34 protein-coding genes and 1 riboswitch (1 of these 35 only partly in view) are annotated in these 52,395 nt (G+C 38.0%); of the genes, 12 read left to right on the top strand and 22 right to left on the bottom strand.

The window, feature by feature from the left end:
* Positions 1 to 171: 171 nt before the first annotated feature.
* From D9O48_RS14195 to D9O48_RS14170, 6 genes are all read right to left on the bottom strand, one after another.
* A complete protein-coding gene (locus D9O48_RS14195) occupies positions 172 to 810 on the bottom strand; it encodes an NAD(P)H-binding protein (protein WP_126973634.1) in 639 nt (212 codons plus the stop codon).
* A gap of 79 nt (positions 811 to 889) precedes the next feature.
* Positions 890 to 3,676 (bottom strand): outer membrane beta-barrel protein, encoded by a 2,787-nt coding sequence (locus tag D9O48_RS14190; RefSeq protein ID WP_126973633.1) that lies wholly within the window; start codon positions 3,674 to 3,676, stop codon positions 890 to 892.
* 923 nt (positions 3,677 to 4,599) lie between these two features.
* Positions 4,600 to 5,832 (bottom strand): MFS transporter, encoded by a 1,233-nt coding sequence (locus D9O48_RS14185; protein WP_126973632.1) that lies wholly within the window; start codon positions 5,830 to 5,832, stop codon positions 4,600 to 4,602.
* A gap of 18 nt (positions 5,833 to 5,850) precedes the next feature.
* Positions 5,851 to 6,972, bottom strand: coding sequence for a galactose oxidase (locus D9O48_RS14180; RefSeq protein WP_233589250.1), 1,122 nt, complete (start codon positions 6,970 to 6,972; stop codon positions 5,851 to 5,853).
* Positions 6,973 to 7,200: 228 nt separating this feature from the next.
* The gene (locus D9O48_RS14175) at positions 7,201 to 7,923 is read right to left on the bottom strand and encodes a FadR/GntR family transcriptional regulator (RefSeq protein WP_126973631.1); all 723 of its coding nucleotides are present in this window, start codon (positions 7,921 to 7,923) and stop codon (positions 7,201 to 7,203) included.
* Between the two features lie 141 nt (positions 7,924 to 8,064).
* Positions 8,065 to 9,249 carry an MFS transporter gene (locus D9O48_RS14170; RefSeq protein WP_126973630.1) on the bottom strand — a complete coding sequence of 395 codons (1,185 nt, stop codon included), beginning with the start codon at positions 9,247 to 9,249 and terminating at the stop codon, positions 8,065 to 8,067.
* A 77-nt stretch (positions 9,250 to 9,326) separates the two neighbouring features.
* On the opposite strand from D9O48_RS14170, the gene D9O48_RS14165 reads away from it, so the two are divergent.
* Positions 9,327 to 10,418 carry an aminotransferase class I/II-fold pyridoxal phosphate-dependent enzyme gene (locus D9O48_RS14165; RefSeq protein WP_126973629.1) on the top strand — a complete coding sequence of 364 codons (1,092 nt, stop codon included), beginning with the start codon at positions 9,327 to 9,329 and terminating at the stop codon, positions 10,416 to 10,418.
* Between the two features lie 62 nt (positions 10,419 to 10,480).
* Here D9O48_RS14165 and D9O48_RS14160 read toward each other — a convergent pair whose 3' ends face one another.
* The 6 genes from D9O48_RS14160 to D9O48_RS14135 are packed head-to-tail and all read right to left on the bottom strand — an operon-like array spanning position 10,481 to position 20,503.
* A complete protein-coding gene (locus D9O48_RS14160) occupies positions 10,481 to 12,145 on the bottom strand; it encodes a sialidase family protein (protein ID WP_199750583.1) in 1,665 nt (554 codons plus the stop codon).
* Positions 12,146 to 12,156: 11 nt separating this feature from the next.
* Positions 12,157 to 13,653, bottom strand: a complete 1,497-nt coding sequence (locus tag D9O48_RS14155) for a PKD domain-containing protein (RefSeq protein WP_126973628.1) — start codon at positions 13,651 to 13,653, stop codon at positions 12,157 to 12,159.
* 40 nt (positions 13,654 to 13,693) lie between these two features.
* On the bottom strand, positions 13,694 to 14,599 hold the full coding sequence (locus D9O48_RS14150; RefSeq protein ID WP_126973627.1) for a dihydrodipicolinate synthase family protein: 906 nt from the start codon (positions 14,597 to 14,599) through the stop codon (positions 13,694 to 13,696).
* Between the two features lie 16 nt (positions 14,600 to 14,615).
* Complete coding sequence (locus D9O48_RS14145) at positions 14,616 to 15,773, bottom strand: sialidase family protein (protein WP_199750582.1); 1,158 nt, start codon at positions 15,771 to 15,773, stop codon at positions 14,616 to 14,618.
* Between the two features lie 17 nt (positions 15,774 to 15,790).
* Entirely contained in the window at positions 15,791 to 17,230 is a 1,440-nt protein-coding gene (locus tag D9O48_RS14140) for a RagB/SusD family nutrient uptake outer membrane protein (RefSeq protein ID WP_126973625.1), read from the bottom strand.
* An 18-nt stretch (positions 17,231 to 17,248) separates the two neighbouring features.
* On the bottom strand, positions 17,249 to 20,503 hold the full coding sequence (locus tag D9O48_RS14135) for a SusC/RagA family TonB-linked outer membrane protein (RefSeq protein ID WP_158624903.1): 3,255 nt from the start codon (positions 20,501 to 20,503) through the stop codon (positions 17,249 to 17,251).
* Between the two features lie 411 nt (positions 20,504 to 20,914).
* On the opposite strand from D9O48_RS14135, the gene D9O48_RS14130 reads away from it, so the two are divergent.
* On the top strand, positions 20,915 to 21,382 hold the full coding sequence (locus D9O48_RS14130; protein ID WP_126973623.1) for a DinB family protein: 468 nt from the start codon (positions 20,915 to 20,917) through the stop codon (positions 21,380 to 21,382).
* Between the two features lie 192 nt (positions 21,383 to 21,574).
* Here D9O48_RS14130 and D9O48_RS14125 read toward each other — a convergent pair whose 3' ends face one another.
* The 6 genes from D9O48_RS14125 to D9O48_RS14100 all read right to left on the bottom strand — a co-directional run bounded on the left by D9O48_RS14125 (position 21,575) and on the right by D9O48_RS14100 (position 31,693).
* On the bottom strand, positions 21,575 to 23,674 hold the full coding sequence (locus D9O48_RS14125; protein WP_126973622.1) for a VPS10 domain-containing protein: 2,100 nt from the start codon (positions 23,672 to 23,674) through the stop codon (positions 21,575 to 21,577).
* A 128-nt stretch (positions 23,675 to 23,802) separates the two neighbouring features.
* Positions 23,803 to 25,239, bottom strand: coding sequence for a SusD/RagB family nutrient-binding outer membrane lipoprotein (locus tag D9O48_RS14120; protein WP_158624902.1), 1,437 nt, complete (start codon positions 25,237 to 25,239; stop codon positions 23,803 to 23,805).
* A 10-nt stretch (positions 25,240 to 25,249) separates the two neighbouring features.
* Entirely contained in the window at positions 25,250 to 28,417 is a 3,168-nt protein-coding gene (locus D9O48_RS14115) for a SusC/RagA family TonB-linked outer membrane protein (protein ID WP_126973620.1), read from the bottom strand.
* Between the two features lie 71 nt (positions 28,418 to 28,488).
* The gene (locus D9O48_RS14110) at positions 28,489 to 29,535 is read right to left on the bottom strand and encodes a FecR family protein (protein WP_126973619.1); all 1,047 of its coding nucleotides are present in this window, start codon (positions 29,533 to 29,535) and stop codon (positions 28,489 to 28,491) included.
* Between the two features lie 72 nt (positions 29,536 to 29,607).
* On the bottom strand, positions 29,608 to 30,192 hold the full coding sequence (locus tag D9O48_RS14105; protein WP_158624901.1) for an RNA polymerase sigma factor: 585 nt from the start codon (positions 30,190 to 30,192) through the stop codon (positions 29,608 to 29,610).
* 535 nt (positions 30,193 to 30,727) lie between these two features.
* The gene (locus D9O48_RS14100; protein ID WP_126973617.1) at positions 30,728 to 31,693 is read right to left on the bottom strand and encodes a helix-turn-helix transcriptional regulator; all 966 of its coding nucleotides are present in this window, start codon (positions 31,691 to 31,693) and stop codon (positions 30,728 to 30,730) included.
* Positions 31,694 to 31,828: 135 nt separating this feature from the next.
* Between D9O48_RS14100 and D9O48_RS14095 the strand changes: the two genes are divergently transcribed.
* Positions 31,829 to 32,377, top strand: a complete 549-nt coding sequence (locus tag D9O48_RS14095; RefSeq protein ID WP_126973616.1) for an AAA family ATPase — start codon at positions 31,829 to 31,831, stop codon at positions 32,375 to 32,377.
* 71 nt (positions 32,378 to 32,448) lie between these two features.
* Here the strand turns inward: D9O48_RS14095 and D9O48_RS14090 are convergent, their stop codons facing one another.
* Positions 32,449 to 34,869 carry a hypothetical protein gene (locus tag D9O48_RS14090; RefSeq protein ID WP_126973615.1) on the bottom strand — a complete coding sequence of 807 codons (2,421 nt, stop codon included), beginning with the start codon at positions 34,867 to 34,869 and terminating at the stop codon, positions 32,449 to 32,451.
* A gap of 203 nt (positions 34,870 to 35,072) precedes the next feature.
* Here D9O48_RS14090 and D9O48_RS14085 point away from each other — a divergent pair, with 203 nt between their 5' ends.
* The 4 genes from D9O48_RS14085 (at position 35,073) to D9O48_RS14070 (ending at position 41,828) form a co-directional block, all read left to right on the top strand.
* The gene (locus tag D9O48_RS14085) at positions 35,073 to 35,408 is read left to right on the top strand and encodes a hypothetical protein (protein WP_126973614.1); all 336 of its coding nucleotides are present in this window, start codon (positions 35,073 to 35,075) and stop codon (positions 35,406 to 35,408) included.
* 890 nt (positions 35,409 to 36,298) lie between these two features.
* Positions 36,299 to 39,415 carry a SusC/RagA family TonB-linked outer membrane protein gene (locus D9O48_RS14080; protein WP_126973613.1) on the top strand — a complete coding sequence of 1,039 codons (3,117 nt, stop codon included), beginning with the start codon at positions 36,299 to 36,301 and terminating at the stop codon, positions 39,413 to 39,415.
* A 59-nt stretch (positions 39,416 to 39,474) separates the two neighbouring features.
* Positions 39,475 to 40,899: a RagB/SusD family nutrient uptake outer membrane protein gene (locus D9O48_RS14075; protein ID WP_199750581.1), complete on the top strand. Its 1,425-nt coding sequence runs from the start codon at positions 39,475 to 39,477 to the stop codon at positions 40,897 to 40,899.
* Between the two features lie 212 nt (positions 40,900 to 41,111).
* Positions 41,112 to 41,828, top strand: a complete 717-nt coding sequence (locus D9O48_RS14070) for a hypothetical protein (RefSeq protein WP_126973611.1) — start codon at positions 41,112 to 41,114, stop codon at positions 41,826 to 41,828.
* A gap of 3 nt (positions 41,829 to 41,831) precedes the next feature.
* Here D9O48_RS14070 and D9O48_RS14065 read toward each other — a convergent pair whose 3' ends face one another.
* Complete coding sequence (locus tag D9O48_RS14065) at positions 41,832 to 43,349, bottom strand: FAD-dependent oxidoreductase (protein WP_126973610.1); 1,518 nt, start codon at positions 43,347 to 43,349, stop codon at positions 41,832 to 41,834.
* Between the two features lie 349 nt (positions 43,350 to 43,698).
* Between D9O48_RS14065 and D9O48_RS14060 the strand changes: the two genes are divergently transcribed.
* From D9O48_RS14060 to D9O48_RS14040, 4 genes are all read left to right on the top strand, one after another.
* Positions 43,699 to 44,361: a DUF6766 family protein gene (locus D9O48_RS14060; RefSeq protein WP_126973609.1), complete on the top strand. Its 663-nt coding sequence runs from the start codon at positions 43,699 to 43,701 to the stop codon at positions 44,359 to 44,361.
* 139 nt (positions 44,362 to 44,500) lie between these two features.
* Positions 44,501 to 45,127 (top strand): hypothetical protein, encoded by a 627-nt coding sequence (locus D9O48_RS14055; RefSeq protein ID WP_126973608.1) that lies wholly within the window; start codon positions 44,501 to 44,503, stop codon positions 45,125 to 45,127.
* A 2,000-nt stretch (positions 45,128 to 47,127) separates the two neighbouring features.
* Positions 47,128 to 47,772, top strand: a complete 645-nt coding sequence (locus D9O48_RS14045; RefSeq protein WP_126973606.1) for a YciE/YciF ferroxidase family protein — start codon at positions 47,128 to 47,130, stop codon at positions 47,770 to 47,772.
* A 159-nt stretch (positions 47,773 to 47,931) separates the two neighbouring features.
* A complete protein-coding gene (locus D9O48_RS14040; protein WP_126973605.1) occupies positions 47,932 to 48,561 on the top strand; it encodes an MgtC/SapB family protein in 630 nt (209 codons plus the stop codon).
* 75 nt (positions 48,562 to 48,636) lie between these two features.
* Here D9O48_RS14040 and D9O48_RS14035 read toward each other — a convergent pair whose 3' ends face one another.
* Both D9O48_RS14035 and D9O48_RS14030 read right to left on the bottom strand, forming a co-directional pair.
* Complete coding sequence (locus D9O48_RS14035) at positions 48,637 to 49,326, bottom strand: hypothetical protein (RefSeq protein WP_126973604.1); 690 nt, start codon at positions 49,324 to 49,326, stop codon at positions 48,637 to 48,639.
* Between the two features lie 55 nt (positions 49,327 to 49,381).
* Entirely contained in the window at positions 49,382 to 50,038 is a 657-nt protein-coding gene (locus tag D9O48_RS14030; RefSeq protein ID WP_126973603.1) for a hypothetical protein, read from the bottom strand.
* A 405-nt stretch (positions 50,039 to 50,443) separates the two neighbouring features.
* Positions 50,444 to 50,648, top strand: a riboswitch (cobalamin riboswitch).
* 105 nt (positions 50,649 to 50,753) lie between these two features.
* Between D9O48_RS14030 and D9O48_RS14025 the strand changes: the two genes are divergently transcribed.
* Positions 50,754 to 52,395, top strand: the 5' portion of a protein-coding gene (locus D9O48_RS14025; RefSeq protein WP_126973602.1) for a TonB-dependent receptor plug domain-containing protein. It continues 425 nt past the right edge of the window; only the first 1,642 of its 2,067 coding nucleotides appear in the window; the start codon lies at positions 50,754 to 50,756; its stop codon lies off the right edge, out of view.

Raw genomic sequence — 52,395 nt, 5'->3', positions numbered from 1 at the left:
AGATCTCAATGGGAAACATGAAGATAATGAAGGGATGAAGGGAAACTAGCTAACCGGCAACATTTCATTCGCTTTTCAACTTCATTCTCTTCATGTTTAAATGGTGATCATAAGATAGAAGAAGCCAAAGCGAAGCGGCAGGAGCTTTTAATTTCTAATGGTAAAAAAACTTCAAGCTTTCAGAATATCCTGCCCCTGCCACTGATGTATACCTGGTGTAGCTTTCTTTACGGCATGAATCATAGCTGCTGCCAGTTCGTTGGTTTTCATCGGACGGTGTTTCTTAAACAGTCCGATTGCATTAAAAAAGTTCATGACTTTTACAGCTATCACTTCTCCTGAACGATCACTGTTAGCTCGTGCTAACACTGGCGGATTAAAGATCTGCAACGCTGTGAAGTGGAGTTTTTTAATAGCTTCTTCCAGCTTTCCTTTCATTTTCGGGTAGAAAAGTTTTGAATCAGGAGAAACATAAGCCGCCGATACCAATACAAAAACCGGAACCTCATTTTCAGAGGCCACTTTAGCAAAATTATATTGATAATCATAATCTACCTTCCATTGTGCTTCTTTACTACCTGCTGCTTTAAGGGTGGTACCCATTGCAGAAAAAGCAACATCCCCATGCACCAGATGACTCCAGGTATGGGGATGTTCAAAATCAACAATATGTTCAACTAATTTATCGTGTTTAAAAGAAAGCGCTTTTCTTACAAAAACCACTACCTGAAGAAACTTACTATCATTCAGCAGTTGTTTTACAAGGTCAGAACCGGTGGCACCTGTGGCGCCTATAATCAGGGCTTTCATGTGTCGATAAATATTTTGAGTGTTTTATATGAACTATAACATCAAAACCCTCCCGGATGTTTATCAATTCCGGAAAAATCTACCAGAAACCAAACATGCTATTTTGGCTTTTAGACTTAAAGTCTTTGATATTATAGCTGAATGTTAACAGAAAATATTGTTGCAATACGGTAGTATTTACATCCAGAATATAGTTCTGTTGAATCGTTCTGCTGATTGCCCGGTTACTTTTCAACGCATCAAATACTGACAAAGTTATCTGTGCTCTTTGCGACTCCATAAACTGATAAGTGGCCGCAATATTCCACAGATGTACATATTTAGGCATATCCGGACCGGTCAGCTGACGATAATGCATGGTATACTTTGAATTGAATACAAAATGTTTGCCCGGTCTGAACGTCAGCTCATTGAAAATATTTTTATTGACATAGGTAAAATTACTCAGCACCTGATTTTCAAAACGGTTATAGTTAATATTATGATTATAGGCAACCGAGAAATCTAACAGGTTTCCTAATGTTATCATGACTCTGGGGGCAAAATTCACACCGGATATCAAAGAAGTAATGATTTCTGAATTTAAAATACTTCTATTCTCGCTATGATTGGCACCTCCGCTCATTCCAACAGTAAACTTATTTTTAGTGCTGACAGTAAATATTTTATTAGCAGAAAAATTACCAAAGAAGTTTTTGTTACCGTCCAGTTGTATCCAGCGGGTTGTTTGGTTACCTAATGCATCAATACTGCGGTTGCTCACAATAGCATCATCCAGAAACTGCGCAGAAACATATGCAGAATAAGTGAACTTTGGATTAGTGTATACATTCAGGTTCATACTTGCTGAAGTAGTTTTACCCGGACGCAGGTTAGGATCGCCGATAATGATATTCATCGGATTATTGGCATTTACAACCGGCTGCATTTTATCAACTGTGGGTACATTCATGTATTGTGATAATCCCATGCTCAGGTGGTTACCGTAGCGTATATTCACCGATGGCAGGAACATACCGAAATTGTTCTTTTGTTTATAACCGAGCGACGTGAAATTATTAGTATAATTAAGATCAACATAAGAAATACCCGGAGAAAAAGTAAATTTTTTCAATTTATAGTTTAAACGCCCGTTGAATTCCTGGCCAAAATCTTCACGTGTATAATCGTTAGACAGATCAGGTAAATAAACATTGTATAAATCTTCTGAAAACAATGCGTCGTATACATAAATGCCACTACGGTTTTCTTTCCATTCCAGTTTATGCCTGAAGGAAACATCGATTGATTTATTAATAACTTTAGCCAGTGTGATATAGTTTTGTACTGATCTCACTGCGATATCCTGATCTTGTTTTCTGTTTTGATACAAAGTATCTACAGCAATATATGAATTGATCAGTTTATTAATGTATACATCATTGCGACTATCCATATCTGTATAATTACTAATATTCAATGAAAATCCTTTTTTCATTTTTTTATTAAAATTCAGATAGTGATTATAGGCTAATGAGTATTGTTTATCTCTCCCATCAATAGTACTTTCATTCAACTTTCCTTCGAAATTCTGATTTGTCAGTGAAAATTCTGGACGGATATTATTACCATTCGTTGCATTAATTTTGGGTGTAAACTCTAATCTTGTTAAAGAATCTATTTTCCAGAAAGCACGTAAACTGGCCATGTGCGAATTTCTTCTGGTGACCCTGTCTATACGTGTTGAAGTGGTAAGAACCGTATCCTTTACAAACTGTTCACGAACTGAAGTAGAAGCGAATTCATCTTTAGAACCTGTATAGAAGTATTGTGCGTTCAGGTCAAGATGTTTTCCGATGGTGTGATTAATATTAATTCCTGCACCTTTAGAAGTTTCAATCCCCATTCCCAAACCTCCGAAACTAATTCCATTCAATGCAACTCCTCCGCTTGAAGTAATAGCTATGCTGTTAAAACCACTTCTGTTAAAACCTCCTGCACCGGTTAATTCTCCCATTGAAAAGGCACCTTTTGAAAGATTATTGGAAAAACCGAGGAAACTGATCTGAGTGGTATCTCTGAATAAATTAACGATTCCACCAATTTCATGTCGGTCGCTGGTACCGGCGCCCGCATACAATTTACCGAACATTCCTTTTTTGTATTCCTTTTTCAGGCGTAGATTAATGACCTGTCCTACTTCAGAAGGCGGGCGATTCGGATCGTCGAACAAATCTCTTTCGTCGTTATGTACCTGTACTTTATCAATGGTATAAGCCGGTAAGTTTTTAGTGGTTGCTTTCAGATCATTGCCAAAGAACTCTCTTCCATCAACGAGAATACGGTTTACTTTTCTTCCATTTACCATGAATTGGCCATCTTCGGTCATCACAACACCCGGTAATTTTCTGAGCAGGTCTTCTACCATTGCTGTAGGCAGGGTTTTAAAAGATTCTGCATTGAATTCGATCGTATCTTTACGCATTACCACGGGTGGTCTTTCTGCTGTTACTACAACATCTTCCAATAAATCTGCGGCTGGTGTTAAAACCAACTCCCCTAAATTTAATGCAGTACTTTCTTTAGATAATGTAAAGGTTTTACGGTAAGAGTCAAAACCTGTGTAGGATACTAATATTCTCAACTCAATATTCAAAGGTAACTGGGTAATTCTGAACTTTCCGGCAGGATCAGTCAGTTTGTAGTTAACAATAGAAGTGTCTGATGCTTTAAAAATAGTTACCGTAGCGAAAGCTAAAGCTTGTTTCTGTGCATCTTTAATACTTCCTTCAACAACTCCGTTCTGAGCATTTGAAACTAATGAACCCGCAATCAGGAAAATGAATAAGTAAATGGCACGCATTACAGCATGAAGGGATTTTCTCATTGTTTAGTTTTGTTCTTTTGGCTGAAAATAGATCAACGAATAACTAATAATTAATAATTATTAATTAAGAATTAAGAATTAATAGTTGATCGTGGCAAATCGTTAAAAGAATATGATTCAGAAAAAGCATAAATCCATATAAATAGTAAATAAAATTATTAGCTGCTCATTCTATTAAACATTTTTATCATTTATTGAATTGTCAGATAATTGCCATCTAACTAATTTCTTATAGTTATGGCTTGCTTTTTGATCACTTTTTTGACAAATGTCAAATTATGATGAGTATTTAGTTTACAACTGATATCATTCTTATTTTTGACCGGCTTGTCACATATTAAAATTTATATTAACCTTTGAAAAATTCATTAATCAGCAACTTAAAAAGCTGAACTGTCAGTCATATTCATACTTTATAAAAGAATATGATCAACTATTTATAAACCATTGTCTGGCTATTCTGCTTAAGAACAGGCTATAAAAGTGAAACAGTTTTGTATTGATCAACTGTTTCTATCAAAGTATTATGCATAAATTGGCTTTATTATTATTAATTCCGGTGGGTTATTCAACTTGTAATGAAAGAAAAACAAATTCACCGGATACTAAAAAACAAACTGAAGAACGGGTTCGCAGTAAAGAGCTTTCCGTTAATAGAATAATGAGCTGCGCATTAGTGAAACAATCGGCCAATTATTATCACCAACTTACTACACACTATTTTGCTTTGTAGTACTTATTTTATGCAATAACCTGTTAGCTGAACAAAAATAACAATAGATTCTTCCGGCTATGAATAAAAGGGATCAATCACTGTGAATTTGTGACGAAAGGTTCTTTTTACAAGAAAAGCAGGGAGGTAAATTCATAAGAAAAGCCGGAAGTAAACCTCCGGCTTTATCTATTTATAAAAATTATAATATTTATTTTTTAGTTCTTTTGACAATCAGGAATAAACTTAATGTTCCTAGAATCAAACAGGCGGCAGAGAACTGATATACGACCGATAAAGGAATGGCAGCATCTTTTAAGGCTCCGCCCACATATACCATCAATCCGCCTACAATAGTACTCAGGAAATTTAAAAATCCGTAGCCGGTAGCTATATACTTTTCATTGATGATCTGGCGTAATGCAGGCATCAGGTTAGAATCATTAAAGCCTCTTGCCAATCCGAAGATGAACATTGCCGCAATAGCAATTGCAAATACAGAGGTGAACGAAAGTAAAAATAAAAACGGAGCGCCCACTAAGAAACCGATGATAATCATGTTGAGGCGTGCATTTGGATTGGTAGCACTCCATCTGTCTGAAATAATACCTCCTAACAATACACCTACAAATGAACCGATCTGAATATAGGCAGTTGCAGAAATACCAGCTTCACCTAATCCCAGATCAAAACTTTCTTTCAGGAAGGTCGGCATCCAACCATTCACCAGCCAGTTTACCATTCCCAATACACAAAAGAAAATAAGTATGATAATGAAGGCATAGTTTTTAAACAGTTGTGATAAAAGAGCAGATATTTTTATCGGTTCTTCTTTGGTTTCAGCTGCTGCCAATTCTTCTGCAGAAGCCTTTTTATCTTTCAATCCGTAAATCAATACGAATGAGTATAAGATTCCGAAGATTCCGAACAGGTGGAATCCGAAGCGCCACCCGTATGCTTCAGCAATAAAGCCCCCCACTCCACCTAAAGCCAATCCTGCGTACAAACCACTCATATGTATGCCGGTAGCCAGTGACCTCGTTTTTCCCTTATGATAATCTGTTATCAACGCCAAAGCAGCAGGAATGTAACAAGCTTCACTCATTCCCATAATAATACGTGAAATGATCATTTGATGATACGTTTGTGCGTACCCGGTAAACACTGTAGCTGCCGACCATACGACTACACTGAAAATAATTACTTTTCGACGGCCAATTTTATCGGCGAAATAACCACCGAAAGGACTTAAAAATCCATACGACCATAAGAATACCGAAGTGAGTAATCCGAATTGTGCGTCGTTCAATTGAAAATCAGCTACAATAGGGTCGCGCATTGAAGTGATCAGAATCCGGTCGAGGTAATTCAAAAAAGCTACTACCCATAATATACTAACCAGAAACCATGGATAAGAAAGCCCTAATATTTTTTTCTCTTTCATATAGCAACAGTGAACTTGTTATTTAATTTTTGCAGTCAATATCCTTGGTGTTCTGATGGCTGGTCTTACTTCACCCGAAGGAATAATGATATGATTCTTCCACTCTACCATATTAGTAGTAACCGGAGCCCACGTACTTTCGTTAGGAGTTTCTGCAGCATTTTCTTTAATGGTTACGGGTATTTCACCATTTATTTTCCATTGCTTTTTGTTGAAATCAAACTGAAGAATTTTCGTTTCAAAGCCCGGATGTTTTTCTCGCAAAGTACCGGCCTCTGCAGCTAATTCTCCGTTATCTCCACCAAAAATAAATAACTGATCACCTTGTGTATAAGCAGTAGAAGGGGCAGCTGCTACCGAATAAGGAAGATCCGGTAATGTATCCCATCCCTTTTCTTCACTATACACATAAGCGTCCGTAAGATAACTTCTTACACCGTCTACTAATTCAACTCCACTTAACAAAACAAACCGATCATTCCACACACCGGCAACACTTAACATTCTTGATTTTCCGGGAGCAGGAGAAAGCACCTGCCAGCCTTCTGTAGTATTTTTCAGGTTTAATGACCAGAATAGCGGTGTCGTATTTTTATCTGTATCATTGATCAGCCCTCCCGCTACATATATTTTATCATTTACGACTGCACCGCAACTATTTGCGAGTGGTTGCGGCAAAGAAGGCAAACTGTCAATAGAGATCATTTTATTCTCATAAATTAAAGACCAAACTTTATCAGAGTGCCCGGTTTCATTTGAACCACCAATAACAATAAACCTGTTATTGTAAGTAATACTGGTTCCATAGCCCAGTGCTATTGGTAAAGTACCTGCGGTTTTCCATTGTGCTTCCGGACTCTCAAGAACAAATACACTGTTGTACCATTTTTTCACACCACCAGTCCAGGGAGCTTTTCCATCAGGGAAATTGGCACCACCGGCAAATATCAACGCACCATTAGAAACACCTGAAAATCCACCTGCAAATCCAAAGGGGTCCGGAATTGAGTCAAGCTGCGACCATTCAAAAGTTATCATAGTTAACCGATCGTTAGAAGATGATTGTTTACAAGACAATACTGTACTTAACAAAATCATCCCCCCCACTATTCTCAATTTGAAATTGTCTTTAAGCGTCATGAGATAATTTTTATAAAAAATTAAATCTGCTTTATACAGAATATAAAATATCACACTGTATAAAAACTGAAATTTTATGCAGTTTACGAAAAGAAAAAGACAAAAACAATATGTAGGACAAATTAATTTTTCTCTAAATGAAACAGACTAAAAAAATGAACAAAAAAAAGCTGAAAAAGGTAATTAAAACCTGATTCAGCCTGAAGTAATTTATTGAAGTGCAGACTTTCAGTTTAATCGCTGCAAATGTGGTTGTAAATGAGCTGTCATTGCAGCTTTGAATTCATCTTTTGTTCCATTTTTCAGAATCTTTACCAGATCGGCATGAGAAACGGTAGCCGGTTGATATTGTTTTTCGAGTTGAATAACGTATCCGAACAATGGTAGCAACATATTCTGAAATCGTTTTAATGTATCATTACCGGTCATTTCGTATAACTTACCGTGAAAAGCAATTTCATTCTTCAAACGGAATTCGGTTTCGTCAGCATTTTCACTTTTAACAATAGTTTCCAGTTCTTCGATATCCTTATCTGTTTTTCTCATATACAACAGATCAGCCAATCCTAATTCCAATACTAAACGAAGTTCAAAAATATCTTTCAGATTTTTATCATCAATGATTAACGGATCTAATACTCTTTCGAAACTGCTTAATATATCAGGAGTGGTGAGTACCATTCCCCTTCTCTTCTTTGTTTCAATCATTCCTAACATCCTTAATCTGCTCAGTGCTTCACGTATAACGTTTCTGCTTACGCCTAATGCTTCGGCAAGTTCCATTTCTTTAGGTAAAGGGTCGCCAGGTCGAAAAGATTTTTTCTTGAGATACTCTCTCAATCTTGTTTCAACAATATCAGCCATGGTAGCCGAAGGGTTCTTTTTGCGTTCCTTACCGGCTGCTTTTGTTTTATTGATCTTTAATTCACTTTTTAACCTGCTCGAAGCCATATGGAGATTTTAATATTAATAGATGTTTACTATGGCAATGCAACAAACAAACATTCAGCAATATACTAACTTAACGATGTTTATTCTATTCTAATGATGAGTTTTTTTATACAATTCTCATTTATCGGTTATTTCATATTGTCATGATTCTAACGTTGGTACTACAGGTAAAGTATTTCCGGTTTCTTTTTGCCTTTGTATAAAAAGATACAAGAGTATAATACCGACGAGTACCATTACAATTCCTACGAGTAAAGGAGAAGCAAGTCCAAATCCCAGTGCGATAGGAATTCCTCCTAAGAAAGCACCTAAAGCATTTCCGATATTAAAGGCTGCTTGTGATGCCGATGCGCCCAGCATTTGTGCTTTTTTCACAGTCGTAATCATCATCATCTGTATCGGTGCGCCGATTGTAAAAGTGATTAAACCAGTGAAAAACACCATTGTAACTGCGATTACGGTATAAGAAATTGTCAGATAGTTAATGGCTAAACAGATAGCAACCCCTACAAAACTAATCAGCGCAGTGATTGGCGGAGAGAGTTTATCAGCCAGCCGTCCTCCTAAAATATTACCAAAACACATTCCCAATCCGGCCAATGCCATAATCCACGAGATATTACCCGGCTCTACTTTTGCCAGGTCTCTCATCATTGGTGCGATGTAGCTGATCCAGCAAAATAATCCGCCGGTTCCGATAGAAATCATCAATATCAGCAATAAAGGATCTAATTTCATCAGATGTCTGACTTCTTTTTTCCATCCTCCCTGCTGCACAGCTTTTACATCCGGCAACAAAAAGACGATTGCAAGCACTGTTATTAATCCTATCAACGCAATCAAAGCAAAAGCCCATCTCCATGAAACCATATGACCAAGTTGTGTACCCAGGGGAACCATTAAAAGGTTAGCAAAGGTTAATCCGGCAAACATCATAGAAATGGTTCTGGCTTCTTTTCCGGGAGCCGCTAAACGGCTGGCCATTACAGTTCCGATTCCGAAGAAAGCGCCATGCGGTAGCCCGCTAAAGAACCGTGCAATAAACATTGTCCAAAAGGTAGGTGCAACAGCAGCCAATGCATTAAAGATGGTAAAAGCGATCATCAGGCCGATGAGCACTTTCTTAGGTGCAATTTTTCCGGTGCCTGCTACCAATAACGGTGCACCCACCACCACTCCAAATGCATAAATAGAAATTAAATAACCAGCGTCAGGAATTGATACATTGAAAGTTGTAGCAATATCCGGCAGTAAACCCATGATTAAAAATTCTGCACTTCCGATTCCCAATCCTCCTAAAGTAAGAGGTAAAATTCTTGTATTCATTCTAAGCTTCTTCTAAAAAAGTAAAAGTAGGTAAATTCACAATATCTCTTTCTTACACTTTTCCAGATTTCCTGATAATGCGAATAGTTGTAAATTTGATGATGAGCCATACTAACTCTCCTGATCCGTTCAGACATTTAGATTGCGGAACGTCAAGAAAATTTTCCGTTTTATCGGAAGATTATCTGTTTTTTAGCGGAACAGATTATCTGGGTATTTCGCAAAACGATGATTTTAAATCACTTTACATACAAGGCATTGAAAAATGGGGATTCAACAACGGAACATCCCGCAATAACAATGTTCAGCTCAATATTTATCCGGAGGCTGAAAAACTGATAGCAGCTAATTATCATGCCCCGGCTGCTTTGGTTACTTCCAGCGGTTACCTGGCTGCACAGCTGGTAGTACAAAGCTTTTTTAGTGAAAAAAATATTCTTTTCAGTCCGCTAACGCACCCTGCTATTTGGTTAAACAGTAAACCGTCGGTAGAAATTACATCTTTCGAAAGCTGGAAAAGAGATACGATTCATCACATCAACACTTCACCTGAAGAAAAGTTTATCATTGTTTCAAATGCCGTTGACCCGCAGCAGCCTGCCTTGTTACACTTTGAAGATTTTTCTACGATTGATCCGTCAAAGCAGGTTACTTTGATTATTGACGATTCGCATGGCATTGGTTTTACGCGTAACGAAGGGAAAGGTGTTTATCAGACACTTCCTCAACAAAAAAATATTACGAACATTGTAGTAGCGTCTATGGCCAAGGGCCTGGGCATTCGTGCGGGTTTGGTATTATCAGACGAAGCAACTATTGATCAATTAAGAAAATCCGGTATGTTTATCGGTGCTTCACCGGCAGCTCCCGCCAGTATGTATGCTTATGTAGAAGCACAGCATATTTACCGTCATGCTTATCAGACATTGCAAATCAACAATCAATATTTTCGTGAAAAGCTTACACAACCTTTCAGTTGTGTAGAGGAACTACCGATTTATGTAAGTGCAAACGAGCAGTTGTTCGGGCAACTGAAGCAACAAAAAATATTGATTTCAAGCTTTGCTTATCCAAGTGCGAGTGATCCGTTGTTAAACAGAATTATTATTAATGCGGCTCATCAAAAAGAAGATATCGATCAACTACTGAAAGCATTAGCCATTCAGTAGTGCTTCAAATAAAAACACCTTGTTGCAGCGCAACAAGGTGTATAGAACAGATTGAGGGGCTATTAACGATTTAAGTTCAATTCTTCTAAAGTGAAAGTTTGAAAAATAAGATCTGCAGAACCACTTTCATACAGAATACCGATGGTATGTTCATTTACACTGCTAATGCTGGAATATCCCCTGCTTCGCATATCATCTAACAGTACCCAATTTTTTTCGGGCCATGAATTACCGTCATCAGTACTCACTTTAAGAGTAAAGTTGTTTCTGAATGATTTAGAACTCGGGTTAGAGAAAAATAACAATGATTTATTCTGATTTTCTTGCTGATAAAAATGTTTATATAAACTTCCCATACAGGTAGGTTCAATTAAAGCATTGCTGGAAGTCGGATGTTCCGTCCATGTTTTTCCAAGATCAGTCGTTGTGGCAATCACTCTTCCGTTTGAATCACTCAGGTTTTCACGGTTTTTATTTCCTCGCATGTTTAACATCAACGAACCGTCGTTTAGTTGAACCACCGCTGCTTCTGTTGTGCTTTCATGACTGGCGGCATTCGATGTTTTCCAGGTTTTACCACCATCTTTACTATAAGTAACATTTGAGAACGGCACACCTTTTTCATTCCGGCCTTGTGAAGGAAATACCAATGTTCCATTTTCCATGGTAATTCCATTACCCGGGCCCGGTGCAAACAGCCACCATTTTTTATTTTTAGCTTTCGTAATATTCTGTGGTTCCGACCAGGTTAAGCCGTCATCACTGCTTTGGGTAATTAAAAACTGTGATGTTTGTTTTACTCCGTAACCAGGTTGTGAGCCTTTTGTTCTCCATTGGTGATTCCAGATGGTAGACGTGTCAGTAAGATTTTTTATCCACTCACCTTTTTCATTGATCACGCCGTACATCCATAATCCGGCAATAAAAATTTTATCACTGTTTTTGTCAACGAGAATAGCTGCATCCGAAACGCCATTGAATCGTTGAGGTAACCCACCCCATTCACCTTTGTCTAATGCAATTTGCATTGGCTGCCAGGTTTGTCCGCCATCGGTACTACGGTGGAGGGCAATATCCATGTGCCCCTGCAGGTCTCTTTCTCTTTCATACCGGGCATCGAAAATGGCAATTAGAGTTCCTTTATGAGTTGTTGCCAAACCGGGGATTCTTGAAGTGTGCACATTATCCTGCTGATGAAAACGTACGCCGGTTGCCACTTTTAATTGTGCTACTTTTCTGGAAGTAGTAAAATCAACCTTTTGCCCGTTCACATTGATATTCTTTAAATCAAAAGAAATAAACTCAGACAAAGGCGTTTTATGATCAATACCCAATGCAATCACCAAATAGTTTTCTCCGGCTTTAAGATTTACTTCTGCAGAGAAATTAATTTGATTGATTCCGTTAATATTAACGGAATCAATCAAAGGGAGTTGCTCGGTTTTTACCCGATCATAGGGTAACTTGTCCTTAGTATTGAATAAATAAACTTTTTTCAAGTGCTGAATATTGGTAGATCCTGTAAAGTCAGCTACCAGATTCAGGTTTATTTTTTCTGCTTTTGCTGTATTTATTTTCAGTATGCTCAGTGCATTTGAATGTTTATTATTCAAAATCGGCACCTGAACTTCATGTTGATCGATCGTTAAACCTGTTTGTGCCTGTATCGAAAAAACAGTACAGCTACTCATCAATAACAACATTAAACCCGCAATCTTCCTATTCATAAGATACTTTATTATAAATTAAACAGATCTGTTATCTCCTGAGCCGTTAAAGCTTTCTTGTAGATAATTAAATCATCCAGTGCACCAATCAGGAAGTTGGAGAAGCTGGTCGGACCTTCCTGGAAGGCAATTTTGAAATCCTGATCTCCTGATACGTTTCTGATATTCGGTGTAGTCATTGATCCTACCATGATATTATCTACGTATACTCTCATAGAAGTTCCTTCTCTTACGCAAACCACATGACGCCACACATTATTGCGAAGATCGCCCGGTTCACCAAGATTGATAATCGATCCGCCACCGGGAGCTTCCGTATTAAATCTCATTCTTCTATCGGTTGTATTATCATTTAACCTTAACCATGACTGATTATCGCCGGTTTGATTTTTACCCGCCTCCTGCCAAAGTACCATTCTTGCAGAAGAGTTGGTTTTCACCCATACCGAGATAGTGAAGTCATTCAGACCAAGGTTCATTATACCGTTCGATTTAACCAGAATGCCCTGTGTTCCGCTGAACGAAGCAGTTGTTCTGCTATTATTAAAACGGTCATTTACCGTAACGGTGTCGATGGTTCCGTGTCTTTCAATCAACATAGCTGCCGGACCCGCATCTGCCAATACTTCATTGAACGGGAAGAACATTGCTAATTGATTGCCCGGAACGACCATCATATAGTGTTCTACTTCTTTAGTAGATGATTTCTCTGAGTTCGAAACATGTAAAGTAACCTTATATCTTCCCGGAGTTGAATAAGTCACTACAGGGCTGGCATCAGAAGAAGTAGCCGGTGAGCCTCCTTCAAAAGTCCAGGTTCTGTTTTCAACCGTACCGATTGACAAATCACTGAAAGTAATCTGAGCACCGGTATAAGTAGCAGTGGTAGTAGCTTTAAAATCTGCATTCACCGCGGTAAGATCGATCACTGTGATTACATCTTCTTTGATGATTTCTTTTTCTGAAACAGGGTTTTTAGCTTTCAGCGTTACTGTATAAATACCCGGTTCTTCAAATTTAATCAATGGACTTTTTTCAGTAGAAGTAAATGAATAGTTATTTTCATTCGTAAATGTCCACAACCATTCTGTTGGCAAACCGGTGGTTTTATCAGTAAACTGAACACTTTCGTCCTGAATGATCTGAGCTTTATCAAATTCAAAATCAGGAGTGATTTGATTATATCCTACAGTAATTAACTCTTCCTTTACTAAGGTTGTTTCAAAATTAGAGTTCTTTACAACGAGCTTAACGCGATATTTACCTGGTGCTGCGTAAAATACTTCAGGGCCTGAAAGTTCTGAAGTTGCGGGAGTACCACCTTCAAACTCCCAGAACCATTTAGAGACGAGGCCTTCTGATTCGTCAATAAATTTCACTGTACTTTCTGCTAAAACCTCAAAATTATCAGCCCCTATTTTAGGAACAATAGTATAATCAATTTCGTCTTTTTTACAGGCAAAAAGAACGGTCAGCATAAAAGCACATATGGCAAAATATGATTTCATGACAATAAAATTTAAAAGTCATTGAATAGTAACAATCGAATTAGTTTTTTACTGTTTCGAAAAATGCTACTTCTTTCAATTCGTTATTCAAATTGCTAAATTGTTGTTGATTTAAGGGTTGTAATGGTAATCTGCATGGTCCTACCTGATAGTTCATCATTTCCATGATGGCTCTTTGGGCAGGAATAGAAGGATATCTGCATAATGCCAGCACCATTTGTACTGCTTTAAATTGCAGTTGTTGTGCCTGTTGCAGGTTACCGCTTTCAAAAGCCTGTTTAGCTTTTAAATAGATAGGGGCTGCAAAAGTATATGTACTTCCGATTGCACCTTTAGCACCTACAGCTAATGCACTCAGTAGCAATTCATCGTATCCGAACAGAACATCAAATTTGCCATCTTTGTAATTCAGACAAGCCTGATATTCATGTAAGGTAGAAGCGGTGTATTTAATGCCGTTCAGGTTAGGAATTTTTTCTTCTGCCTTTTTCAGAAACTCAATCATATCAGTTTGAGCACCGGTAATAGCAGGAATATGATAATAGTAGAATGGTAATGCCGGTGCTGCGCTGGCAATTTCAGCCATTGAATTCACCAGTGCATCTACAGAAAATCCTTTATAATAGAATCCGGCAACAGATGAAAATGCATCAGCTCCGATCTCAGCAGCATGTACTGCTAATTTTTTAGATTCGTGAATAGAAGTATGTCCTACGTGAACAAATACCAGAATTCTTTTATCAGCAGCTTTCACGTATGCTGCTGCGATTTGCATTCTTTCTTCTATTGTTAAATTCGGGCCTTCGCCATTTGATCCGCAAACAAAAACTCCTGACACTCCTTCAGCAACCAATCGATCTACAATACCCTGAATAGGTGTTAAATCGATACTTCCGTCTTGGTGAAAAAAACCAAATGTTGCTGCAATTAATCCATTAACCTTCATGTATGTTATTTTATTTCTATTTAAATAATGTTACCGGTACTTCTCTGAATGTAATCGTCTCGTAAGGATTAGCGATACCGCCTTCATACAGAATCCCTACCGTCTGGTCATTAATCATCACGATATCAGAATAAGCCGAAGGGCCTGCGTGAATACGCACATATTTATCCCAGCTGCTACCATTGTTTGTACTCATTTTAATGGTCATATTTTCTCTGGCAGTGCTGGCCGGATTAGAGAAGAATAAAGTATGCTGGCCATTTACGTAAGCGTCTAATAAACTGCCCTGACAAACCGGTTCTACCAGATTGTAATCAGTGCGCATGTTTTTCCAGGAAAGGCCCGCATCTTCACTTTCGGCTACCCAACGTGCATTTCTTCCGGTTGCTCTCATGTTTAACATTAACCGGCCATCAGATAATTCTGCAACCGTTGATTCATTAGCTCTTTCGTTCGGACTGATTCCGCCGATATGCCAGGTATCTCCCAGATCATCAGAATAAATCACGTGAGAGAATCCTTTACCACCGTTTCTTCTCAGTTCAATGTAATCGCAAGGAATTACCATTCTGTTTTTGTGTGGTCCGGATTGAATCTGCAATCCGTGTACAGGGCCGGTTGCATACCATCCCCATTCAGGCTTCTTCACATCATTGGTAATTTCTTTGGGCGCATCCCAGTTAAGTCCGTCATCAGTACTATAAGTAATAAAAACGCGGCGGGTATCTGTACTGGTTCCATCATTGATTGTTCCGATTTTATCGGTACCCAGGTTCCAGGTCATTAATAACACCACTCTACCTGTAACCTGATCTACAATTGGAGAAGGGTTACCGCAGGTGTTATTGCCATCACTCCAAACCACCATTAACGGCCCCCATGTTTTACCTCCGTCAGTAGAACGTTTTAATACTAAATCGATATCATCCTCGTCACTACAATTGTTCTTTCTGGCTTCTGCAAAAGCCAGTAAAGTTCCTTCTTTAGTTTTAACGATTGCAGGAATTCTGAAACAGAAATACCCTTCCGATCTGCGCTTAAAAATAGCATCAGTAGAATCCAGATCCCTGATAGGGTTATCTATAGCAATAACATCCGGACCTAGCATATTTTCTTTTGGAGTGCAGCTGGCAAACACTCCCATTAACAAGCATATATATAATAGATTCTTCATTCTTTTAAATTTTAGCATTAATAGCCATCGGTTTGCTCAAGGTTACCATTCAGGTCAATCCAGGTACCGCGAATCGGGAAATAAAGCGGTGTATTTAACCCGTTTAATTTTGGTACAACATTGTACACATCGATTGTTCCGGCATAATGGAAACGTAACAGATCATGCCATCTTTTTAACTCCAGGAACAATTCTCTTCCGCGTTCATTCAGAATTTCTCTCTCAACAGAAACTTTATCAGTAGCTCCGGAATAATTTCCGATACCGGCTCTGTTACGTACAAGATTTAACTCTGTAATAGCATCATTAGGAAGATTTTTAGCTGCCAGAATTTCTGCTTTTAATAATATCATATCAGCATGACGGTAAACGATAATATTATCATCGTAGAATCTGTCATCTGCATCTGTATAATAAGTTCCTCTGAATTTATTATCGAATACTCCTATTACGCTACTATTAGCATCTACCGCTCTGATAAAACTGATATCTCTTCTTTTATCATTTGCGGCAAAAGCATTCATTAGCTGAGTAGAAGGTGCATAAGTACTTCTTGCGCCTGATCTTGCATATGCCAATGCTTCTTTATTCACTGCAGGATTAAGAAAAATATCTCTTGGTTTTAATCTTGATCCGTAATGATCAGCACGTTCATCACGTTGGAAGTGAAGTGAAAAAATAACTTCCGGGTTATTCTTGTTTGCAGAAGAAAAAATACTACCAAAATCATCTACCAGAGAAGTTTGTGCTTTTGCCAGATCTATTACAGCCAACGCGCTGTCTAAACTTGCGGTACCACCGTTCTGTACTTTAGCTTTCCACAAAAATGCATTTGCTTTGAGTGCATAAGCAGCCGGTTTGGATGCTTTACTCTTATGTACAAATCCTGCTTCAGGAAACAAACCAATCGCATGGTTCACGTCACTGAGAATCAGATTCATGATTTCATCTGTACCAGCACGGGCCGGTAAGGGATCGTTATCACTTTCTGTAGGCTCTACCACCAACGGAACTTTTCCCCATGATTTGGTTAACAAAAAGTAAACATAAGATCTTACAAAGTAAGCTTCTGCCATCACCCTGTTTTTAGTATTCTGATTACTGAAAGTAATTTCAGGTGCATACTTAATCACCAGGTTCGTGTGATGAATCAGATTATAATGATCTAACCATGAAGGTGCATTGGCATCGTTCAGAATCTGCTGCCATGCATCAGAACCCGGACCTTCCAAACCTACTACGAAATGGTCGGCACGGTCTTCAAAGTGATAAGTACTGTTCATTAAACCGCGTAAATCAGAATAGATACCGGTCATGTATCCCAACACATCGCCTTCAGTATTCCAATAAGAATCAGAAGAAATCCATGCAATGGGCTTTACATCTAACAATTTGTTACAGGCTGCTAAAGAAGAAGCAAACACCGCAATCATCAAATATTTATATAAAGATTTCATTTTGCTACAATTTTTACGTTATAAACCTGCTTTAATACCGAAGTTATACTGACGAGGTCTTGGATATGATCCCTGATCATTACCAGTATAGATCTCAGGCATTAAACCTGTATATTCAGTGAGGTACCCGATATTGAATACACCAAAGAACAAATCAAGATTCTTCATATACAATTTTTCGAGGAACTTCCCTTTCAGGCTGTAGGTGAAAGAAACTTCTCTGAATGCGAGATAATCACCTTTTGAATAATACAGTGAGTTATTGGTGGTATAACCTGAAGAAGATCCAAGTCCGTTCGAATTACGCAAGTGGTTTCTGAAATTGTAATCGGCATCACTTTGTACTGTATATCTTGGAATAGAAGCAATATCGCCCGGATTTTGCCAAACTTTATCAGTCAATACATCACTTAAAGCCATGTTATTGTTACGTGCACTCGCCATCAAACGACCTCTGAATGAATTATCAATTACGTGCCCCATTGCAAAATCAATCACGAATCTCATCGAAAGATTTTTGTAACGAACCGTATTCTGCATACCACCTGTTTTATCAGGACGGATATAACCCATGAATACCATGTCTCTGTAATCGATACGACCATTTCCGTCTACATCATGCCAGATAGCATCACCTGCTACTTTAGTACGTTCGGCTGCATCCATATCGCGCGGTGCATTCGCTGCATCAGCATCAGTAGCGTATACCCCAATCAGGTGATAAGCATAACGTTGCCCGAAACGCTCACCCTCTGCAGTACCTCCTACCCTTACATAACTGTTGGTAGCCGGATCGTAAATAGTATTACCGCCCGTTCTGTTTTTCAACTCTCCGTTTTCTGGTAGTTTATGAACGGTTGATCTGATGAAAGAGAAACTCATTGCCATATCCCACGACCAATCTTTGGTGCGGATCGGACTTGCCTGTACTTCTACTTCAAAACCTCTGTTTAACACAGACCCATAGTTACTTTTGATAGAAGAAAAACCGGTTGATAAATCAAGTGGCTTATCAAATATTCTGTGAGTCGTTAATTTAGAATAGTAGTCGAGTAAGATATTAACCCTGTTATTGAACAAACCGATATCTACCCCCACATCAAAAGAAGTGGTTGTTTCCCATCTCAGGTTATCATTTGCCAGTGTAGTATTTAAAATTCCTGCTTCGCCTAAATAAGTATATCCGGTAGAATAAACCCCTTGAGAGTGACCAGGATCGATCCCGTCATTTCCTAATTGTCCCCAGCTGGCTCTCAGTTTCAATGAAGAAACCGCATCCACTGCGTCAAAGAAAGATTCTTTATGTACATTCCAACCTACTGAGAAACCAGGGAAGTAACCCCATTTTCTATTTTTTGCAAACCTGGAAGAACCATCTCTTCTTAATACAGCACTAAAAAGATATTTACCATCATAATCATAGTTCAAACGCGTAAAATAGCTGAGCGTTGTATATTCATTATGATTAGTAGTTACTCTTTGAGTTTCCTGTGCAGTAGCTCTGAGTGTTTTAATATAATCTGTTGGTGCGCCTCTGCCCGTTCCGCTCATTCTGTACATAAACTCATCGATATAACTCGTACCTAATAAAACGTTCAGATTATGAACATCTTTAAAGGTTTTAGTATAATTGAAAGTCGCATCTAACTGAGATACGCGATCGAAGTTATGTGCTTCAGAAGCGCTACGGTCTTTCATCACTTCATTGAAAGCTTCAAATCTTGACTCTAAGCCTTCAGTAGTAAAATAATAATAAGTAGGATTAAAAGTTAAACCCGGTAAGATATCCCAGGTAGCACCCAACTTATAGGTAGCTCTCAATACTTTATTATCAGAATACTGATCTCTGTAATAAACCTCATGATTTCTGTTTCTGAAGTTATTCACCCCTTCACCCGGCGCAGGTAAACCGTTCTCAAAATTCAAACGATAGGTAAATGGCATCGTTACAGAACGGCTTAATACATTCTGATAGTTAGAAATACCATTTGAGTTTTTGATCTGGTAGGTCATACCGGCATTCAACGTCCAGCTATTACTGATTTTATAACTGGCATTAAATAATGCATTGTAGTTTTTATAAAAAGAACCCAATACGATACCATCCTGATCTAATGTACCTAAACCGATATAGTAAGTAGCTTTTTCATTACCGCCACTGATACTAACATCCAATTCTTTTCTGCTCGCTTCAGTAAAAGTAACATCCTGGTAATTGGTTTCTTTAAAGATGAGTTTTTTACCGGTTACAGGGTCAACCATTGTTTCCCAACCCTCATTCTCAATTAAACCTGCAACATAATCAGCACCATAATCCTGAATATATTTATCTAAAAACGCAGTAGTGTTATAGGCATTACGGCCATTGCCGGTAGACATACCATATGCTCCACCACTCAGGAAGAAATCAGGATTGGTGGTATTAAACTGCGCAATATTTCTTCTGGTTACATATAAATAATCTTTCGCCGAAGTAAAATCATATTTTTTCCCCTGGCGATCGATACCATGAGTATACTTAAAACTGATTCTCGGGCGACCGGCTTTACCAGATTTGGTAGTAATAATAATTACACCATTTGCTGCGCGTGCACCGTAAATAGCCGCAGTAGAAGCATCTTTCAATACCTGCATGGTTTCAATATCATCAGGATTTAAATCACTGATGTTTCTCATCGCACCAACAATTCCGTCTACCACAAAAAGCGGTGCATCGCTTTCAGGAGAAGTAGAACTACCACCTCTTAAAAAGATCTGTGGGTTAGCACCAGGTTGTCCGTCAGAAATCTGTAAACTCAAACCTGCCACTTTACCCTGTAACTGAACCAAAGGGTTTTGTGAAGGCGCGTTTTCAAACTCCTTAGAATCCACTCTGGATACAGCACCCGTTACATTAGATCTTTTTTGTGTACCATAACCAATTACTACCGCCTGCTCCAGATTAGAAGTAGACGCCAGAGAAAGATTCAATTCGGTATTCGCCTGTTTCAACGTGTAGGAAAATTCCTTTGTCTGATAACCGGCATAACTCACCGTCAGTTTAATCACACTGTCTGTGGTTGTAAAAGAAAACACTCCATTCTCATCAGTTTGCAGAATCTGATTTTTAGGAGTCAGTAAAATAGTAGCTCCGACCAACGGTAATTGGTCGCTTTCAGCATTCACTCTACCTTTTACCGAGAGTGTAGATTGCGCCATAGTCGATTGACTGGCAAAAAGTAATAAAAGGGGTAATATGAAGACAGACTTCATACAGCCAGCGATTCGTTTCATAAACATTGTTTTCAATTAAAGTCGCTAAAAAAAGTATTTCTTAAAGAACTGAACTCAACTCAAAACAACTGACATTCAATTACATAGACCACATACCGACTCTTATATCAATTGAATTTGTAGAACATAATAATATGTACTACATATCAAAAATATAAAAAATTGATAATTAACCTAATTTTTAGCAAAAAAATTTACATTATGCATTTATGAAGTGCTACAAAACACCTTCATTGCGCTAAAGCTAATGCTTAATACTCCTTGTAACAAACTGATTGAATGACTATTATATTAATTAACAAGAGGTATCTTAATAGCAGATTAAAAAGATTGTAGGCTAAAAAATATTTTTTTCTGCTGACATAGGGTTGTCGCCCGCCGGTGCGAAATTGCAGTATAAAATTTACAGCAATGAGTAATGCAATTTTCAACAAGCAAGAATTTTTAGAGATCTGGTTAGGCAACAGAAAATTAACAAGAAGAGTTATCGAAGTTTATCCTGAAAATGAACTATTCAGTTTTACGATTGGCGGCATGCGTGATTTTGGTCATTTATGCGCAGAATTACTGGCCATTCCGGTACCTTCTTTAAAGTCTATTGTTAATAATAAAGATGCCGAATTATATGAAAAGCCAAGTTTCGCCAACAAAGAGGAACTCTTAAAACTTTGGGATGCCGCTGAAAAAGAAATTATTGATTTATACAATCAAATTCCTGAAGAAAGATTCAATGATCAGTTCTTACTTTTTAAAACCTATGACGGCATTATTAAACACCATTTCATTTATTTTCTGGAAAACGAAATTCACCACAGAGGCCAGGCTTTTGTTTATTTAAGAGCTTTAGGTATAGAACCGCCATTCTTCTGGGAAAGATAGTTTTTATTAAAACGTGAAGAGAATAATGTCATTGCCTGGTGTTCTTCTCTTCACGTTTTGGTTCTTTCAGCTTAAAGTTGACCGTTTCAGCTTTTTTTCGTATATTATAAGTATAGCCATGATTATTCAATCACTTCATACAAAAAGCCACCGATCAGACCGATGGCTTTGCTATATGAGAGATTAAGAGACTTATTTTTTAATCAGCTGTTTAATATCTACAATCATAAAACTCTTCGCTTCCCTGCCGGCTACCAACAATTTGTCATGATCAATAGCAATTCCGTATACTCTTTTTAAAAGAGGGTGCTGAAAGTATTGTTCAAGTTTCATGTTACCATCAGCATCCACATCAATCATTGCTATCGAATGATTCACCGAGTTTAGTATAAATGCTTTATTCTTGTAAAAAGCAACTCTACCCGGACCTTTCATCGAAACATCACCAATCACCTGTACTGTTTTAGGTTTTAACGGATCGGTTATATCAAAACTCCATATGGTTTCTGCATTGTAAGCCGTTACCAATAAAGTTTTTCCGTAGATACCTATTGCACATGAACCCTGCAATTTTACTGCATCATAAATTTTAGAAGTGATGACGGGTTTCGTTTTATCTTTTATATCTACGGTTATTAATGATGAGCCCGGACCATAACCTGCCAGATACAACACATTATTATGAACAGCTGCAGCAAAGGCTCCATCTCCTGTGTGAAAACTACTGATGATACGTGGGGCAGACGGCTTGCTTACATCCATGATATACACTTTACTTTCTGAGCTATGCGTAATATAAGCAAATCCATCCTGCACAATGATCTTTCTTAACCTGGTATAATTTGAACGGTAATGTTGCAGATAACTTCCTTCACCTCCAACACTGATAGCAGCAACTTTAACCGGTTTTGAGGGAGTAGAAATATTGAATATACTGATCATTGTGTTGGTCATTGATAACACATATAAATAATCTTTATCAACAGCCACACTGAAAGCATCCAGTATGTCTTTATCTGTTAAGCTATGTGCAATAAATGGCTTCGAAGGATTTTTGTAGTCAATAATCGCCACATTATTACCATCCCTGCAAGGAATATAGGCAAACCCGTTACGGATAATAATATCTTCCGGTTCATTTAAATGCTGAATATCTACCAGACTTCCTATAATCGCTTTTTGATCGATCATACTTGCATTCGACTGGTCAATTGCAGATTTGTTACGATTCACGGTCTCGAGAAAGCCTGCCAGTGCATATTTATGAAAAGCAGTTCGTACTACAAATCCTATTGTTGTTCCGGATAAGGTAATAATAGAATCTTTAGTTTCCACCCGGATACCATGATCTAACCAATCACCCGCCACAGTGGGTAAAGTATCGAGCGACCACCAGCTTCTTCCGTAATTTGTAGTTACATATACTTCTTTTCTGTCAGTATAGGTACTGTAATAAGCAGCGCCATATCCGATATTCACAAAATCATCTGCGGCTCCTCTTAGTTTTGTAACGGTATCCCATACATATCCGAGATTGGTACTTCTATAAATATTTCCCTCCTGATCGGCCTGTAACAATACACTCATGCCCAGATACTCTGTAGCGAAAAGAGCTGCATCCGAAAGTTTTTGTATTTTATTCCAGGTGATTCCGTCGTCAATACTTTTATATACGGTACCATGCCATCCGTTCACCACAATACCATTACCGGCACGTTCCAAACGATATAATGCGTTGGGAGATACTGCGCCCATATCTTTCCAGGTAAGTCCCTTATCTTCCGAGCGGTAAATATGTCCGCCATCAGAATCTGTATCAGTTACCAATAGTGTTCCCTGCTGTGTATACATGATCGCATAAGCTGCTGCGTACACTTCTTTGTTTTTATTTTTGTCTAATAAAGTTTTCAGATGCTTCCATGTTTTTCCACCGTCTTTTGTACCCCAAACTTCAGCTGTTCCGGTAAGGATATAAAATTCATTTTTATTTCCTGTTTCCGCAATACAGGTAATATCTACTTTTACAGGCTGCGCCAGAAAAGCCCAGTTTACGCCATTATCGTAGCTAATATATAGCTTGCCTTTATTCGCTCCTCTTGCCGCACAAAGAACTACGTTTTCATCTAACTGACGGATGGCATCAATTCTTCCACCGGGTGCCACGTCTTTGATTATCCATTGAGAAAAGTATTTTACAATAGAATCCTGTTGCATCAATGCTCCGCTGTTTTGCGCAGTGGTCTCATTTCCACCTAAAAACAGCACACAAACAAGCTGAAGAAAATATTTCATACGGAATTACTTTTTATAAATGGTCAGATATAAGTGAAACAATTTGCCACAGATGCATCGCAACTAATAGCGGTTACATTCATACATCTATGGCAACTCTTGATTCTTAATTCTCAACTCTTAATTATCTACGGTTGCCACCACATGCGGTGATTCATATTATCACCACCCATTCTTGCTGCAGCTTCATTATAGTTGATTCTGTTCAATGATTGTTCGCTTAACGGATAAGGAATACGGGTAGGTATTTTTCCGTCATTAACATTGGTTGGCCCCGGCACCAGTAATGGATATCCTGTACGTCGGTATTCATTCCACGCTTCCATACCTGTAAAGAACAAAGCAAAAAACTTTTGTAAATAAATTTTTGACAATGATTGATCATACTTTACTCCTTCCTGTTGCAGGTAACTTTCAGAAAACTGAGCACCCCAATATTCAAAAGAAGCTTTGATGCCATTTTCATATAATTCTTCCGCATCCGCTACATAGAATCCTTTCTGTGCTGCTTCAGCTTTTAAGAGAAGTACTTCAGCCACTGTCATCCATATAGCCGGTTCTGTATTAGATTGGAAGCGCGTACCCAGATAAGACTGGAAATTATACCCACCATTATAATTTGCCGATTCCGTTACCGGTAATGAATTCGGCAAACCTACATACTCAGGATTTGCAGTACCTGCACTGGCATTGGTAGGACGGGCAAACTGCATTAATCGGCTATCATTGAATTTCTTTAATGAATCAACGATGAACGCACTCACCGATTTATATTTAAAATCAAAATCTCTGACATAGGTAGGAGATAAAGGATTTGCATCTGGTAAACTGCCGGAGTAACGGTATACTAAATTATCACTATTATTCTCCATTAATGGATAATTTGCCGGAGATGAAAGCATTTCGTTGATTTCTGAAACAGCAGTACTCATTTTTCCGGAAACACGCATTAACAATCTTAAACGCAGGCTATTGCTAAATTTCAACCATTTGGTCATATTACCACTGTACACCGGATCGCCGCCATACAATAATGTACCTGTTGTATTAATAGAAGCAGAGATTTGTTTTAACTCTTCCAGCATACCTCTATATATTTCTTCCTGGGTGTCATACTTAGGTGTAAACTCATTATCGGAAGCACCTTTTCCTGACTCAGTGTAAGGAATATCACCATAAGTATCTGTTAATACTGAAAAGATATAAACTTTCATCAGTCTGGCGATGGCTGCATAGTTTACCAGATCAGGGTTTTCTTCACTCATTCTTATGATATCGTTGAGGTCTCTGAACCTGTTGTACAAATTCCAGATTCCATTTGAGTTAGCCGGCAACAATTTAAAACGCTGAACTTCTGTGAATGTATTATTCATACAGGTGTATTGAATCAATTCATTGTTCAGTTCAAAAGCATTGTTCACTAAAGTGTTCGATGCATTGTAAAAAATCTGTGGTAATACAACGCCCGGGTTTACAGATGTGGGAACGTTCGGATTAATATTGTCAACCTTGGAACATGCTGAAACCAATAAGGTGGCAGCAAGTAATATTTTAGATATTCTCATGGGAATCATTTTAAAAAGTAATTTTCAAATCAAAACCAATACTTCTTGTTGAAGGGATTTGCGCATTTTCAATTCCGGGTACCACTGTACCGCCTGATACAAATGATGTTTCCGGATCAATATTCGGTACACCGGTAAAGAGGAACAGGTTTCGTCCGGTTACACTGAAGTGTGCAGATTGTATCCATTTGTTTTTGAGGAACTTTGAAGGAACACTATATCCGAGGGCTAACTCTCTCAGTTTTACAAAAGTTGCATCAAAAGTGCTCGATTCAACATTCGGTCTTTTGTAATAACCTCTGTAATAAGTATAAGCTGAAACTCTTTGTGTATTCTCAGAATAAGTACCATCATTATTCAGTACTACTCCATCTCCTACAATTCCATCTTCTCTACCCGGAACGGTATTGGCTAAACTACCAGCTTCTGTTCCTGTTACATGAGTGAAGGAGTAAATTTTTCCGCCGAACTTACCATCAAACAATACACTTAAAGAAATATTCTTATAGCGGAAATTATTTCTGATACCACCGATCCAGTCGGGGTTATAATTACCTAAACGAATGGTATTACTGGTAAATACCGGTACGCCGTCTTTATAAATCACTCTGCCTTCAGCATTTCTCAATAAACCGACACCGTAAATATCTCCCATTCTTCCTCCAACACGCGCTTCAACAGCAGCGCCCTGTGCAGATGCCATTACATAACTTTCTACTCCATCAGCCAGCTCAACCACTTTACTTCTGTTAGCTGAAGCAGTCAGTGAGATATCCCATACAAAACGTGATTTAATCGGTGTTATGCTTAGCATAGCTTCCCATCCTTTGTTTTCAATTTTTCCGGCATTCATCACTTTAGAACCAAATGCGGTGGCACCCGATAAAGGACTTCTTAATATCTGATTCTTACTGGTAGCAGCATACCAGGTAGCATCCACACTAACACGGTTATTAAAAAGTTTTACTTCCGTACCAATTTCTACAGAGCTGGTAATTTCAGGTTTCAGGTTTGTATTAGGAATTGTTGCCGGTAATCCTACGGTACCCGGCAAAGTATTGTATTCATAATAAGCACTGGTTTGATAAGGATCCGTATCGTTACCTACCTGAGCATAAGACATTCGCATCTTCCAATAACTTAAAACTGATGATTTAATCGGAAACATTTCTGTCATTAATGCACTTAAAGATACCGACGGATAGAAGTATGAATTGTTTCCTTTCGGAAGAGTAGATGACCAGTCATTTCTGGCAGTTACTTGCAAAAAGAGCATATTTTTATAATCAATATCAGCAACACCGTATAAGCTATTGACTCCTTTTATGGTATTTAACTCATCTACCAACGGACGTCCTGATGCATTTCCCAGATTATATACGTTCGGAATAACCAATCCGTTTGCAGTTACTGTATTACTGGAAGTATTGATCTGCATATTATTTCCACCAACACTTAAAGCAACAGAGATATCTTTTGATGACGGTACAGTATAAGATAAAAGGAAATCAGAGTTACGCTCCATATAGTTCAGGTCTTGTCTTCTATATAATCCGTTAATGGCCACCACCGAACTTTTAGGACGTTGTGATGCTCTGGTTTCTCCTGAATAATCAATACCTGTTCTTAACATTAATGTCAGGTTCGGTAAGATAGAATAATTCAAAGATGCATTACCGAAAATGCGGCTTCTTTTCATACTGTTCAATTGTTCATACATGGTCATGTACGGATTATCTCCCCAGGTGAAATAGTAGTCCTGTTTAATTCCTTCCTGTCCGGGTAACCAGTAATTTTTAAACCAATCCATAGTGGAGTTTCTTTCCGTCCAGATAAAATTATAGGTAGGAGAAGCACCCCCGTAACCGATTACCGGCAGGTTATCACTAAAGCTATTGATGTAATTAATATTAGCATTAAAAGTCAGCTTTGAGGAAATATGGATCGTACTGTTTGTGTTGAACTGGTGTCTGTTCAATTCAGTATTCGGCATGATACCTTTTTGAGCATAATTATTATACGACACTCTGAAATTTCCGATATCACCTGATTTCTGAACCGATACACCGTTCATTAAAGTAGTGCCGGTTTCATAAAAATCTTTTACATTATCAGGATAAGCCTGCCATGGAATAGGAACGCGTTTTCCGTCATTTCCGATCGGAGAACCGAACTGAACAAAACTTTGTCCGCGAAAAGGAGCACCCCAATTATGACCCGAGTTAGAGGTATTCGGGCCATCAGGGCCGTCACCATAAGAATAATAATTTAAGCCTACGCCTGTACCACCACCATATTCATTTTGAAAATCCGGTGTTTTTAAAACAGTTTCGAAATTAACAGTACTGTTAACAGAAATACCTAACCGGTTATCCTGCGTTGCTTTTTTTGTTTTGATAATAACCACTCCGTTTGCTGCTCTCGAACCATATAAAGCCGCAGCATTCGGGCCTTTCATGATACTGATTGATTCAATATCATCAGGATTTATTTCTGCACCACCGCTACCGTAATCAATAGATAAATCACTACTATTACCTGTACCCAGGTTATTATTGATCGGTACCCCGTCAACTACTACCATAGCGATATTCTTGTTAATATTTAAAGAAGATTCACCACGAAGTACAATTCTGTTAGAGCCGGCCAAGCCTCCGGATACCTGCGTCATGTTCAATCCGGCCACTTTACCCTGTAAGCTACTGAGTACATTACCGCCTTTAACTGTATTAATTTCCTCCTCTTTCAGTTCCTGCACGGCATACCCTAACTTTCTTTTTTCTTTAGTAATACCTAAAGATGTAACCACTACTTCCTGCAGATTCATATCTTCTGCTTTCAGTTTTACCAATAAAGAATTATTTTCTCCTTTATTGATCATAATTCCGGAAATGGTATGATTCTGATAACTTACGTGTGTAAAATGCAAATCATATCTGGTTCCGGTTTTCAACCCTACGATTGAGAAATTACCGTTACGGTCACTTTCACCGTAAAATTTTTTATCTTCTTTGTTAGCAGGGCTACATTCAATCGTTACTCCTGCTACGGGAGTATTGTTCTCATCAACAATCATCCCCTTTATAATCCCCTCCTGGGCATTTGCACTTGCGTGCAAAAAAAGGACTGTCAGCAATAACTGCGCTAACACCAATTTGAACTTTTTTGAGTACTTCATACTGTTTGGTTTGGGCAATAAGTAGCCTGCACACGCCCGGGTGTGTACATTCAATCTTATTGTTTTTTAAATTATTTCTTTATGGTAAAGACATTCTGATCAATATCCAACTTCAGATTATTGATATTTACGATCACTCTCAGGATAGATTCCGGTGTATCGCTTTTTTCAAACTTTCCCGTAAACATCATTCCGGCAAGTTCACTCTTGTTATAATTAATATGAATATTGTATTGCTGCATTAACAACTTCAATACCTTCTCTAAAGGCATTTGTTTAAACACCCACTCGCTATTGTTATTCGCCTGCTTATCAGTTCTCATTTTTGCAGGCGATTTTTCTTTATATACAACAGATTCATCCCAAACATCTTTTCTCAAACTGCTTAATCGACCATTCACAGCCTTTTCTCCCGGCAACAAATAAACGACATCAACACTATCTGCCGAGTGAGATTGTACTTTTACAGATCCTTCAATCAACAATACAATTGTACTGTCATTTTGAAGATCCACTTCAAACACAGTTCCTAAAGCTGTGGTAGAAACCTTTCCACTGTAAACAACAAATTCTTTTTCTTTATTTTTAGTAACAGTAAATCTCGCCTTCCCTTTCAGATATAATTTTCTGCTGTTTACATTATACATCGAATCATATTCTAATGAGCTGTTAGGATACAGTAACACTTCACTATTATCACTCAATGTAAAAACCTTACTGCTACTTCCTGACACTACTACATTTCCGGCACTTGCTATATTTTCAACACCGTCGAATACTTCTTCCTTATTCAGCTTAAACAAATACCAACCTGAAAAAAACAAAGTAGTTATCACCGCTGCCACCATAGCCACTTTCAGATATACACTTCTTTCTGAACGTTGAACAGAAATTACCGGTGTTTGATTATTATCTTTAATACCCGACAATATCAGCTGTTTTAATCTTGCTTTATCAAATAACACCTGATGCTCATGCATCGTTCCGTCCGGCATCTGCATCCAGTTGTCAAGCAATTTAGCTTCATCACTGTTTAATCTTACTAGTAACTCATTTAATTCATCAGTGGAAGCCTTTCCAGACCAACATTTCTCTATAAGTATTGATAATTGTTGCATGTTCTATAATAAAATGTAAAGAAGTAAAAAGAGGGGGGTGTTTTGTATGTTACCAAAATATTAATTACCCGCTCAGGAAATAAATAAAACAAAAAACAGATACACTGAAGCATCTGTATGAAGTACATATCTGCGTAAAGTTGACATTGCTGACTTTACATATTCCTTTACAGTTTCTTCAGATATTCCTAATACCACAGCTGCTTCTTTATAAGACCGGCCTTCGATTTTACAAAGTTCAAAAGCCTGTTTTTTGCGGGCAGGTAATAATTGAACAGCCTGATTGAATACTTCGACTCTCTTCTGATAAAAATCAGTATCATTCTCTGTATCATCAGTAATCATTTGATGTACGTCAGAATCTTCGAGTTCTTTTAATTGTTCTTTAGCCACTTTTCTGATGTGGCTCATGGTCATGTAAAAACTGGTGGTAAACAGCCATCCGGCTACAGACTGATCTTCGGTTAGTTTCAACCGGTTTTCCCACAATTGAATAAAAACCGACTGCAAAATATCTTCTGCGTCTTGCTGATGTGGAAGTAGCTTATATATATTTTTAAAGATGGGAAGGCTATAATAATCATATAGATTTTCAAATATCTGTTGATCATTATCGCGAAGTTGCCGTATCAGTACCTTGTTATCTGTAATAGACATAACAGTAAACAAAATTAAATCAGACGATCGTTCAATACGCAAAAAGCACATTAAGAAAATGTAAACAACAGATACGCTTTAGAACTATCCGGCTTTTTGTTATGAAGAGGTATATATTAATAAGATAAAAACAGACTTCGTTTAAAACACTACGGAACATCTGTATTCTTCTGCTTAAAATTGGCAGATTCCTCATTTTTTTGTATTTTATAAGAATAGGGGTGTTTACTTAAACTCATAAAAAAACCCTCCACAAGACTGTTGGAGGGTTGTATGAATGGCTTTTCACTCACTGTCCTTCTTCTAATCGGATTTAAGTGTGAATCCTTCACAGTTTGTCTAGAGTAATTAGGGCACAATATCTTTACGGTTTAGGGTTTGTACCAGGTTCCACACTTACTCATTCATTACGCTATAAAACTACATTATGTTTTTAGTACACATTGTTATCATTTAGGTAATATTTCGTACGAAGAATAGTTTTCACAAACTCTTCACAAAAGCAATCAATTACTAATCAACATCTTATAAAAAACTATTTTTCCAGCTGAAAAGCGTCTATTTTTTGGCGAAGTTTCAGAAAATTATCCTTTAATTCTTGCGGGCTGATTATCCGTGCGATATCAGCATACATCATCAGCCATCTCGGAAAAGCCTGAACCAGGTCATAAGTGTCAAAATGCATCACCACAAGGTCATCTTTGATTTCTTCATGAAGAAACCCATATGCCTGTTTATCCCAGTCGAAAAGGAATGCATATTTTTTAGCTACTTCAATAACAGCTCTTTTTCTTGGATAGTAACCTTCTTTAAAGTCTGTTTGTACATCTTTATGTTCTTTTGTAAAAGGCTGATCATTGTTTTGTGCCTGCTGAATACGGTCTATTCTGAAATGGCGGTAATCTCTTCTCAAAATGCAGTATGCATAAACATACCAGTATCTGTTTTTTAGAAAAACACCTAAAGGTTCGATTATTCTTTCAGACATTTCTTTGTCAAAACCTTTCTGATATTCTATCAGCAGCTGTTTTCGATCAGAGATACTTTTTAAAATCTGTGATAAGCCGTTGGGCAATTGTTCATTAAATTGTAAATTCACATTGTGAACGGCAATATTTTTAGATAGATAATCTACCTGCTCTTTATCATTATATCTTAATACCGATTTTATCTTTTCATTTGCCTGCTTATAATTGATCCATAAGGTTTTGTCTAATTGTTTTTCAGCCAGCTTTTCTACAGCGGCAATACTCAACGCTTCTTCATTTGTAAAGAGAATGGGGGGTAGTTTATAGCCGGCCATAATTGAATAGCCCGACCCTGGTTCACCGATGATCGGTACGCCGGCAACCTGCAATGTATGAATATCTCTATAAATCGTACGCAGGCTTACTTCAAAACGATCAGCCAGCTCTTTTCCTTTTACAGAAGGTTTTGATTGTAAAAGAAAAAAGATAGACACCAGGCGGTCAAATTTTTTGATGGTTTGCGGTTCGATCATTAGCTATTCAGGTTATGCAATCATTAAATCGTAAACTATTGTATTCACTAAGGTAAGAAGTTCATTATAGAAGAATACATTTTAACAAAACAGTTTTGAAAATTAAATCAAACAAAAACATTTTTTTTAAAACAAATGAACACTGATTTATTTTATATTATCACCGGAGGACCCGGAGTAGGTAAAACCACTCTTTTACAACAACTTCACCAAAGAGGTTATCAAACCATACCAGAAGATGCCAGAAGAATTATTCAGCAGCAAATCACGGACGGCGGTAGCGGGTTACCCTGGAAAAACCGGTTGTTATACGCTCAGTTAATGTTGACTGCTGCAATAGAAACGTACCAAAAAGTGAAAGCAAAACAAATTGTTACACCTGTTTTTTTTGACAGAAGTATCATAGATACTTTATGTTACATGAAAATGGAGTCAATTGCTATTTCAGCAGAATATTTAAAATCAGTAGCAAAATGTGTGTACCATCCAAAAGTTTTTATTCTGCCACCATGGCGTGAAATTTATCGCACCGACCATGAGCGCAGGCAAACATGGGAAGAAGCTGAATACACTTTTCAGCAGATGAAAAAAACTTATCTCGATCGTGGATACCAACTGATTGAAGTACCGGCAGCAACACCTGAAATCAGAGCCGATTTTGTACTTGACTGCATCGGTTACTAAAGTATAGGATGCTTCAACATTTCTATAAAAGCACAAAGGGCATATAGCCCTTTGTTGTATCAGTTACTGAATTATTTTTTTACTTCAAAAAAAGATTCTCCCACCACTACATCTTCTGTACTGACTCCCTGAACACTGATTCTGTAACGGCCCGCCAGATCGCCGGTTAAGAATGAAAACTTTGCTTTGCCGGCTGAATCGAGTATAATACCCGGCGCCCAAAAAAGTGTAGATAATAATTGCGGCCCTTTAATACCCAAACTATCTTCTTCCACCCCATAAAACTCACGTGCTTCATAAATACCTTTTAAGGTTGGATTTTGCTGGTCACCCACACAGGTTCCGTAAGTAACCGTACCACCGAAAGACGACTTATAGGTACGTCCGGTTTCCGGTGGTTTATTTCCTTGATTTCCAAAGTGGTTTGGACAATTCAAAATATTGTACAAACATACATAGTCACCACAGGCATTCACAGAAGTGCCTCCGCCGTATGAACTTTTATTGGCAACAACAACAGCTGTTTGTAATACGGATACTTTTTCACTGGCATCCAGCTCCCAATCTTTTGTTTTCTGTATAGCCATTACTCTTCCTCTGGTAGAAACTTCTAATTTTTCTGCTGTTAGTTTCTGTAAATCATCAAACGGATCAGATTCATCAATTGTATAACTATTTTTATTTTTTTCTGCAATCAAAGCAAACACCTTCCGGCCCTCCTTCACCAGCAGGTCATTTACCGTTACGTTCAGTAATCCGCTGTTATTTGTTTGCAATATATTAATACTGGAGTCGCGCATAATGGCAACAGAAATCGGCGAAGACAATTGTTTTTTATTCTTTAATATCTGTACATGATGTGCCGGTAATAAGTTACGTGGTGCCGGAGATAAATGATTCAGTTCCATTTGCTGCCAGGTAAAACGCCTCCAGGTTTTTACCAGCAATACGTTTTCCAGTTTGCTTTTCTGTTCTAACAATCTTAATCCACCACCATCATGCGGAAGCGCCCCCAGATCACTTCTCAGATAAAGATAGGTTTCAATATCCTGTAATTTTTCATAATCAAAACGACTATCCTGTACCACGGCTACAGAAACAATACCTTCTACCGGCTGGCCGGTCTCGTCTGTAAAACTCAGATTGACCTCTACATTTTCCTTTTGTTCATAACTGGTTTTAGCAATGCTGATAGCTGTTTTAACTTTTCTGTCAATATGGGCAAAGAAAATTCTTTCACAAAGCGGTCTTGATTGCTGATCCAGAATCGTAATCGTTGCCAATCCTTTTGAAATAGCTGGCAGTGGTACAATAATTCTATTGGTTTGCGGCTGAAGTGTTAAATCAAAAACTGCATATACTTCATTGTAGTTATGAACGACTGCTTTTACTGTTCTGGCATCTGTAGATAACATATTCAGATACAAAGTATCATTGATTAATGCTGATGGCATATTCATCACGACACCGTTTGCTACAGAGGCCGGTAATTGATAAACCGAGTCTCTTTTCTGATAAGGATTGGCTACCAGGCGAACAGAATATTTTTTTTGCAGCAACGGCCTTAACTTAAATATTCCAATACCCGTTTCGTCAGTTTGAATAGTATCGATCGGTATATTATCTTCGTACAAAACACCACTGACAGCAACCGGCTGTGCATGTGAAGTACTCGCTTCCCAGGCAACTCTGCTTTCGAGTTTGTTTACCAGCGTACCTCCTTCAGGAAAAAAACGCAAATTGATATAATCGGCTTTCAGGGCTGGCAATTTTATACTCAGGTGCCTGATATCATTATTATATTTAATAGTAGTGGTTAAAACCGGATCGGGTTGATTGAGTTTTTCAGCAGGTATAGTAATGATATATTCATATTCCTTCATCAAAACCGGTTTAGAAATTTCTTTTCCGATAGTATATTCCAGACGGGCATATTTTCTGTTTTTCTCTTCATATGGATATTCCACTCTTACTTTAGCCCGGATAACACCGTTTTGGGTCAATACAGTATCCATGAGTGCCAATGAGGTATTAACACTCATTGTTTTAACGTTCTTGATACTGATCGGCTGATTAAAGAGTGCAACAGGTAAGCTATCGTTCGAAAGCACATTTGTCATCGCAACTAACTGATAATTACCGGGAGGAATACTGTCGGGAATACTTAAGCTTCCGGTTCCCCAGCCACCATAAACGGGATACCGGTTTTGGATTTCAACTTTTCTGTTTTCTTCGTTTACCAGCGCCACCGAAAACAGCGAGTGATCTTTTAAATGATCGGCAGTAGTATTAAACAGATAAGCGCTGAACCAGATGGTTTCATTATTTGAATAAATCGTTTTATCCAGGTGCAGATAAAGAATTTCAGAGGGGTGAACCTGAGCATAGCGCTCCATTCTACTAACTAATGAATCAATATCGGCTGATTGAGAAAAAACTTTACAAATACCAATCAAAGTAACTGCAGCAGAGAGCAAAACTATTTTCAACATGTTTCCGGGTCTTTGGTTAAACAGCCCTTTAAAGTTACTCTATTTGCAACATTTGTACTTATTTTTATAGAATAATAATCAACCTGTTGTATTCATGATCTATTCAGACCGTGTTTTATTATCCATCGACTACCGAAACACACGAAAGCTTTTGTTAATTATAATCCTATTACTTCCAGCAATTTTTATTTTGCATCTTAACGGTGACCGGCTATCTTCTGATCACTCTAATACTGGCACTTGTATATAACAGAACGAAATTATCTGTATGTTGTGAATATGACATCTTGCTGGAAAATCTGCACCTCATCAACACCACATCAAAACAGGAAACAATTATTCCGGTTATTAATATTACAGGAATCATTACTTCTTCAACAGTGATTAAAAGTATACGTTCGGTAGATGTTCATTATATCAATCATACTAATAAAAAAGCAAGCGTAACTTTTTATACCCGTACAAAGAATCGTTACTTAAAAACATTCATTCAGGATACTTCATTTAAAAATCCATCTCTACAAAAAAGTTACTGGTAAGCAGCCAAAGCGAGCACACAAAAAGCAAATTAGTATACCGCTGTCAATCCATTGATAATAAACAGATCAACAGATATAAATACTAAAACATGCCTGATAAACTTACAAGAAGTAGACGTTGAACAGGTCAGGGTTTAACCAATAAATGACTGGAAATCGTATATATGTAGATTATAAGGTTAGAGATGGATGTGAACAGGATAAAAAAATACAACAAACACATCTTCTTTTTACACTAACGCGTTATAAAACAACGGGCTAACAATCATGCTTTTGTATTAACAAAAGATTTTTTGTTCATACTAAGCTGAAAGTCACAGTTTTCATTATTAAAATTAAAAATTAAGCCGAAAAACATACTTATCTTGATAGGTTTGTTGAAATTCTTTACATATATTTGAAAGCATGTTTCGCATATTCTATATGTGCAATACAAACGAAGAAAAGTCCACTACAAACACGGTACTCGAAAGGCATATACAGCTGTTTGTTTTTCAATGCATAAGCTGCTTTTAAGTGATTATTTATGCCTTTAAATGATAGCAAAATCCATACCCGGTTACACTAATCAAAAATGAACCAACTAACTAATTAATAACCAAAACAATAATACCATTAACGAAGGAATATATTTCTTATACAATCACACTAAGGTGTAAAAGATATACTGCGTTCGGAAAACTGGCTTGTTGAGATATAACTATATCTTTCACTATTCCTATAAGAGATTTATTCTCAAACGTTAGCATTAATTTTTAGGGTGTTACAAAAGTCTTGATCTGAGACTATCATCAAATTTTCAGCGATTTGAGCTGCAAAAAATTGAGATAGTTCTTGGAAAGGGTAGGCTATTGCCTTATTTAAAAGTGTCATTAAACCAAAAAAAGCATATGAGAAAAAAGCTGTCCATGCTAATGCTCCTGGTTTTTTCGTGTGGAGTGTTATTAGCACAGAAAACTATTTCTGGTAAAGTAACAGACGAAACCGGGATTCCCATTCCCAACGTTTCTGTTGTTGTAAAGGGCCTTTCCATCGGTACCATTACAAAAGAAGACGGAACTTACTCGCTCTCTGTTCCGGATAACGGAAGAACACTTGTATTTAGTGGAATTGACAAACAACCGGTTGAAGTAGCTATCAGAGATAAAGCTACGATCGATGTTGTATTAAAAGATCAGGATAGTAGTTTAGAAGAAGTGGTGGTAGTTGGCTACGGAGTACAAAGCAGAAAAGAACTCACCGGTAATATCGTTACCGTTAGAGGTACTGCTGTGGCCGACAAACCCGTACAAAGTTTTGACGCCGCTTTAGCGGGTCGGGCTGCGGGGGTTCAGATCACGGTTCCGAACGGGGTATTGAATAACCCTCCTGTATTCAGAATCAGAGGTACTAACTCTATCAACCTGAGTTCTCAACCGTTAATCGTAATTGACGGAATGGTAACTTACACAGGTGATGTGAGTAGTACAATTGCCGCCTCTAACGTATTGTCAAATATTAACCCTGCCGATATCGAAAGCATGGACATCCTGAAAGATGCCGCTGCAACCGCTATCTATGGTAGTAGAGCTGCAAATGGTGTAGTAGTAATTACTACTAAAAAAGGTAAAAAGGGCAGAGCTAAAATGACCTATGACGGTTGGGTGGGCCTTACCTCTCCTACCAGAATGTGGGAAATGTTAAACGCTCAGGAATATATGACGATCAAAAACGAAGGAACAGCCAACTTAGGTATTCCTGACAGATATTTACCTTCTTACAATGCAGACGGTTCAATGGTAGATACTGACTGGGGTGATGTTATTTACAGAGATGGTGTTTCGCACAACCACGGTTTAAGTGTGAGCGGTGCCAACGACATGACTTCTTATTTCTTCTCTATCGGTTACACTGATCAGGAAGGTATTGTAAGAGGTAACGACTTTAATCGTAAAACAGTTAGATTCAATGCCGACCATAAAGCTACTTCATGGTTAACTTTCGGATTGAATGCTTCTTATGCAAACGAATTAAACGCTGCAACTATCAATACCGGATCATTACCTGATGCAGCTTTCGCTTCTGCAGGTGCCGGTCGTCTGGCGTTAGCATTACCGCCAAACGTTTCTCCTTATAACCCTGACGGTTCTTATAACCTGAATGGAAACGCTATCGGAAGAGGAAACAATATTGAAAATATTACTTTCTGGAATCCTCAACCGATCTTAGACAAAAACTATGCGCATACTACCAATAACAGAGTGATCGGTAATTTCTACTTAATGGCTAAACCAACGAGAGACATTACCTTCAGATCATCTTATGGTATTGATTATCTTTTAACAGATAACAAAAACTTCTACACTGCCCTCATCGGTGACGGTTTCGCCAATAACGGTAGTGCGTTCAGTACTTTGAATAAAAACCAAAGATGGACCTGGACCAATACCCTTCAATATGATAAAACCTTCATGGATAAACACAGTGTAGGTTTGTTGATCGGTTCTGAGCAACAAAAAAGTACTAATGAAGGATTCGGTTTATTAAGACAAGGTGTAAGTGATGCTTTTTATGATGTAATTCAGGGTGGTTTCACTACTCCGTTAGCAACCGGCTTAGGACTGGGTGAAAACTTCCTCGGTTCATACTTCGGAAGAGCAAGCTATGATTATGATAAAAAGTACTTCGTATCAGGTAGCTACAGAAGAGATGGTTACTCTGCATTTGCTCCGGGTTTAAAATGGGGTAACTTCTACAGTATTTCCGGTGCCTGGGATATCGCTAAAGAATCATTCTGGCAAGGAGGTTTAGCAGATGTGGTAAACACCTTTAAGCTACGTGCAAGTTATGGTACTGTAGGTAATATTTCCGGTATCGGTAACTTTGCCTCTTTCTCATTCTTTAGCGGATCAGGTTTGTACCAAAGAAATCCTACACTTACCTTCAGTCAGGCAGGTAACAATTTACTTTCCTGGGAAACCAGTAAGAAAACAGATATCGGATTTACCTTCGGATTGTTAAACGATCGTATCAGTGGGGAATTCGCATGGTATAATAATGATATCGACGGATTATTATTAAGTGTACCAAACGCATTATCAACCGGTATGCCGAACTCAGTTCTTCAGAACGTGGGTGCAATGTACAACAGAGGGGTTGAGTTTACTTTAAACGCAACACCTATCATGGGTAAAGACTTCACCTGGAATACTTCATTCAACATTACCTATAATAAAAACCAGGTAACAAGATTAGCTGAAGGTGTAGACAACATCCCTACTGCTACTCAGCTTGAAACCGCAAACATTACATTACCAGGATATTCTATCGGTATGACTTATGTTGTTGAATCTCGCGGTGTAGATCCTCAAACAGGTAGAAGAGTATTGGTTGATGAAAACGGCAGAGAGTTATTGTATGATCACTCAGCTCCTTCCGGACAACGTTATACTTACAGAGATAACGGTCAGGTAGCTCCAAACTTAAATACAGCTTTAGCTCAGAAAGTATGGAAAAATACCAATCCTCAATACTTCGGTGGTTTCGAGAATACATTTAAATACAAAAACTTTGATCTGAACATTCTTTTGACTTACCAGTTAGGCTTCTACGTTTATAATGGTACAAGAGCAACAACCTTAGATCAACGCTTCTGGAACAGTAATAAAGAAGTATTAAACCGCTGGCAAAAACCAGGAGATGTTACAGATATTCCAAGATTAGTATATGCTGATAACACTTCTAACGGTTCTGCTTTCCCTATTTCTGATAATGTTGAAAAAGGAGACTTCTTACGATTAAGAAACCTTTCTTTAGGTTACAACCTTCCATTTGAAGTAGCTTCAAAACTGAAAATCTCTAATGCCCGACTTTATATCAGTGGACAAAACCTGTTCCTCGCAACAAAGTATAGAGGGCCGGATCCGGAGGTTTCTTCAAACGGTACCGGTAATGCCAACCAAGGTGTTGATAGAAACACTGTAGGTAATGCAAGAGTACTCACTGTTGGTTTAAATGTTGGTTTCTAACTTAAAAAATCGGAGATAACATGAAAAAGAATAATCTATTATATAGTCTAATATTATTAATGATCCTATCGACGACCGGTTGCGTGAAAGATGCGAACCTTGAAACTTTTTCAAGAACTTCATTCTCAGATGCAACAGTTTTCGAAACAAAAGACAGAATTGAAAACCAGGTACGCGGTTTATACGCCGGGCTGAGAGCCAGCAACCTACTTGGATCAAGATATTTAATTTATAACGATGTCAGAGCAGAAAACTTCCTGTCAAATGACCCGAACCGTGTAACAGCCCGTGCAGCATGGGAATTTTCGGAGGCTGATACTGACAACGAAGTAAACAACCTTTGGAATGCTTGTTATACAGTAATTAACCGCGCAAACCTTTTCTTAGATGGTATGGTGGAAAAAGGTAATGCAGTTGCCGGCGAAGATGCTGCACGCTTTAATGCGGAAGCAAGATTCGTTCGAGCTGTAGCTTACTATTCTTTATTGCAGTTCTTTGCAATGCCTTACCCTGACGGAAACGGTAGCAAACCTGGTGTACCTTTACGCCTCGTAGGTATTAAAGGTGGCGGTATGAACGATCTTGCACGTAGTACTGTAGCCCAGGTTTATGGTCAGATCATCGACGACCTGAACTTTGCTGAAACCAATCTGCCATTGAATTACTCTTCAGCAGAATTGAATACGATCCGCGCACACAGAAATACTGCGATCGCTTTCAAGGTTAGAGCTTATCTCAGCATGGCTGACTACCCTAGTGTAGTAACCGAAGCAAACAAAATTGTTTCTGCAAGTGCTCCTTTCGCAGCCTCTACCGGTGTTGCACATGCACTACAAGCAAACATTGCCGATGTTTTCAGTAACTATATGACAACTGAATCTATTTTTTCTATGCCATTCAACGCAAACGAGCAACCTGGTGGTCAAAGCCAGTTAGGCTTCTACTATATGCCGAACGGTGTAGGTGGTGCAGCAGGTATTTTCTATTTGAATCCTTCAGGTATCTGGGGCGAGCCAAGCTGGACTGCCGCTGACGAAAGAAGAGACATGACCGTTGTAAATGATGGTAAAACCTGGTTGTCAAAATATCCTTCACCAGGGCCATTCCTTGACTGGGCTCCGATTATCAGATACTCTGATGTATTATTGAGCCTGAGTGAAGCAATTGCACGCACCAGTTCAACGGTTGACACAAGAGCTGTGGCATTATTAAATGCAGTTCGTAACAGAGCTGATGCCACCACTACTTTCACTACCGGAGACTTTGCAACAAATGATGCATTGATTGCTGCTATTTTACTGGAGAGAAATATCGAATTCCTGGGTGAAGGAGTAAGAAGCCTTGACATCCTGCGACTGGTTCAACCTTTCCCTGCAAAAGCAGTTCCGGGTGGAGTATCCGTAAATGCAGTAGCTCCAAGCAACCAGGCATATTTATGGCCACTTCCTTCTGAAGAAGTGAGATACAATAAGTTGATTAATTAATAATCAAAAAGATAGACTCCTGTGAGCTTTTTTCAAAAGACCCGGTAATATTACCGGGTCTTTTTTTATGAATTATTTAATAGAATACCACCTTATTTTATTTGCTTTTTTGCTTTTTTTTTCGCACCTTGATGGTAACAGAAGAACTCTTTTTTCCTGAATTTTACGCTTCTGCTGTAAGCATCTTTCAACCATCATTACAAACTACTACAATGAAAAAGCTTCCTGTTCTTTTCACACTATTAATGACCATCATTAGTAATTTACCTGCACAGGTTACAATGGATTCAGGTTTAAACGGATTCTGGAATGACGTAAACGGTATGCCGTTAAAAATGACAACAGCTTTTAACGTAGAAGGAAGTCCTTATTTCGATGATAATTATTTACTAGCCGATATCGTTTTTTTGAACGGAAAAAAATATCAAGACATAAAAGCTAAAATCAATCTTGAAACCAACGAACTCATTGTATTGAACAGCAAAAATGAAGCAATGATTGTCGGGGCTCCTATAAAGGAATTAATTCTTAAAGCTTATCCAAGAGACGGTAAAATAATACCGGTCGTTTTAAGAGGAGTGGGCAGTGTAAACGGTGCAATCAATGCAAAAGACGCAAAAATAGTGGAAGTACTTCAGGATGGAGATAATTTCAAACTGTATCGCAGCTATGTAATCAGTTATAACGACTCTAAAGCATACGGGGATGCTTCTCTTACCAGAAAATATAATAAAAACATTTCTTTCTACGGTTATTCACTCAACAATGAAAAAAGACTGGAACGCCTCGGTAAAAATAAAAATGTGATCGTTGCTTTTTTCGGAATGAAGAAAGATCAGGTTAAAAACTTTATTGATCAAAATAAACTTTCACTAAAATCTGATGATGATTTAATTCAGGTATTCGAATTCGCGAATACATTGAAATAATTCTTAGCTTTCATAGATAGCCACTTTCGATAACCCTTTGATAGATGGTCCGTTTAACAAGCTGCCATCTATAGCATATCTGGCACCATGGCACGGACAATCCCAGGTTTTTTCAGCATTGTTCCAAACAACAATACAACCTGCATGCGGGCAAACCGGATCTAATGCATGCAATTGACCATTATCGTCTTTGTACAAAGCCATGCGCTTGCCTTTGTACTCTACCAGTTTAGCTTCATCATTTGAAAGTTTCACCAGTTCATCTATTTGCTCATAACTGAATCGCTTACTGATAAACTGTTTTGCCACATCCACATTTTCTTCCACAAATGATACAAAGCCAGCCAATGGTTTAATACGTGATGGGCTGTATAAACCTTCATATCTGTTTTCTTTTTTCAAAATCATATCTGAGATGATTTTACCGCTCAACGTACCGAATATCATTCCATTACCGTTAAAACCGGTTCCTGTATAAACGCGGTCCCAACCAGGTAATTTACCAATATAAGGTAATCCGTCAGTGGGAATATAGTATTGTGACGACCATACAAAGTCTATCGACTTTACATCATAATACTTTTTCAGATAAGCTTCCAATTGCCGTACAGTAGCTGTAGAATTTTCCTGATGGCCGGTTTTATGATCAAAACCACCGGCAATCAGATAAGATTTATTATTGAAAGTATATGTTCTGAAATAATGATAAGGTTCTTCCATATCGTAAACTAAACCGTCAGGATAGTTTTCATCATTTAAAGTGATAGCGGCCGCATAACTTCTGTATGGGGCACATCTGAAATGTAAAATATTCACAGAAGGAGGAGTATGCGTGGCAAACACAGTGTCTTTGGCTTTAATATTACCAAGGGATGTAGAAACAAGATGATTGTTTTTATCAGGAAGATCAACCAGACAATCTTGCAAAATGACCCCACCTGCTTTTTCAAATGCTTTCGCCAGGCCCATTAAATAAACAGCAATATTAAATTGCGCCTGTTGTTGAATAGCACAAGCTTTGGTAAACGGAATCGGAGAAGGAATACCTTCTGTCCATTCCATCTCTATTCCAGCTCTTAAACCGGCTTCAATAATCTCCTTCAATTGTTTTTCTTCTTTTTCATTCTGTGCGAAGAGATAACCTGTTTTATATTCGAAGTCACAGTCAATATTATTAGCAGCAGCAATTTCTTTAATGAGCTTAATTGCTTCTTTAGCGCTATCAGCCACGAGTTTCGCTTCATCTTTACCAAAAGCGGATTCAATTTCAGGATAAGTTGTATCCAATATAGTATTAAGGTGTGCTGTAGTTCCGCCTGTAGTTCCGAAACCGATAGAATGTGCTTCTGCGAGAATACATTTTTTACCTTGTGTTTGTAATAGCAAGGCTGTGGTTAAACCGGTTATTCCTGCCCCGGCAATTAAAACATCGTAAACTTTATTGGGCTGCCTTTTATTAAGAGGTTGATAAGCTGGCGCCATATCTTGCCAGATACTTTTTAGTAATCCATCTCTTTTCATGATTTTCTCTTTTTTGTTTTCATAAAAATATCCGGGAGGTATTTCTCTTTATAGATATTAGTATTACAGAGAAACTCAGACACTTTACTTTATCATTAAAATTCATCCGGTAATGATAAATATTTAAAACTTTATGCCACATGATAAAGTCAGCATCTTGCGGATTGATTCCACATACTAAATTTCATTTATTTTCAAATGGGAAATGAACAAATAAGTGATTACACTTACGCGACATCGAGTTGGTATAATTATTTATATCAATTAATCATCCTCTACAATTTCCCTTCAACTTAAACCGGTACTTTTTATTCAATCAACTGTTTAGCTTTTATCTAATTGCAGCATTATGAAAAAGTATTCTTATTTCAAGCGTAACGGATTATCGATTGTATTGGTGTTTTTGATGTTACTTAGTTTTACAGGGCAATTTATAAGTGGCTACCGATACAAAAATCATGAGCTTTCCGAGCAGGACCGTTCTTCCTTAACACCTGTACAATATGCGCAAAGCGGGCATTTTATACAGGCTACTTTTGAGAATTGGGAAAGCGAATTTCTACAAATGGCATTGTATGTATTACTCACTGTTAAACTATACCAGATCGGATCTGCAGAGTCTAAAGATCCTGCTAAAAAAGAAGCGGTAGACCGGTCGCCTAAGGCACATGCAGAAGCACCCTGGCCCGTAAAGAAACAAGGCTTCTGGTTAAACCTTTATAGTAATTCGCTGAGCATTGCTTTTGTATTATTGTTTCTGATTTCTTTTATATTACACTTTTACGGCAGCTACAAAAATTATACAGATGATCAGCAGGAAAAACAATTACCAGTTGAGGAATGGACTTCCTACCTAACCACTTCACGTTTTTGGTTTGAATCATTTCAAAACTGGCAAAGTGAATTTCTATCTGTATTATCATTAGTGATTCTCTCTATCTGGTTACGGCAAAAAGGATCACCGGAATCCAAACCGGTAGATGCTCCTATTTATGAAACAGGAAGTTCATAATGCTAATCATGTATAATTCATTCCGATATCCACCAGTGTGTTTAAACGATGACTTTTCAACTATACTATTTAAAGAGTCATTGTATGGTACATACTTAGCGCTAACAAAGGATACATTATTACATTTAATTCTAATTCTATGAACAATATTCAGGATATTCTGGTACCGCCAGAATTCAAAGGAAAACAAACAGCATTAAACTCTTCACGCGAATACAACAAACGCGAAGAAGCACAAAATGCATTCACACGAGCCTGCAAAAGAATTTTAAACCCCGGTGTATGGCATGAACTGTGTGGAGCTTTAAGTCCAACTTTCACTTTAGTAGATGAACATGGGCAGGAGCTTAACCGCCTCGCACAACCGGGAGATTATATAAAAATAAAACTTCCTGCGCCCGGAAATGCTGCCGGCGACGGATATGACTGGGTGATGGTAGATGTGATTGAAGACCGAAGCACTCCGAATATGGAAAAAGAAGAATTCGGATTTCGAATTCGTGCTTCTTCTAACCCGAAAGATAAAAATGAAGAGACTGCGCATTTCTTTGAAGACTCTGCAACAGGAACTTACATAGTAAAAAGAGAAGGAAATATTGTAACGGCACTTTATTTCGGCAGAAATGAAGTAGCTAATACAGATACAGACAAAATAACTGACAATATCCGTAACGCGATTGTTGCAAGTGTCGGACTCATAGGTGTTTCCGAAGCTCAATGGAAAACATTTATCAACAGATTACTGGAACCGGAGATCGGAGGATAATATCTTCATCTTTTGTAACAGTTTTAATAAAATCAATTCAATTGAACAAACAACATTAAATATTGATAAAATGATATCATATCAATATACAAGTAATAGTGTTTCACTGTAAAAAATAGTAAACAATAATTTAACAATTATTGTTTAGCATAAGTGGCATCAATGAAAAAAGATACCACTTATGTGAACTCCTTGTTGCATTTAATCTACATCATTTTCTTATTTTTTTAATAATCAACAAAAATCTATTGGCAAAGGACTGGCATATTTTTTTTGTTTAATATAATAAGTCCAATCTACACGCCTTCTTGAAATTTGTTGATTGCGGTTTGCCATAAATGCTTATCTCAGTACCGGCTACTCCTAAACAAATCGTTATGCCATCGTAGCAAACGCAGTTAAAACATCAATACAATAATACAGTAACATTGAGTCAATAAATAACTATTGATAAGATAGCAATGAATTGATGTGCGATAACCATCGTTTATTTTTAAAATAAGTGATTATTCTAAATTTTAACGACGTATAAATTACTGATCATAATTTATACGTCCCGATCAATAAGTTCTTAACCTTTTAAAAACGATTAATTATGAAAAAAAGATCAGGACGCCATGGATTTGGTTCCATGAGTCAGCAACAGCAACAACCTTTCGGGTCTGAACGACGTCATTCACAAAGCGGTAATCGTGGATCTGAATACGGCTATTCAGAAGATTACGAAAAAAGAAACAGAGGTTATGATGAAGACGATTATGATAGAGACTATGATATTGAAGATTACTATGATGAAGACGATTATTTCGATGAAGACGAAGGATATGAAGATCATGATGTAGAAAACTATAATGATCACAGAGAATTTGATAAATACGATGATGATCTGGATAGCGATGAAGACGATAATGAATATAACAACCAACGCCGTTATCAACGTAATGAAGGAAGAGGATATTCATCAAACGATAATCGAGAATTAAGACGCGGAGATTATCGTGGAATGCATTCTTTTGGCGTAGGTGATGATGAAGGTTCTTATGGTTACAACCAGGGATATTCAGATCGTGATCAAAGATCTTCCGGACGTCAGCAGGGTTCACAAAGACGTGGTCAGGAATCGTACGGACGTAACCAGGGANCCGGACGTCAGCAGGGTTCACAAAGACGTGGTCAGGAATCGTACGGACGTAACCAGGGATCTTCCGGCAGAGGACAACGTTCTAACGAACGTAATCAAAGTTCATACGGGCGTGGTGAAGGCTCTTACGGATACAATCAGGGTTCTTCTGGCCGTAACCAGGGATCTTCCGGCAGAGGACAACGTTCTAACGAACGTAACCAAAGTTCATACGGACGTGGTGAAGGCTCTTACGGATACAATCAGGGTTCTTCTGGCCGTAACCAGGGTTCTTCCGGCAGAGGACAACGCTCTAACGAACGCAACCAAAGTTCATACGGACGCGGTGAAGGCTCTTACGGATACAATCAGGGTTCTTCCGGACGTAATCAACGTTCACAACAACGCGATGATTATGATAACCAATCTTCACAGCGAAACGGCTGGCCGATGAATCAAAGTAATCCACGCCGCTCAGAACGCAGAGGCTTTGCTTCCAATCAAAATGAGTACGGTAGTGGTAACCGTCATTCAAATGCGGGTGATTATGATATTGATTACTCAGGCCGCGGTGAATATTCGCAAGACCGAAGCTTTAATAACAATGATTCGCCCAGAAGACATAGTGCATCCTGGAGAGATTCAGATCGCGTAAATGAAAACCGCGGCAATTCTCACCATACCGGCGATGCTTATAATCGTGATGGCGGCAGAGGGTATAATTCAAAACGTGGTACTGCGTCACACTCTCGTTCATATAGCCGTACTATTTAATCATTCATGTGGAGGTAATACAAATAATTAAATAGCAGGCACAATCATTACGAAGTCAGCCGGCGTACGGCTGGCTTCACAATGTAAAATTTATAAAAATAACTATATGGCAGCGAATACAGCAGCTACAGCTAAAAAAACCGAAACAAAAACAGAATCCGGACAAAAAAAAGCTGATGCTAAAAAAAATCAACAAGAGAGTTTATTAGAGAAACTCTTCATTGACATGTTAAAAGACATGTACTGGGCAGAAAAACATCTAGCCACCGCACTCAATAAAATGCATTCGGAAGCAACGACTCCCGAATTACAGGATGCTTTTGAAGATCATAAATATGTGACGCAAAAACACGCTTCTCGCTTAGAAAAAATCTTCAAAATGATGGGTAAGGAACCGGAAGGTAAAAAATGTGAAGCCATGGAAGGGCTCACAAATGAGGCCAATACGCTCATCAAAGAAACAACTGAAGGTACAATGACCAGGGATGCCGCATTAATCATTGCCGCTCAAAAAATTGAGCACTATGAAATCGCATCATATGGTAGTTTGGTGCAGGTTGCCAAAACCATCGACAGAGAGGATGTTGCCCGCTTGCTGGAGAAAACACTCTGGGAAGAAGAAGATGCAGACGAGCTCTTAACAGAAATAGCAGAAACGTATATTAATCCGATGGCGGATAACGAATCAGATGATGACGAAGAAGATGAAGAGGTAGAAGAAACAACAGCCACTTCTAAAGAGAAAAAATAACACTACAATCCTCATAAAAATCCAACTATGATTAATAACAATAGGGGCCTTAACGGCTCCTATTTTTTATTGTCCTTTATTCTTATTCGCTAAACTTCTCTTTCACATAACAACAGTTTTGTTTAATTTACTTTAAAATGAAAAACTTTTGCATTGTTTATGAATGAAGAAATACTCCTTCGCTTTTGTTTAGCAGCCCTTTGGGGTGGCATTGTAGGCATTGAACGCGAATACCGCAGTAAATCGGCCGGTTTTCGTACCATGATCATGATTTCGATTGGTGCCTGCTTTTTTACCATTATTTCTATGCTGATCGGTGTTGGAACGAGCCCTGACAGGATTGCCTCCAATATCTTAACCGGAATCGGTTTTATCGGAGCAGGAGTTATTTTTCGGGGAGAAAACCGGATTAACGGTATCACCACGGCTGCTACCATCTGGGCAGTGGCAGCAGTAGGCATGGGTATCGGAGCCGGTTATTACTTTGCTGCCGGCTGTGCTAGTTTATTAATCGTACTGGTACTCTCTGTTTTACCATTTCTTGAAAAAAGTATTGAGCGGTTACACCGTACCAAAACTTATGAAATGAAAATAGAACCCACAAAAGTTTCTCTGCACGAACTCGATGCCCTTTTCAAACAATATCGTTTAAAACCTAAAACCATTAAGGTCATCAAAGAAGATGATACCATTACGATTACCTCACAGGCAGATGGTCATGCTGGTAACCACGAACAGTTTATGCAGGCAATACTTACTGATACCCGCTTTAACAAAGTAGCATTCTAATAAAATCAAACTCTTTATAAGATAAAAAACTCCTCTGGCAGAACCAGGGAGTTTTTTATCTTTTAGCCTATTGAATTACAAATCGTTCAGATTCCTTTCTATCCAGCTGTTCACTTTTAACACATAATCGTCCACTTCTTTTTTGGTTACCCTGGCTTCTTTATCCAGCTTGCTCATCATCTCCTCTCCTTTTTTTACAATCTCTTCTCCTTCTGTTTTAACTTTTCCGGTAGATTCATTCACATCGCTTTTCAGGTCATCAAGTGCTTTTTGTAAAGACGATTTAAAATCCTGTTGTTTTTCCGGTACATATAAATCCTGAACAAGAATAAACTGACGATGGTGATTGATTCTATTTGCGCTGCTATACCATCTTTGTAATACCTGTTCGTCTTTCACTTCTCCCCTTTCAATTTTCATTTCCAGGTCTTCCAGCTTTTTCTCTATCGACATTGCCCATTCGCGGGTTTTTCCTTTCGCCGATTCCATTTCTTTTTTATAAGACCTGATTGCTTCACGTAAATGTTTTGCAGATTCTTTATTATCATTTTTCCTGAAGGCAGTAAGCGACTCATAAAAATGTTTATCAGAAGGTTTTGACACCTCTTCAACGGTTACGCTGGTAAGTTGTTCTAAAGAGTCCTTTAAAGGAGCCATTTGCCCCACTTCTCCTGATTCTCTTTTTGAAGCATCATTAGGGCCATCATTACAGCCTGTGTTTATGCATACTCCCAGAACAAAGAGACTAAACAATACTGATTTCATAAAACGTAGATTGATGGTAGTTTATTGATCAAAATTTATCTGAAAAAAATAATTGCTAACGAAGGCGGGTAAAATAATCAACGATGTGTCCGTCTGCACTTACATGTACAGCGATCTTTTTAGTACCATTTACCAGCTCTACGAAGTAAGAATCCTGTCCGGGAAACTCATACCCGTACAAAATCATATTGGTATCGTTGGTATCGTTATCATCAAACCAGATAACTTCAGCAGGTGTATAATCTTTATACCATTCTTTGATCTTTTGCTGAGCATGCATCGGCAAATCTGTGAATTTCTTAATTTCTGTCGTTCCTACCAATTGAGCATCTGCATCGTAAAAGGCTGATCTTGTAATACCATCTTTTACAAACACAAATTCATCATAATGATCTAACCTTTCCGAACTCATGGGTGTAACATTTCCGAAGTCTGACATAAATGCCTGTTTAGCCATTGGGTGAACTTCAGCACCTTCCAGTTTTCTCATTTCTTTGTGTGCATTTTTCTGAGGAATTTTCATCTCTTTTTTAACTGCCTTATCTTCTTTTTTCATTTCCTTATTATACTTACTGTTATCTTCTTTCCAGTCGCTTTTTAACTCTTTTTTGATAGCTTTTTTATCTTTACGCATACCTGCATCACCGGTTTGTGCAGTTACTGTTGCAACAAACAGTACAACTGCCAGCGGAATTAATAGTAACTTTTTCATCTTTTTGGTTTTAATTGAACAATGAGATACAAGAAAGTTTTCGTTTATAAAAACTTGTACAATGAAGTAATACGGCGGGTTAAGAAAGTCAGATCATAAGATAAAAGCCGCGTAAGAGGGAAATATATGTTCAAAAAAAATAATGCCATCAGAAGAAAAAGTTTGTTATTAAATTTAAAACCGTTCAACTATTTAGTAGTCTTAACAAAGCTTTGACCTGATTCAGAAAAGTAACCAATATCCTTAGGGTAAAAATGATGCTATTGTATGTTTATTTTTTTCTGAGGGTTCCTGGAAACTACCTACAGTTTCTGAAGTCACTGAACTTGAGAGTTTTACTTTGTCTTCCTGATAGCTACTATCTATATTATACTTCACTTCTCCCTTCATCTCAATAATTTGTAGTACATTCACGCCGCAATTGGTTCTTAACCGTGCTTTCAGCATGTTAGGATTAATAGGGAATCAGGTGAAAATCCTGAACAGACGCGCTACTGTAAGTTCTATCCCAACACTTTGCATCTTCTTGCCACTGTCTCAATAAGTTGAGATGGGAAGGCCAACCAAAGTGAGAATAAGTCAGGAGACCTGCCAATGCAGATAAATTTTAAAGCTTTCGCGGAAGGGGCTTTGAATACAACGTGGACTGAATTTATTTCAGCATCTATTTGTTTTCGTATATCATCCGGTAAGCTGTCAGAAGAAATCAAAACTGATGGATATCTCACTAGCGTTAAAGACGTTATGGACGACGTTTTTAGTATTTATTAGTATAGGGTTGTATGCCCAGGATCCTGTGCGTACAGACACTTCAGGTATTAAAACATTACCCGGTGTAACGGTTGTTACAACCGGATATAAAGAAGTGATTCCTTCACAAAAGCTTTCAGGCAATACCTTAAAAAGTTTAAACAGTTTTTCGGTAGCTGATGCCATCCGCTATTTCGCCGGTGTTCAGGTAAAAGATTACGGAGGTATCGGAGGCCTTAAAACCGTTGATATGCGCAGTATGGGAACTAATCACATGGGTGTGTTCTACGACGGTATTCAGTTAGGAAATGCACAAAACGGACAAATAGACCTTGGTAAATTTTCTATGGATAATCTTGAATCCATTTCTATTTACAACGGACAAAAAAGTGAAATATTTCAGCCGGCCCGAGATTATGGTTCGTCTGGCACTATTTATCTGCGAAGCAGAAAACCTGTTTTTGATTCTTTAAAAACCTCCAACATCAAAGGTGTTTTCAAAACCGGATCTTTTGATTTGATTAATCCATCATTACTATTCGAACAAAGAATTACTGAAAATACGAGCTATTCTATCAGCAGCGAAGTTGTCAGATCTTCAGGGCGCTACCCTTTCCGTTATAAAAGAGTTTTTCCCGACTCAAAGGAGGTGGCCTGGGATACAACAGCCATCAGAGATAACGGCGATATCAATGCAGTACGAATAGAAAGCGGCTTATATGGAAACATCAAAGGTGGATTCTGGAGCGCCAAAGCTTATTTCTATGATTCAGAAAGAGGAATACCGGGCGCTATTGTAAATAATGTATGGAAACATGCACAGCGACAGTGGGATAAAAATTTCTTCGTACAAGGATCTTTTCAAAAAAATTTACTGCCTGCTTATGACATTCAGATCAATGCAAAGTATGCTAACGATTATATGCGTTATCTGAATCCGGATACCACCTTGATGTATATCAACAACAAGTTTTATCAACAGGAATGGTATGGCTCTGTAGCAAACAAATATAGTTTATCGAAAAAAATAGATTTCAATCTCTCAACAGACTTTCAATATAATACGCTGAGTTCAAACATGGCGGGTTTCATGGTTCCTAAAAGATTAACCTCATTGGTTGCCTTAGCCGGAGCAGCAGACTTAGGAAAGATAAAAATGCAGGCGAGTGTATTAGGTACATTCGTGAATGAACGTGTAAGTACAGGAAGTGTTTCTACCAACGATGCATTCGAATATATTGCTCCACCAAAAAGTGAAGTTACGCCGGCATTTTTCTTCTCTTATAAACCGTTTTCAAAAGCAGATTTCAACATCAGAGCTTTTTATAAGAACATTTTCCGGATGCCCACTTTTAATGATTTATATTACTCTGACGTAGGAAACATTAACCTCGAACCGGAATACACACACCAGTATAATGTTGGTTTTTCTTATCAAAAGAACCGTACAGGTTCTGTTTGGAGTGAATGGAAAATACAATCTGATTTTTACTTTAACCAGGTTACCAATAAAATAGTTGCCGTTCCGAAAGGAAGTGGTATGTATCGTTGGATGATGATGAATATCGGAAATGTGGAAATCAAAGGTATGGATATTGTCACCGATC

This window comes from Gynurincola endophyticus, assembly GCF_003991195.1.
In the GTDB taxonomy this organism is placed as follows: domain Bacteria; phylum Bacteroidota; class Bacteroidia; order Chitinophagales; family Chitinophagaceae; genus Gynurincola; species Gynurincola endophyticus.
The sequence above is the reverse complement of the archived record's forward strand: the minus strand, read 5'-3'. Positions and strand labels throughout refer to the sequence as shown.

Excerpts from the sequence above, each read along its gene's own strand:
- D9O48_RS14030 (WP_126973603.1), bottom strand. The coding sequence starts at position 50,038 with ATGAAAAAGTTACTATTAATTCCGCTGGCAGTTGTACTGTTTGTTGCA.
- D9O48_RS14160 (WP_199750583.1), bottom strand. The coding sequence starts at position 12,145 with ATGAATAGGAAGATTGCGGGTTTAATGTTGTTATTGATGAGTAGCTGT.
- D9O48_RS14120 (WP_158624902.1), bottom strand. The coding sequence starts at position 25,239 with ATGAGAATATCTAAAATATTACTTGCTGCCACCTTATTGGTTTCAGCA.
- D9O48_RS14125 (WP_126973622.1), bottom strand. The coding sequence starts at position 23,674 with ATGAAATATTTTCTTCAGCTTGTTTGTGTGCTGTTTTTAGGTGGAAAT.
- D9O48_RS14170 (WP_126973630.1), bottom strand. The coding sequence starts at position 9,249 with ATGAATACAAGAATTTTACCTCTTACTTTAGGAGGATTGGGAATCGGA.
- D9O48_RS14070 (WP_126973611.1), top strand. The coding sequence starts at position 41,112 with ATGAAAAAGCTTCCTGTTCTTTTCACACTATTAATGACCATCATTAGT.
- D9O48_RS14090 (WP_126973615.1), bottom strand. The coding sequence starts at position 34,869 with ATGTTGAAAATAGTTTTGCTCTCTGCTGCAGTTACTTTGATTGGTATT.
- D9O48_RS14195 (WP_126973634.1), bottom strand. The coding sequence starts at position 810 with ATGAAAGCCCTGATTATAGGCGCCACAGGTGCCACCGGTTCTGACCTT.
- D9O48_RS14135 (WP_158624903.1), bottom strand. The coding sequence starts at position 20,503 with ATGAAACGAATCGCTGGCTGTATGAAGTCTGTCTTCATATTACCCCTT.
- D9O48_RS14180 (WP_233589250.1), bottom strand. The coding sequence starts at position 6,972 with ATGACGCTTAAAGACAATTTCAAATTGAGAATAGTGGGGGGGATGATT.
- D9O48_RS14190 (WP_126973633.1), bottom strand. The coding sequence starts at position 3,676 with ATGAGAAAATCCCTTCATGCTGTAATGCGTGCCATTTACTTATTCATT.
- D9O48_RS14150 (WP_126973627.1), bottom strand. The coding sequence starts at position 14,599 with ATGAAGGTTAATGGATTAATTGCAGCAACATTTGGTTTTTTTCACCAA.
- D9O48_RS14065 (WP_126973610.1), bottom strand. The coding sequence starts at position 43,349 with ATGAAAAGAGATGGATTACTAAAAAGTATCTGGCAAGATATGGCGCCA.
- D9O48_RS14130 (WP_126973623.1), top strand. The coding sequence starts at position 20,915 with ATGAGTAATGCAATTTTCAACAAGCAAGAATTTTTAGAGATCTGGTTA.
- D9O48_RS14040 (WP_126973605.1), top strand. The coding sequence starts at position 47,932 with ATGAATGAAGAAATACTCCTTCGCTTTTGTTTAGCAGCCCTTTGGGGT.
- D9O48_RS14115 (WP_126973620.1), bottom strand. The coding sequence starts at position 28,417 with ATGAAGTACTCAAAAAAGTTCAAATTGGTGTTAGCGCAGTTATTGCTG.
- D9O48_RS14045 (WP_126973606.1), top strand. The coding sequence starts at position 47,128 with ATGGCAGCGAATACAGCAGCTACAGCTAAAAAAACCGAAACAAAAACA.
- D9O48_RS14055 (WP_126973608.1), top strand. The coding sequence starts at position 44,501 with ATGAACAATATTCAGGATATTCTGGTACCGCCAGAATTCAAAGGAAAA.
- D9O48_RS14110 (WP_126973619.1), bottom strand. The coding sequence starts at position 29,535 with ATGCAACAATTATCAATACTTATAGAGAAATGTTGGTCTGGAAAGGCT.
- D9O48_RS14100 (WP_126973617.1), bottom strand. The coding sequence starts at position 31,693 with ATGATCGAACCGCAAACCATCAAAAAATTTGACCGCCTGGTGTCTATC.
- D9O48_RS14145 (WP_199750582.1), bottom strand. The coding sequence starts at position 15,773 with ATGAAGAATCTATTATATATATGCTTGTTAATGGGAGTGTTTGCCAGC.
- D9O48_RS14155 (WP_126973628.1), bottom strand. The coding sequence starts at position 13,653 with ATGAAATCATATTTTGCCATATGTGCTTTTATGCTGACCGTTCTTTTT.
- D9O48_RS14185 (WP_126973632.1), bottom strand. The coding sequence starts at position 5,832 with ATGAAAGAGAAAAAAATATTAGGGCTTTCTTATCCATGGTTTCTGGTT.
- D9O48_RS14080 (WP_126973613.1), top strand. The coding sequence starts at position 36,299 with ATGAGAAAAAAGCTGTCCATGCTAATGCTCCTGGTTTTTTCGTGTGGA.
- D9O48_RS14035 (WP_126973604.1), bottom strand. The coding sequence starts at position 49,326 with ATGAAATCAGTATTGTTTAGTCTCTTTGTTCTGGGAGTATGCATAAAC.
- D9O48_RS14165 (WP_126973629.1), top strand. The coding sequence starts at position 9,327 with ATGCGAATAGTTGTAAATTTGATGATGAGCCATACTAACTCTCCTGAT.
- D9O48_RS14095 (WP_126973616.1), top strand. The coding sequence starts at position 31,829 with ATGAACACTGATTTATTTTATATTATCACCGGAGGACCCGGAGTAGGT.
- D9O48_RS14075 (WP_199750581.1), top strand. The coding sequence starts at position 39,475 with ATGATCCTATCGACGACCGGTTGCGTGAAAGATGCGAACCTTGAAACT.
- D9O48_RS14140 (WP_126973625.1), bottom strand. The coding sequence starts at position 17,230 with ATGAAATCTTTATATAAATATTTGATGATTGCGGTGTTTGCTTCTTCT.
- D9O48_RS14175 (WP_126973631.1), bottom strand. The coding sequence starts at position 7,923 with ATGGCTTCGAGCAGGTTAAAAAGTGAATTAAAGATCAATAAAACAAAA.
- D9O48_RS14105 (WP_158624901.1), bottom strand. The coding sequence starts at position 30,192 with ATGTCTATTACAGATAACAAGGTACTGATACGGCAACTTCGCGATAAT.
- D9O48_RS14060 (WP_126973609.1), top strand. The coding sequence starts at position 43,699 with ATGAAAAAGTATTCTTATTTCAAGCGTAACGGATTATCGATTGTATTG.